This window comes from Microbispora siamensis, assembly GCF_016863095.1.
Classification (GTDB): Bacteria; Actinomycetota; Actinomycetes; order Streptosporangiales; family Streptosporangiaceae; genus Microbispora; species Microbispora siamensis.
This window is the reverse complement of record NZ_BOOF01000002.1, coordinates 225,353-283,023: the sequence shown is the minus strand read 5'-3', so window position 1 is coordinate 283,023 and position 57,671 is coordinate 225,353. Positions and strand designations below refer to the sequence as shown.

Below are 57,671 nucleotides of genomic sequence, written 5' to 3'. Positions count from 1 at the left end.
GAAAACTGGAACCATCTGCTCCGCCTTGTCCACAGGTTACTGCTCTGCGCCCCCGCGACATTTATCGGGTTCGTGCCGAGAAATGTTCGCAGATACCCGTGCCTCCGCACCTCCTGACCGAACACCCCGCCCACAGCGCTCCGTGGCGCATTCGTAACCGATTGTTCACTGGTTTGGGCTTGTCCCATTTGGGATGTTTATTGGGTTATTCGGCGTTTGTGGCAAGGGTACGGATTGAACTGTACTCACCATAACTGGAGAAGTGAAGACGGCCGGACAGGCGCAGTTGTACCGCCAGGTAATGACACGGCGAATTGATTGCCCCGCCGCTGCTCGCGACGGGATTCACGCGGCGGTGGCGTGCCGCCCCCCGGCGAGCCTCCCGGCGTACGCTGCCGGCTCATGGGGGGCGGCGAGGGCGGGCACCGGCCGGGCCCGCCGTGACAGTGGCGGGCGGCGGCCTGCGCCCCTCGTCCGGCGTCCGAACCCGGGGGCGTCACCGCAGCCGGGCTCGCCCGCCACGCTCCCGGCGGCGGGCGAGCCCGGAGTCTCTCACCCCCGGCGTCGCCTGCCGAACCTCAGTGCGAACGGGGTCAGCATGGACTCGACCTGGACCGCGAGGCTGATCTTGCTGGAGTCGGCCCTGCGCTCCTCGAAGTGGATCGGGATCTCGACGATCGACTGGCCCATGTGCTCGCACAGATGGTTCATCTCCACCTGGAAGCTGTATCCGTCGCTCCGGACCGTGTTCAGGCCGATGTGTTCCAGCACCTCGCGCCGCCACATCTTGAAACCGCCGGTGACGTCGCGAATGGGCAGTTTCAGGATGGCGTTGACGTAGATTCCGGCGAACCTGCTCAGCAACCGCCGGTGCCGGCCCCACTGTGCCGAGAGCGAGCCACCGGGCACATATCTGCTGCCGATCACCAATCCGGCCTGCGCGGCCATGATCGTGCCCAGCATCCGGGGGATGTATTCGGGCCGGTGACTCAGGTCTCCGTCCATTTGCACGACGAAATCGGCGCCACGGGCGAGCGCCTCTTTCATTCCTGCCACATACGCCCGCCCGATGCCTTCCTTGGCTTCGCGGTGCAGAACGACCATGCGGCCGGGATGGCTCTCGTTCACCTGCCCGGCGAGGTCGTCGGCGAGCGCTCCGGTGCCGTCCGGCGAATCGTCGTCCACGACGATCAGCCGGATCCCGGGCATTTCCAGGTCGTAGATCCGGCGGGTCAGCTCGGCGATGTTGCCCGCCTCGTTGTACGTGGGCACCACCACGGCCACATGAGCGTCCCGCCACGGCGACGGCAGGGGAGGGGCGTCGGTGACATGCGTCCTCTGAATGGTTTCCATGACGCTCCCTCTGCGTGCCGGGCGACAGAGTTGCTCGATGTCCCGGGGAATGGATTTCTGTTTTCCGGGTCAGCGCAATCGTAGCCGGGTGGGGCAGGCGGAGTAGACGGTCGGCGGCGGATTTCCGTCTCCGGAAAACCTGGAGGTCCGCGTCGTCGGCGCCCCTTCCGAAATGTGGCGGCTTCGACGCGAGCGGAAGCCATCGCTTCATGAATACGGCGATCCCGGAGAAAATATCGACGAGAATCCGTCTCGCGCGGAACCGACGTGACCAGCCGACGCCGCCTTCCGGGAATGGTTCGACGAGTCAGACCCTGGCCTCTTCCCCGACCTCGGCAGGGGGAGTCGAGGCCGCCTTCGGCGCCCGGCGTCCGGGCATCCACCAGTTGGCCCTGCCGCACAGTTCCATCACCGCGGGGACGAGGATCATCCGGATGACGGTGGCGTCGATGAGCACGGCGACGGCCATGCCCAGACCTCCCTGCTTGACCGCGACGTCGGGGCCCAGCAGCGAGGTCGTGAAGACGGCGACCATGATGGCGGCCGCGGCCGTGATGACCTTGGCGGTCCGCGCCATCCCGTGAGCGACGGCCGTCCGGGTGTCGCCCGTGCGCTCGTACTCCTCCCGGACCCGTGAGATCAGGAAGACCTCGTAGTCCATGGACAGGCCGAACAGGACTGGGAAGATCATCATCGGCACCCAGGTCGTGATCGGCATGGTGGTGGGGAAACCGAGGGCCGAGCCCAGCCAGCCCCACTGGACGACCGCGACGAGCACGCCGTAGGCGGCGCCGATCGACAGCAGGTTCATCACGGCGGCCTGCAGCGCGATCGTGACCGACCGGATCAGCGCGGTCAGCAGCACCAGGGACACCGCGATGACGACCGCGATCATCAGGGGCAGGCGCGAGCCGATGTCATCGGCCATGTCGATCGTGCCGGCGTTCGGGCCGCCGACGTAGACCCCTTCGCCGCCGGGCGTCTTGGGCAGCACGTCGTCGCGGAGCCGGTGCACCAGGTCCGCGGTCGCCTTGTCCTGGTATCCGGTCGTGGGGAAGGCCATGAAGATCGCGGCCTGCCCGTCCTTGCTGACCTGGGGCGGCGTGGCGTAGGCGATGCCCTCGGTTTTGCCGACCGCTTCGATGACGGGACGCAGATCGGCGTCCTCGGAGCCGACCTCGGTCGCGAAGATCAGAGGTGCGCCGTAGCCGGGGCCGAAGCCCTCGGAGAGGATCTCGTACGAGGTGTAGCTGCTCCTGTCGTGGGGCTGGACACTGGCGTCGGGGTTGCTCAGCCGCATCGACAGCGTGGGGGCGGCCAGCACCACCAGGGCCGCGCCGGCCAGCATCGCGGCGACCAGCGGCTTGCGCTGCACCGCACCAGCCCAGCGCTCGGCGAGAGTACGGCGCTGCCGGGACGGGACACCGCCGGTCTCTCGCCGGCGGGCCGTGCGACGGGGCAGGCGCAGCGAGTTGATCTTGTGGCCCGTGAAGCCCAGGAACGCCGGCAGCAGGGTCACCGCGGCGATCATCGTCACCAGCACGATCACCGACGTGGCGACGGCCACTCCGGTCATCAGCCGCTGTCCCATGACGACCAGGCCCATCAACGCGATCACGACGGTCGTGCCGGCGAACAGGACCGCGTGACCGGCCGTCGTGATGGCCTTGACCGTGGCGGTCTCGGGTTCGTCGCCGTCCTGCAGGCCGTCCTTGTAGCGGGTCACGATGAACAGCGCGTAGTCGATGCCGACCCCGAGCCCTATCATCGCCGCCATGATCGCGGTGAAGTCCGGCGAGGGGACCAGGTAGCCCACCAGCTTCATCAGGGCGATGCCGGCGGCGATCGCCAGCAGTGCGGTCACGATCGGCAATCCCATCGCCACCAGCGACCCGAAGGCGATGAACAAGATCACCCCTGCGGCCACGATGCCCACGCTCTCGGCCGAACCCTGCGGGGGTGTCTCGGCCTTCTCCGCCAGACTCCCGCCCAGCCCCAGCGTCACGCCGTCACCGGAGGCGTTCCTGACCAGATCCACCAGGGGCCGGACCGCGGTCTTGTCCACCTCCTTCCGGGCCAGCGGGATGGTCGTACGGGCGATACGACGGTCCTGTGTCACCAGACTCTTGTCCTGATAGGGCGAGGTCACCGGTCCGACAACAGGTGAGGTCGCCAGATCGGCGAGGACCTTCTCGATCTTCTGCCGGGCTGCGGGGTCGTCGATCCCCTTCTCCGCCTTGATCGCGAGCGTCAGCGTGTCCCCCTGCCGCTCGGGGAAGTGCTTCTCGATCAGCGCCTGCGCCCTGGCGGAGTCGGAGTCTCCGCCGGAGAAGTCGTTGTCGGGGGCGGCGCCGTAGCCGAAGCCGGCGAACGCCACGGCGAGCACGCCGACGATCCAGGCCAGGAGGACCAGGCGACGGCGCCGGAAACAGAATCGAGCCAAGTTCGCCAAGACCCCATCTGCACGGGGAGTCTCGGTTGTCATCATCTTCTCCTTCTGAAGCGAATAGGGATCAAGAAAGCCGTGGATCGCCTGTTTCGACGTGGGATCGTCCGGCGCATCCGGCGGGCGCCACGGTGACCACGCGGACAAGCGTCACGAGCACCGCCGCGACGAGGACGGCGAGCGCCGGCCGGGCGCGCCGGAGCGCCAGTGTGGCTCCGGCCGCGAACCATGCGGCGACGCTCAGCGGGGCGACGACGTGGTCCAGGGCGATCCACAGCCCGGTGGTCACGGCGCCTGTCGTGCGGGTGTGGCCGACCTGGACATCTGTCCGCCCTGGCGGACGATCCTTACGGCCACCGCAAGGATGGCGAGACCGTTGACCGCGTGCAGGCCGAAGACGAGTTCGCCGGCCGGCGTGCTGCCGCCGGTGCCGTCGAACGCCGAGGCGATCGCCCGGATCACGACCTGGACGACCGCGAGCCCGGCGACCAGGCCGCTCATGCCGATGAGCCGCCCGGGCATCCGGGCTATCGCGGCGACGACGGTCACCAGGACCGCGAGCAGGACGATTCCGGCGCCCAGCATGCGGTGCGCCTGGAAGGACTCGTCGTTGGGCGCCGTGCTGAACGCGCCGCCGGCAGCGAGGAAGAACTGTGCGACGATGGCGAGCGCCTGCAGGGCCGCCAGGCCGACGAAGAATCTACGCATGCCGCGCTCCTCCAGGTTGGTGAGGGTGATCAGTCGCGGCGGCAATCGTCGCGCCGGTGCGGCCGCCGTGGCCTCTGCCGATGGATGGCGGCGTCTACGCAATCGGGCGTACACGACTCGTGTCTCGCTACGTCTGCCGGCGTAGCAGGTCGCGCGTCTGGGAGGAGTGTTGCCCCTGCGCGGCAACAGTAGGATCACGACATGGAACACCGCACCGTGTCTTTCCCCCTGCGGAGCGTGACGCAAGACGTGGTGCTCGCGCTCTTCGTCACCGTGATGCAGGTGCAGGGCACGGTCGCCCGCGTCGCCGCCGAGGGGGCGCCGCGTCCGCTCACCGACCTCGGAAACCTCGGATTCGTGCTGCTGGCGATGAGCGGCCTGGTCGTGACCGTCCGCCGCCGGTGGCCGGTTCCGGTGTTCGTCACCGCCGCACTCGCCAGCCTGGTGTATTACGGTCTCGATTTTCCGGACGGGCCCGGCTGGCTCGGGCTCTTCGTCGCCCTGTACACCCTCACCGCCTACGGTGACGGGCGCCGATCGCTGGTGATCGCCGGTGTGGGTATCGCGGTGCTCACCGTCGGCTGGCTGGTCGCCGCCGCCGACATCGAGCCACGTGCCGCCATCGGCTGGGTGTTCTTCCGGATCGGCGCGTCGGTCATGAGCGCGGCCCTTGGCGAGTCGGTCCGGTCCCGGCGGGTCATCGCGGCCGAAGCTCAGGAGCGCGCCGAGTTGGCTGAACGTACCCGCGAGGAGGAGGCGCGGGCGCGTGTCGACGCCGAACGGCTCCGAATCGCGCGTGAAGTCCACGACACGGTCGCGCACGCCATAGCGATCATCAACGTCCAGTCCGGGGTCACCGCGCACGTGCTCGACAAGAGACCGGAAGGGGCCCGCGAAGCGTTGCAGGCCATCCAGCAGACCAGTGCCCGGGCGCTGCGGGAGATGCGAGCCATCCTCGGCGTGCTCCGTGACGACAACGACGGCCGGGTGCCCTACCCCGGGCTGGAGCAGATCGACGAACTCACCGCCAAGGCACGCGAGGCCGGACTGGACGTCACGCTCGAGGAGATCTCGCCCGTGACGCCGTTGCCGAGCGCGGTGGACAGTGCCGCCTACCGGATCCTCCAGGAATCGATCACGAACGTGATCCGCCACGTCGGCCCGACCCGGGTGACGGTCGCGCTGAACCCGGGGATCGACGTCCTGGAGATCCGCGTGACCGATGAGGGCCGCCGCACCGGATCCGGTGACGGCTCAGCGGATCGACCGTCCGGCAACGGCAGGGACACACCGGCGAAGGCCGGCCGCGGGATCCTGGGCATGCGCGAGCGCTGTCAACTGCTCGGCGGAGAGTTCGACGCCAAGCCGACTCCGGGCGGTGGATTCGAGGTCACGGCCCGGCTGCCCCTCGTACCGACCGGGTCGCGCCTGTGAACACGGCGTTCGGGTCACCGTCGGCCACCGCTCCGATCAAGGTGCTGCTCGCCGACGACGAGCGGCTCGTGCGATCCGGGTTCAAACTGCTGCTCGACGTCGAAGACGACATTACCGTGGTCGGAGAAGCGACCAACGGCGCCGAAGCCGTCGAGCGCGCCCGCGCCACCCGCCCCGACGTCGTCCTCATGGACATCCGCATGCCGAAGCTGGACGGAATCCAGGCCACGACCCAGATCACCGCGACGCGTGGGCTGGAGCGCGTCCGGATTCTCATCCTCACCACCTACGACACCGACGCCTACGTTTTCGAAGCCCTGCAAGCCGGTGCCAGCGGCTTTCTGCTCAAGGACGCCGGACCGGCCGAGCTCCTGCACGCCATCCGGGTGGTCGCCGCGGGAGAGGCCTTGCTCGCGCCGCGGATCACCAGACGTCTCATCGGCCAGTTCACCGCACGGCGAACGGCGGCCAAGACGGCGGAGGACCGGCTCGCGGTGCTCACCGAGCGCGAGCGAGAAGTGCTGGCCCTGGTGGGGCGGGGCCTGAGCAACGACGAGATCGGCGCCGAACTGTCCCTCAGCCCGGCCACCGCGCGCACCCATGTCAGCCACGCGATGGCGAAACTGGGTGCGCGTGACCGCGCGCAACTGGTCGTCATCGCCTACCGAACGGGACTGGTCAGCCCCGACGCGTGACCCGCGCAGCGCGTATCGAGCACCCGACCGGGACCGGCGACAGGCGGCGGCTCTCGGTGGCCTACGGCTGCAGGCCCAGTAACCGTGCGGGGCCCCGTCCACCCGTACGCCGCCTACGCCCGACGCTTCGGTGCTTCCCGGCGGCATCAAGGATGACAGCGTCAAGATAACCGGGCTGAGCGGACGGTCCCGTAACTGCGACCTCTACCCGTTCTCCGTCGAGTTTCGGGTCACCAATCAGGAAACCGAACCCTTCACGTTCACCATCACCTTCGAATTCGTGTCCCATTCCGGAGAGGTGCTGATAGGTACGAAACAGACGGTTCCAGCGGTCAAGTCCGGTCAGACTGTGCAGCGCACAGTCGACATGAGCGACCTTCCTCCGCAGGAGTCCACCGCGGTGGGTGTGCGAATCGCCAAGGTCAGAAGCGTCCCGGCGGACGAGGCACCCGCCCCGGCAGGTCCCTGCCCGCCCTCCGGCATCCGCATCACATCAGACAACGGTGACGCCGCCATGGGGCTCCGCGTCGTGGGACTCCATCTGGAGACCTACTCGACCCGCGCCTACCACCTCAACGGCTACCCGCCGCTCCAGCTCCTCGACGAGGACAGAAAGCCCGTCACCAGAGTCAAGGTCCTGCACGGCGGCGGCTCCATAGTGACCGGCTTCGACGACCCGCCACAGCCGGTGACCCTGAAGCCGGGCCAGAGCGTGTCCGCCAGCCTGATGTGGCGCAACACCGTCACTGTCGGCACTCCCGTGAACCTGCCGTACGTCAGGGTGAACGCCAAGGCCGGTGCTCGTCCTGTAATGGTGATGCCGGAGCTCGACCTTGGCACCACCGGGAAACTCGGCGTCAGCCCGTGGAAGAAGGACGAGGTCCCATAGATTCTGCCGAAGTATCGGCTTCGACCTTTCCGATGCAGTCCTCATCAAGGCACCTGCTCGTCTCATACTACGGGACAGATTCTGGCCGGACTTCCACCGGCGAGCGACGACGAGCTTACGAACCCCCAGATCAGCCACTACATCACGGCTTCACCTCCGTTCTGATGGGCGCACGAGTCATCGAGGTTAATGCCGTGACCCCGTATTCGGACGTGGCGCAACGCCTGTGAAACCACCGTCACCGAAGCGAGGCGGCAGCTACGCTGAAGATCGCAGCCCGCGTGGCGGGGAAGCAGGGCCGATGTAAGGAGTATCAGCTGGTGAAACGCTGGTATGCGCGAATGGCCGATGTTCCAGGCATTGGTTTCACCGGAAGCCCTGGCGTCAACAGAGACCATTTGCCGGAAACCCGGATCCGCCCGCGCGAGGAGTATGGCTCGCTGTGGTGGCCGACGGCCAGTGGCACCACCTCCGCCTCTCCGGCCCACAACCGGGCATTCGGCGATATGCGCACCCTGGACACGGACACCCTCATCCGCTGGGTGTGGGAAGGGCTGGAATTGCCGGGCAGTGCATCGGACTACCATTTTTTGTTGCAGAACGCGGTCGGGCAGTTCTGGGCGCGGCGCCGTACCGCTCCCGCTGGGCTGCACTTCGTCGAAGTCTTCGCTCAGCTGGATCTTCTCTTGATCGAGGCAGTGCCTCAGGTCGTACTGATCAATGATAAGAACCCCTCGCTCGGCTTTGTCCGCATTTCCAGCGTCGCGACCTGGATCAACCTGCTGCACGCTGAAGGCGCGCTGCGTGACGCGCTCTCTGTTAGTAGGCGGATGCAGCGGTTCGGTGACAACTACCTCGACGAAAGGCTGGAGGCGAAGGTAGCCGCGTTGGACGAGGAGTGCACATGAGCGGCACCCGGCTCGTTGACATGGTGTCCAGTACGTCGTATCTGGAAAGCGCGTTCGTCAAATGGGTGCTGAGCGCCGCTGCCGGCGCAGGGATCGCCCGCCATGTGGCCGGGCAGTACCCAGTCGTGGTCGAGGGGCGCACTTACCGGCTGGACTATCTGTTGACGGGATCGCGCCTTCGGGTCGTGGTCGAGCTCGACGGTTTCGAGTTTCACAGCAGCAGGGCCGCCTTCGTTCACGATCGGATCCGGCAGAACGACCTTGTCGGCCTGAAGTATGTCGTCCTACGATTTTCTTACGCCGCGATTCGTGAGCACACTGCCCGTTGCGTGGCGCAGCTCCAAAGGGTGCTCCTGCAAGACCCGGTCCTGGCCACGTACGTCATCCCCGATCCCATCGTCCCTGTCCCCGACGATATGGACCCCAACCCGTTTGGGCTGGTCACACCACCTCCGCCACGCCCTGCGAACGACAGAGACTATTTCGATCGCGCTCGTAAGTGCATCGACCTGGGTCCGCTGCGTACATGCCAGCGAGATGCGTTGGTCGCGCTGGCGAACTACTACCGTCGCGGCGAGGTCAACGCCGCATGCGTGATGTCGGTGGGGGCAGGCAAGACCGCGCTGGGGGTTGCCGCCGCGCTCGCCTTCACACGGCGCCGCGCGTTGATCGTGACGCCTGGCCGTGTCATTCGCGGAACATTCGACACAGCGCTCGACCCATCGCTGGCCGGCAACGTCCTGTACACACTTCGCGCAGGTCCGCTGATCGCCGGCTTGCGCGCCCCCGTGACCCAGGTGCTCGACGGCGAAGGCGGCGCGATTAGGGCGGTGAGCCGCGAGGCGCTGCTGAGCGCCGAGGTGATCGTGACGAACTTCCACTCGCTCGGCAACGCCGCGACCAACGATGGGCTGCTAGCCAAGCTCGAGCCCGACGATATCGATTTCATCGTGATCGACGAGGCACACATCGCTGCCGCCGACTCCTACCAGCGACTATTCGCGCGTTTCCCGCGTGCGCGACGCTTGTTGATGTCGGCCTGTTTCAGCCGTGCCGACGGTAAGTCCGTAGCTGCGGACGTGGTCTACCGGTATCGGCTCATCGATTCGATCGCCGATGGCCACGCCAAGCACTTGCGAGCGCATCGGTTCAGCCCGGACGTCGAGCAGACCGAATATGAGATCGCCTGGCCGGATGGCACCCGTGAGCCGATCGTCGGCAAAGACGCCCTGCTGGCGGTGCTCGAGGATGAGCGCAAGGTCGCGCGAATCACCGCCACCTCCGAGGAGCCGATCCGAAGGATCATGACGATCGTGCGCGACCGCCTCGCGATACAAATCAGCTCATTGGCACCGGTAAGGCCGCGCGTGCTGTTCGCCGCGCTTGGGCAACTCCATGCCGAACAGATCTCGCGTATCGCCAACGAGTACGGCATCGCCAGTGCGACTCTGCACCATTCGATGACCGACTCCGATATCGCTGCCACACGCAAGAGATTCGAAGCGGACTCGGGCAACCTTCAGGCGATCGTCCAGCTGAAGATGCTTGGCCAGGGCTATGACCTGCCTGCGATCAGCGTCGTGGTGCCGATGCGGCCCTACGGCAGTTTCGGGGAGTTCTACCAGCTTGTGGGCCGAGGTATCCGCGTCGTCCACCATCCTCAGCTCGACGCCCGCCAAGAGCAGCATCTGGACCTCGTCTACCACGGCGAGCTGGGCCTCGACTCTCACCTAGAGACGCTCCGTGTCGAAAACGACATGGATCCACACCCTGCGGACGCTGACGCCTTCGGGGACGCCCCACTCCCCGACCGGGCGACCAGACCCGGTACGCGATCGACAGTGCCGATGCCCACCGTGAGCGTCCTTGCCGAGCAAGGTGACACCCGTCAGCAGTTTCTGCACACCCTCGACCAGGTCCAGGCGCGTCGGCAGGAGCGAGAACTGCACGCCCTGGCCAACAGTTACGCCAGATACGCAGCCACGACCCCCAACCCCAAACCCTTCGAGGAGTTTGTCGCCGTGATCAGGAGCACCCATGGGTGAGCACGGTCTAGCCGACGCGCTCGCCCTCGCCGACCCCGACCAATTCCTGCGCCTGGAACGAGACGCAGGCCGCAGCGGACGCTTCGCCTGGATCGACCAACTGGCTGCGAACATGCTCACCATGGCGCTGTCCGGCCGAGATCTGGTGAACATAACACCGGGAGAACGCGGCCAGAAGAACCGCGACATCATCACGGTGACCTTCTTGACCCCACAAGATCGCGCTTTCGTCGACGAGACGTTCTCCTTGTCGGCTCAGCAAGCCCGAGGCGCCTGGTTCCTGCCCGAACAGGCCACACTCAAAGCCGGCACGCTCAACCTGCCCGCCCACGCTCGCCGCTACCCGTGGCAGGCCGTCACCATCGCGGGTGAAGACGTCGCCCGCGTCCACGTGGGCTCGACGGCAGATGCCTTGCTAGCGTGGTCTTTGCTCATCCCGCTGCTCGATGCGCTCATGGCGCCGATCACGATTCGGGCGTCCGGATCGGCGCAGTCAGCCGATGAGCAGCACAAAGCTTGGACGGAGATCCTGCAGTCATACACCGATCTGGGCATCGCCCTCACCCCCGAGGTGATGGTCTTCGCCTACCGCGGCGGGTGGAGCCAACTCGATCGCGCGGGTCAAGTGCAAGCGAGAATCGCACTGCTGGACTCGCTGGCCCGTCACGATCTCGTCCAGGTCGCGGCGCGCTTTCGCGCCTCGCGCCTGCAGAAACTGATCGCCGCGACGATGAAGAAGAAGACGGGCCAGGGCTCGCCTCTTGCCCGCCGCGTGCTCACCAAGGTGCTGCAACCGACTCTCAGCGCATATTTCGCCGGCGACTGGCTGGCGTTCCTGGACCACATCAAGGTGCCGCCGAACTCAGGCGAAGAGCTCGTTACGGCACTACCGGAGCCGAAACTCTATGTCGGCGGATCGGCCAAGGCCGAGTCCGCAGCCGCCCAGCACGGCCTCAACGTAGACGACGTCCACACGATGCTGGCGGCCTTTCTCGGTCAGGACAGCTCCGTCTCACCCGTTGAGCAACGCGTCGATGTCCTGAAACGCTGGTGGCAGCAGTTCGACGCGGTTCATGCCCGGCAGACGGAGAACATGCCGTCCTTGTGGGGACTGGTGGAAGAAGGGTTCTACTCGATCGGCTACGGCGAAGGGCCACAACGACAGCTCTACCGCTCTCTCCTGAGCACCGACCTCGTCGAAGACGTCGACCGGCTCTGGGACGGAATCACGCTAGCCCGCTGGCCGCAGGTCATCGTCAGCGAGCCCTACCCCCACAGGCTCATGGCCGAGACCCTCGGACCGGCCGCCACCTTCTGGCACGGCGTCGCTCTGACCACCTGGTACGTCTGTGAAGGCCCCACCTCACGGATCCCGCTGACCGAGCTGCGCGCGTACCACAAAGCGCACCTCACCCAACTCGCCGACGCCGAGACCCCCATTCACCCGAGCCTTTTCGACGAGCTGGAAAACGCCGAGCGTTACCTCGGGCCGCCTCAAGAACTGCCCTCGTACGAGCACCAACTGAAGTTGGCCGACGGACGCATCGGTTTCCGCGTCACTGGCGGAGGCCAGCGTCGCGACGGATTCGTGATTCTGCGTGACATCGTCACACGCCACCGGCAGGGGTGGGCCCAGCGCTACCTGACGCACTATCTCCAGCATCGATGGACGAGCGAACTTACCTACGTTGCGCGTGAACTCCACAAGTCCATCGCGGCTAACGGCAAGAGCCCAACCTTTCGCCAGTTCGCCCGCGTGGCCACCACCGCCGCCAACCACTGGTTCAACGGTGACCTGGCTGGCCTCTACACCGCCATCGGCGAGAAGGCTCCAGCCACACCTCGGCGCGTCGACCTCCTCCCCATCGCCGCGCACGACTTCGTCGACGCCGTCTACGCCCGTCTCGGAGGGCGACCCTATGAGGAGCTTCTGCGCGTCACGAACTTCCCGCTCGCCGACGAGTACCGGCAGAAGGCCAGGCTGGCGGCCGCCAGCGTGGTCTACCTGCAGATAGCCGAGGCTCTTGGCCGCGCCCCCGACCCCAAGGAGTTTGGTGCAGCTCGCCACGAATGGTCCTGGGCGGGAAGCGTCGACGAGGGATGGCCTATCTATCAGAAAGCCATCGAGGAAGTACTGGCACGGAGCCAACACCCGTGAGGCACGGCGAGCGCGGCTCGTCAGGGAGCAATGCTTGACACCCAATAACGTTGCACGGCCCCGGATGACTCCTAATCGGAACGGGTGCAGTTCACGCCTGCTGCCAGCACCAATGCCGCGGCAGGTGGAGGGCGGCGTGACCGCGTGGGCCTGTCCAATCAACGGCTCTGTCTCTCTTTCGGTGGTGACGGAGTATTAGGCCAAGAGGATGCGGTGGCGGAGGAGCGCGAAGCTGGCTCGGCCGTGCATCTGGCGCATGGTTCGTTTCGTCTTGGTGTTCACGCCGTGGTCATTAGGGTTGAGGTGGAGATTGCGCCGGAGCATGTCTCTGAGCGGGGGCAACAGGCGCGTGCCGGAGAGAAGGGCACTGTGCGTGAGGTCCGCCCCCCATCTGAATTGGATGTCTGGCGATTTCGTCAGGACATATCGGTGTCGAGAAGCCATACGGATGCCTGCGGCGGATCGTCTTGGGGCTGATCAAGGTGGTGCTTGCACCGGCCGCCGCCGGTGGCCACGGTGCATATCGTCCCCTTTTTTGTACGACCGCCGCACTGCACAGCAGGATCGTGAACGTGGCACAGCCCTGAGGGGCGGGGATCGATCGGGCACGGCTGGCCCTGCTTCGTCGTGGCCCGGCACTGTGGCCGGTCCGTAGTCTGCGAGGACGGGAGAGACATGCCGGACTCCGACCCAGCAGGCGGCCCGATCTGAACACCGTCCCTCGAATAGAGCATTCGCCCGGTCGGCTCAGCCAGCCGCTGGCTCACGGCGACTGTGACGAGCGCTACCGGCTCGGGAACAGTCAGGTTTTCGCCAGACCGGCACCGCTCCGGCATCGGCTTGGGCCAGGAGAGTATGGGTCGACCCCGGTGTGCGGGTCTGCTCGATCGCGATGGCGATGGGAGGGCCGTCCGGGCGCTCGCAGACCACACCCCCACGCTCCGCCCGATCAAGTTGCTCGCCGGCGAGCTCCCTCAGACTCGGCTCCTCGCGCCGTACGACCCAGTGGTGAGCCGTTCCCCATGCGATGACGGCATGGGTCAGCTCGCTGGCGACACGAGCGACTGACTGACCTGACTGACCGCAGCGAGTCGGCACCCAGGAGTTGGTGCCGCAGCTGGCGTTCCGCCGCCTCGGCGACATAACCCGAGACGTTGTCGGTAAGCTCCCTGAGTTCGGCGACCTGATCGTTCGGCCTACAGAAACGCGACCGGCATCATCCCGCGCATCACGCGGCCGTGTCCCTCTTGCTCCATGCGGGTGTCCGCCCGCCGGAAGCCGCGGAGCGGGCCGGGCACGGCGTCGACGTAATGCTCAGGGTCTACACCAAGTGCATCGAGGGCAACCCGAGATGGTAGACCGCCGCATCCTGGAAGCCCTCGCGGACAATGGACTCAGTCGCCGTCGAGGTGCAGCTCTGTCGCTGGGTCGGCGGCGCACTGGCGGCCGAGATCTTCGAGTTTTCGCGTCGGAGCTCTCCCGGAAACTGTTGGCGAAGGCGAGCTGCGGCATGCGGTCTCCGGGGGCGAGTGGTGGATCGCCAGGGTACGGACGGGTTAGCCGTTCGACTGAGCCAGCGATCCCGGCCGATCGCAGGGTGTGAGGGTTACTACCCGCTAGGAAGCACTCTCCTACTCCTCTAGGAGGTAGCTTCCTAGTGAGGTATGCTCATCGCCATGGCCGAGGTCCTTCCTCCACACATGCGACAGCTCGCCGAGGTGGCTACGATCGTGGCGGCCGCAGGCGCCACAGCTGACTGGCTGTACCACCTCAAGAGCGACATGTGCGCGCTGCGTGTGATCAAGGATGGCGTCATCTCGGTTCCTGTCATGATCCCTGCCGACCCGGATCGCGACCCGGAGCTCTTTCGCGAAGCCCTCAAGCGTCTGGAGGCGGTCGTAGAAAGGATGAGCCGATGAGCAAGACAATCACGTATGTCGTCACCTCCGAGAATGGGCGGTGGGTGTCGCGCTGCCCTACGGGGGAGGTCGAAGGAGTCGGTGTGGCAAGCTCCTTGTCTCAACTGGAGCGCGACTTGGCGGAGATCCACGCCTGGGCCTGGCCCGAGGAAACTCCTGGCGTGAAGTTCGTCTTCGATCTTCCAGAGGAGGTCGCAGGGGTGGTAGCGGAATACAGCCGTGAGAAGGAACTAGCGGAAGCTCACACCAAGCGCGCCATGGAACTAGCCGTCAAGGCCGCGAAGGTGCTGACGAGTCATTGGTCGGAGCCAGACACGGCACGCGTCATGGGCCTATCCAAGCAGCGTGTCCACCAATTGAAGGTAAGCGCCTGACGGTCGCCGGACGTCCGGCTTCTGTTCGCTGCAGTCGTAGGTACAACACTGCGGCGCAGTTGCCCGGCACCTTGAGCTTCCCCTCGTTGGCGCCGATGTTCCTTCCGCCATGCCCGTGCCGGGCGTGAGAATCAGGGGTGGTCGCCCGCCGACGTCGTCCACGCTTTGGTCCCTGTCCGAGGCCGTCTCAATCTGGTTCCTTGCCTGGTAGACAGCGCTGGTGCAACTCCTGTCCAATCCGGACCATCCTCCAAGTGGGGTCGTCCTGTACACCTTCTTGTCCGGCAGTTTGAGACAGTTTGAACAGGTGTCATCGAACACCGCAGTGATCGCCGAGCCCGGCGGCAGTAGCCGGATCACGACCAGATCCAACAACACCAGCCCGAGGGCGTCGGCGCACCAGCGAGCGGTGGAGAAGAACCGGTGCGCGCGGCAGTGAAAACACGCTCATACCAACACGAAGGGGACGTCAATGACATTGTGCCGGCTGCCGGGGAGTACTTGGAGGAGACCCTGGCTGCGGCGAGCCCGGACCTGCTGCGCACGATGATCCAGGACGTCCCGCAGTCCGGCATGGCAGTCGGAGACCACCAGTTCCACTCCGGCGAGGCCGCGGGCGACGGACCGCGCAGGAAGGCCGGCCAGCCCGCGCCGTCTTCGGCGGAGGGTGACGTCCGGGCCGAGGATCTCGCGGTGGTCATCCCGCGTATCCGGTGACTGGCGGCAAACGGCGGCTCTCGGTGACCTACGGCTGCATGCGCAATAACCCATGATCCATGAGGGAACCGCAGCTCAGGCAGGGTTTCCCTGATCAAACGTGGTAGGGCGGGTGGGACTTGAACCCACGACCCACGGATTATGAGTCCGATGCTCTGACCGGCTGAGCTACCGCCCCGCAATGGTGGAGTCTCTCACAACTTAGCGGGTGAGGGGATCTGCGCGCGGAGGCGAGCGGCGGCCTTCGGCCCTGGGCGTAATCCCCGCCCGATCGTCCTGCGGATGATCGTCCACAGTGGGGTCGGGCTGCCGGAGTAAGCGTTATGGGGCCTATGTCAGGGTATGTGACAGATGAGGCGACATCGCTCCACAAGACGGCTCTGCGAAACGTGGCTCCGCAACGAATCGGGGGTGCCCCGTGGGGAGACGACTGGCGGGCGTCTGCGTGCTTCTCCTGATGTCCCTTCCCGCCTGCGGACAGGGCGGGCGGCAGCCGGGAGCGGAACTCGGAGCGGTCGGCGACGTGCGGGACGGCTTCACCGTCGGCCTGCTGCTTCCCGGCGAGGGACCCGACCGGCCTCTGTTCACGCGGGCGCTGTCGTCCCTCTGCCCGCGCTGCCATGTCCAGTACGCGAACGCCGCGGGCGACCGGGCCAGGCAGGGGCGGCAGATCGGCCGGATGCTGGCCGACGGGGTGCGGGTGCTGGTCCTCGGCGCGGTGGATCCCGAGGCCGCCGCCCCTTGGGTGGCCAGGGCCAAGCTGTCCGGGGCGAAGGTCGTCGCGTACGACCGGCTCGCGAACGGGCCGGTGGACGCCTACGTGGCGACGGACCCCGCGCGCGTCGGGCGGGAGCAGGCGCTGGCCCTGCTCGGCGCCATGAAGGGCGCGGGGCCGGTGCTGCTCCTCAACGGCCCCGCCACGGACCCGTACGCCGCGACGGTGAAGCGGGCCCTGCACGCCGTGCTCGACGGCCGGGTGAGGATCGGCTGGGAACGGGACCTGACGCGACCGGACGAGGCCGTACGCGAGGTGGCGGCGGCGGTCGCCGCGCTCGGCGGGGCCGCGAAGGTGGCGGGCGTGTGCTGCGCGAGCGACGCGGTGGCGGAGGCCGTCGCGGCCGAGATGGCACGGGCGGGAATGGCGGGGGTGCCGCTGATCGGGCATGGCGGGCGGCCCGCGGCGCTGGGGCGTGTCAGGGCCGGCATGCAGACCGCCACCGTGCGTACCGACGTCGCGGCCGAGGCGTCGGCCGCCGCCAGACTGGCGGTCGAGGTCGCGGGTGGCAGGACCGTGTACGGCACGGCCGTCGTGTCCAACGGGACGACGGTTTCGATCCCGGCGGTGCTGGTCGCGCCCGCCGTGGTCACGAAGGCCACGGCTCGCGAGGCGCCCGCCCCCGGGAGTGCCCGCGGGCAGGGCGCGCGTCCGCACTGACTCGCCCATGCACGGTCGCCCCGAGCGGGCGACGGCCGGTCACGGGACGCGGCGCCGGTTTGCCGCGTCCGCGGGCTCGGTGAAGCCGTTCTCGTCCGTCCCCCGTTCGGCGGGCCAGGACGGCACGCTTCGCGGCCCGGCCCCGAAGGCGTCGGCGCACAGTTGGGCGAACCAGCCCAGGCCGGGCAGCAGCAGGACCCATCCGGCGAGCGCCCAGCCGAGATGGAGGTGCGAGGCGGCGTGGGCGAGGGCCGCCACCCCCTCGGCCCGCAGCCCGTCCGCGCGCTCGTACGTCATCCGGCGCAGGCCCCGGGGATGTTCCTCCGCCGGGCGCACCCGGAGGGCGACCGGGGCGTGGCGCAGGATCCACCTGCCGACGGGCGCGCACTGCCCGCACGTCGCCGACACGTGGACGACCGCCTCCGCCATGGCGGGGGAGGGCCGCAGCCGGGGCAGCCAGGCCCGCACGGCGGACCGGTAGGCGGCCCACGCGCCGCCGAAGCGGCCGGCGAGCTGCTCACCCTCGTGCCACGCCGCGAGCCCGGCGCCGTACGCGACGGTCACGCCCGCCGCCGCCAGGAAGCGGACGTCCAGCAGGCCCAGGAGCAGGTAGCTCGCCGTCATCGACACCTGCATCGGGTTGCGCACGTACGCGTACGGCCCGCTGGTGACGAGGCGGCGCGGCGCGTCGTACGGCAGCGGCGTGCCGCCCGCCGCCGCGAACTCCCGGACGGCCGCCAGGCCGAGCGTCAGCGGCGCGGCCAGCACCTGGACGCCGAGGCCCGCGAGCCAGCCGGGCTGCCGCCACACCCCGGTGAGCGCGACCGGCAGCCCGAGCATGAGCCCGCCCGCGAGCACCGCCTGCAGCGTGGCCCGCCCGCCCAGGCGTACGCCGCGGGTGGTCCAGCGGGCGAGCAGGAGGCCGGGCACCAGGCTGAGCGCCACCGCGAGCGCCTCGCCGTACAGCCAGTCGCCGCCGAGCCGTACGAGCGGACGGGCCAGGGGCATGAACGCGAGGTCCAGCCAGGTGAGCGCGAGGACGGTCAGCGGGAGCGGCAGGCGGCGGGCCGCGTGCGCGGGCAGCGCCCCCCACAGCAGCGCCCAGCCGAGCAGCAGGTCCACCGGGACGCCCTCCACCACCGCGCCCCGGGCGGAGAAGGACCACCAGCCGGCCCGCACCGCGATCACGTTGACCAGGGCGAGGACGAGCAGGTTCCAGGCCGTCGCGAGGATCATGGCGGCGATCGCCCGCTCGGACGGGCGGCGTACGGCGGCCGCGACCAGGACGGCGGCGAGCGGGCCGAACAGGGCCGCGCCGCGCAGGAGCCCGATCGCGGAGTCCGCCGTCACGGGGCCGGTGGACACCATGTCCGTGATCACGAGGTGAAGGTCGCGGCGAGGTAGCCGGCCGCCTGCGTCGCGGCGTACCGCTGGAGCGGCCCGAAGTACCAGCCCGGGTCGAAGGTGCGCCGGTAGCGGAAGGTCACTTCGAGGCGTCGTCCCCGCCAGCGGAACTCGGCCTCGCGCAGGTCCATCCACCGGGCGAGGGTCGTGTCGCGCTCCACCCGGAAGACCGCCCGGCCGGGGGCGCGCTCGGCGACGCGCAGCGTCATGGCGCGCGGCTCCAGCGGGGCGTTGATCCCGAAGGACCGCCGGGGCGTGAAGGTGATCGTCCGGGTGTCCCCGACGGCGAGTCCCCGCCCCTCCGATCCGAGCGGCCGGGGGAAGCCGAGCCGCAGCAACGACGAGGTGACCGGGCCGAAGGCGGGGGGGCGGGCCAGGGCGGCTTCGATGTCGGTGTCCCGCGCCGCCGTGGCGACCGCCGTGACCTCCTCGTCGCGCGGCAGCGAGGTGAACGGCGTCGCGCCTTCGAGCAGGGCGACCAGGAGCAGCGGGGCGGCGACGGCCACGGCGTGCCCGCCCCTGCGGCGCGCGTAGTCGATCGAGACGCCCACGAGCAGGCCGACGAAGTAGAAGAGCGGTGCCGACATCAGCAGGCAGACGACGCCCTCGCCGAGCAGCGGCCCGGCCAGCGCGAGCCCGACCGTGATCGTGGCCATGGCCATGCCGGTGGCGCTCTTCGGCCGCGCCGTGATCGCCACGGTGATCGCGATGGCCGCGGGGATCCCCACGTAGAACAGCGAGGTCTGCTCCAGATGGCCCGCGTGGAGCACCTCGTAGAGCAGGTAGGCGGCGAACAGCCCGGCCAGCGTCACGACAAGCACGAGCCGGGGCCGCCCCGGGTTTTCCGACTCCATACGGCGCTCCTTGAGCGAAGGATTTAATCGACTGATTAAACCGTATGATGAGGATCGAGGGCGCTGTCAAGGGAGGCGGGTTGACGACACGGCGGGACTCGGGCGCGGAGACGCGCGACCGGCTCATCGAGGCGGCCGCGGAGACGCTGAAGACCCAGGGGTACGCGGGCACGAGCGCCCGGACGATCGCGAAGGCGGCGGGCGTCAACTCGGCGCTGGTCTTCTACCACTTCGGCGGCGTCGACCCGCTGCTGCTGGCCGCCCTCGACCGCTCGTCGGAGGAGCGCATGCGGGCCCATCGGGAGACCGTCGCGGGGGCCACGACGCTGGAGGAGCTGGTGGAGGCCGCCACCCGCGTCTACAGGGCCGACATCGAGGGCGGGCACATCACGCTCTTCTCCGAGCTGGTCGGCGCCAGCATCGCCCGCCCCGAGCTACGCGCCGAGATCGTCAAGCGGGCCGACCCATGGATCGACTTCGTGGAACAGACGCTCGAGCGGGTGATCGGCGGCTCTCCGCTGGCCCGGCTCCTGCCCCCGCGCGACGTGGCGTACGCCGCGATCACCTTCTACCTGGGCGTCAACCTGTTCACGCACCTCGACGCGGACCGTACGCGGACCGAGGCGTTGTTCGGCCTGGCGGCGCGGGTGGCGCCGCGCGCCCGGCTGCTCACCCTGCGGATGCCCCGGCGCCGCCGCCCGGCCTCCAGCGAATCGCCGGAATAGAAGAGCCGCGGTCGCACCGGGTGCGACCGCGGCCGGGGAAGAACCGGTTCACTCCTCCTCGTCGGAGGGGGCGGGGCCGTCGGACGGGCGCAGGCGTTCCCAGAGCAGGAACGCGCCTCCGACGACGAGCATCGCGATGCCCGTCCACAGGTTGATGCGGATGCCCTCCGCCTTCTGGATCTCCTGGGCGCTGTCGAACAGCCCGGTGACCGTGAGGATCAGTCCGTACACCAGGAACAGACCACCGATCACGCGGCGGATGTCGAAGAGCCGTTGTGGGGCGGCCATGCGAACCTCCTACAGGAAGGGCAGGTAGAACGCCGCGGCGAGGACCACCGCCCCGGCGCCGAGGATCACGGGGGAGCGGTACCAGGCGGTGTCTCCCGCCAGCGCGTCGTCGGCGACGGACGCGTCGCTCAGGCCGTAGACGAGCCCGCGCAGCTCGCTCTCCGGCTTGGGGGTGGTGGCGAGCGTGACCACGACGGAGACGATCGCGTCGACCACGAAGGCGATGCCGGCGCCCCAGAAGCTCGCGTTCAGCTCGGTGCCGAAGTCGAACACGCCCGCCTTGTAGAGGATGTACGAGGCGAAGGCGCACACGGTGCCGGTCAGCAGGCCCCAGAAGCCCGCCCAGGCGGTCATCCGCCGCCAGAACAGGCCGATGATGAACGTCGCGAACAGCGGGGCGTTGAAGAACGAGAACAGCGACTGCAGGTAGTTCATGATGTTGCCGAACCCGGCGGCGATGAACGCCGTGCCGATTCCGGCGAGGACGCCGACCACGGTGGCGATGCGGCCGAGCCGCACGTACCACTCGTCGGGGTGGTCGCCGTTGATGTGCGCCTTCCAGATGTCCTGGGTGAAGACCGTGTTGAAGCCGCTGATGTTGGCGGCCATGCCGGCCATGAACGACGCGAGCAGGCCGGTCACCGCGACGCCGAGCACGCCGTTGGGCAGGAACTCGTTCATGAGCAGCGGGATCGCCTCGTTGTACGTCGGCCCGCCGTCCTTGCCGAGGTTGCCGAACAGCACGACCGCGACGAGACCGGGGATCACGGTGACGATCGGGATCACGAGCTTCGGATAGGCCGCGACGATCGGGGTCAGCCGGGCGGCGTTGGTGTTGCGGGCCGACAGCGCGCGCTGGACCTCGGCGAAGTTCGTGGTCCAGTAGCCGAAGGACAGCACGAAGCCGAGGCCGAAGACCAGGCCGATCCAGTTGGCGTTGAGCGGGTTGTCGGTGCCGGCGGTGTGCGCCCAGGTGTGCAGCCCGCCCTCGCCGAGCACGCTCTGCTTGACCTTCTCGCCGAGGCCGGAGAAGCCGCCGACCCGGGTCAGGCCGATGATCACCACCGGCACGAGCCCGGCGACGATCACGAAGAACTGCATGACCTCGTTGTAGATCGCCGAGGACAGGCCGCCGAGGGTGATGTACGCCAGCACGATCGCGGCCGACACGATGATGGACAGCCACAGCGGCCAGCCGAGCATGGCGTCCATGATGAGCGCCAGCGCGTACAGGTTGATCCCGGCGATGAGGATCTGCGCGACGGCGAAGGTGCCGGCGTTGAGCAGCTGGGTCGCCCCGTTGAAGCGGCGGCGCATGAACTCCGGGACGCTGTGCACCTTGGACCGGTAGTAGAACGGCATCATCACGATGCCGAGGAACACCATGGCGGGGACCGCGCCGATCCAGTAGTAGTGCAGGGTCATCGCACCGTACTGCGCGCCGTTCGCCGCCATGCCGAGGACCTCGGTGGCGCCGAGGTTGGCGGACATGAAGGCCAGGCCGGTGATCCAGGCGGGGAGTGCGCGGCCCGAAAGGAAGAAGTCCAGACTCGTCCGTACGGCCCGTTTGGCGGCGAAGCCGATTCCCAGTACCACGAGGAAGTACAGGGCGAGGATCACGTAGTCCAGAACGTTGACGTCGAGCCGCAGATCCTGTGCGGCCAGCAATTGGGCATCAGGCACGCGATGCCAGCTACCCGTAGGTCTCGTCGTTTCACAAACTTGGCCCCCGTATACCCAATCGTGACAAAACCGCAGGTGAGGGCGCTGCAAAGCCCAATCGGGTGACGTACGCGCCGGAGTCCCGAGTGACGGGGGAGCGACCGGGTAGGCGAGGGAGAGCAGGAGGAACACCGAGGAAGGGAGGCACGTCATGGCCGACGCACCGAACCCGATCCAGATGCAGAAGCACCTGAAGGGCGTCGACTACCCGGCCGGCAAGTCGGACCTGATCCGCACGGCCCGCGACCAGGGCGCGGACGACAACGTCATCGACGCGCTGGAACGCATCCCGGACCGGCAGTACGACGGCCCCAACGCGGTCAGCAAGGCGGTCACCGAGGCCCGGTGAGTGAAGAGGGCCCGTGAGAAAGGGGGCCGGTGAGAGACCGGTCCCGGCATCGGGCGGCCGGCGCGGGAGGGCTCCCGTACCGGCCGCCCGCTCATGACCGCGTCACCGGGGGGAACGGCGCGGCAGGCGTCAGGACCAGACGGCGGCGATCGGCTCGACGAGGGCGGCGGCCTGGTCGAGCCCCGCCGCGAAGGCCGGTCCCCACAGGGCCGGGTCGAGGACGTTCTCGCCGAACACCGCGACCGACGCCGTGTCGGGGTGGACGACGTACGACGCGGCCGCGCCCGCCTTCGCCATCTCGGCATCGAGGACGGCCCGGGGGGTCAGGTTGCCGAGCGGTTCGAGCACCACGAGCGCGCGGGCGCCCTCCGCGAGGTCGGCGTTGGTCGCCGAGCGGACCCCGCCGTCCACGTACCTGCGGCCGTTGATCTCCACGGGCGGGAAGACCATCGGCACCGCGCAGCTCGACGCGACGGCGAGCACCAGCGGCGCGCCGGAGGACCGGTCCCACACGACGAACTCGCCGGTGGCCGCGTCCACGCTGGTGATGAGCAGCTCGCGCTCGGGCCACTCCTTCACCGGGAGCCGTTCGCCGACCGCCGCGAGCCGCTCGGCGTAGTGGTCGACCCTGGCCGCCAGGGCCATCTGACCGACCCGGCGCCGGGCCTCCCGCCGGTCGAGGTTCGGGTCGAACATGATGGCGAACGCCTGCATGACCTCGTCCATGTGGTCGATGGCCGGGGGCGGGCCGGTGTCCACCTCGGCCTGGTGGGCGATCGCCTCCTCCAGGTCGGCGCCGGTGGCCACCAGCGTGCCGACGACCGACCCGGCCGAGGTGCCGATGATCCGGTCCGCCGTCCCCAGGTCCACGCCGTGACGGCGCAGGCCGGTGACGATCCCCGCCTCCCAGGCGATGCCGGCGACTCCTCCGCCGCCGAGCACGAGAGCAGTAGTCATGTCCAGAATTATGTTCCACGGGAGTGTGTGCCCGGGACGTGGTGAAACCGGTTGCAATTTGTCTGGACGCCAAACTATTGACGGGGCTTCCGCTGGTATGTGAATCTTCCCTTCAGATTTCCATGCACGTGGGAGAAGGACGGTCAGGGTCCCCACCTGGTCGTGCATGGCCGGTTGTCCGTGCTCGGAGGGAAAACCGTCCATGCGAAGATTCGCAACCATGCTCGTGGTCGCCGCCGTGGCGCTGGTCACGGCCGTGATCAGAATGAGCCCCGTATCGGCCGTCGCGGCCGACCCGTACACGTTCAAGAACGTGCAGATCCTCGGCGGCGGCTTCGTCCCCGGGATCGTCTTCAGCCCCGTCCAGAAGGACCTGATCTACGCGCGTACCGACATCGGCGGCGCGTACCGCTGGAACCAGTCCTCCCAGACCTGGACACCCCTGCTCGACTGGGTCGGGCAGTCCAACTGGGGCTACAACGGCGTCGCCAGCATCGCCCCCGACCCGGTGGACGCCAACAAGGTGTACGCCGCCGTCGGCATGTACACCAACAGCTGGGACCCCAACAATGGCGCGATCCTGCGCTCGTCGAACAAGGGCGACACCTGGCAGGTGAGCCCGCTGCCGTTCAAGCTGGGCGGCAACATGCCCGGCCGCGGCATGGGCGAGCGCCTCGCGGTGGACCCGAACAAGAACAGCATCCTCTACTTCGGCGCGCCCAGCGGCAACGGCCTGTGGCGGAGCACCGACTCCGGCGCGACCTGGTCGAAGGTGACGAACTTCCCCAACGTCGGCAACTACCGCGCGGGCACCGACGACTACCAGGGTGACATCCAGGGCGTCGTCTGGGTGACCTTCGACAAGCGGACCGGCACCTCCGGCAACGCCACCCAGACCATCTACGTGGGCGTGGCCGACAAGGACAACACCGTCTACCGCACCACCAACGGCGGCACCTCCTGGGAGCGGGTCGCCGGCCAGCCGACCGGCTACATCGCCCACAAGGGCGTGCTCGACACGACCAACGGCTACCTCTACATCGCCACGAGCGACACCGGTGGCCCGTACGACGGCGCCAAGGGCGACGTGTGGCGCTACGCCACCGCCACCGGCACCTGGACCCAGATCAGCCCGATCCCGTCCAGCAGCTCCGACGACTACTTCGGCTACAGCGGCCTGACCATCGACCGGCAGCACCCTGGCACGATCATGGTCGCCACCCAGGTCTCCTGGTGGCCCGATGCGATCTTCTTCAGGAGCACCGACAGCGGCGCGACCTGGACCCGGATCTGGGACTGGACGTCCTACCCGAACCGTAGCTTCCGCTACAAGATGGACATCTCCGCCGCTCCGTGGCTGACCTTCGGCACGAACCCCCAGCCGCCCGAGGTCACGCCCAAGCTCGGCTGGATGAACGAGTCGGTGGAGATCGACCCGTTCGACTCCGACCGGATGATGTACGGCACCGGCGCGACGATCTACGGCACCACCGACCTCACGAAGTGGGACTCGGGCGGCCAGTTCACGCTCAAGCCGATGGTGAAGGGCCTGGAGGAGACCGCCGTACTCGATCTGATCAGCCCGCCCAGCGGCGCCCCGCTGGTCAGCGCGCTCGGCGACATCGGCGGCTTCCGGCACACCAACCTCGACGCCGTGCCGTCCATGATGTTCACCCAGCCCGTCTTCACCTCCACGACCTCGCTCGACTACGCCGAGACCAACCCGAGCGTGATGGTGCGGGCCGGCAACTTCACCGACTCCGACCGCCCGAACGACAGCCACGTGGCGTTCTCCACCGACGGCGGGGCCAACTGGTTCCAGGGCACCGAGCCCGGCGGGATCAACAGCGGCGGCACCGTCGCGGCGGCGGCCGACGGCAGCCGCTTCGTCTGGGCGCCGGGCGACTCCGGCCAGCAGGTCGTCTACTCCGTCGGCTACGGCAACAGCTGGACCGCCTCCAGCGGCGTACCGGCCAACGCGATCGTCGAGTCCGACCGGGTGAACGCGCAGAAGTTCTACGCCTTCTCCGGCGGCAAGTTCTACGTGAGCACCAACGGCGGCGCGAGCTTCGGCGCCACCGCGGCGACCGGGCTGCCCACGACCGGCGTGCACTTCAAGGCGCTGCCCGGCAAGGAGGGCGACGTCTGGCTGGCCGGCGAGGGCGGCCTGTGGCACTCCACCGACTCCGGCGCCTCGTTCACCAAGCTGTCGAACGTCGGCAGCTCGATCAACATCGGCTTCGGCAAGGCGGCGCCCGGCAAGACGTACCAGGCCCTCTACCTGATGGGGACCGTGGACGGCGTGCAGGGCCTGTTCCGGTCCGACGACACCGGCGCGAGCTGGGTGCGCGTCAACGACGACCAGCACCAGTACGGCAACGCGGGCGAGGCCCTGACCGGCGACCCGCGGATCTACGGCCGGGTCTACCTCGGCACCAACGGCCGGGGCATCATCTACGGGGACCGCAACGGCGGAACCTCCCCCTCGCCGTCGCCGTCCGCTTCGCCGTCGGCGTCCCCGTCCGCGTCGCCCTCGGCCTCTCCCTCGAAGTCGCCGTCCCCGAGCCCGTCGGCGTCGCCGTCCGCGAGTCCGTCGCCCAGCCCGTCGCCGTCCGCCAGCCCGTCCCCGAGCCCGTCGCCCTCGGCGAGCCCGTCGGGCGGCAAGGGGTGCTCGGCGACGTACAAGGTGGTCAACCAGTGGCCGGGCGGCTTCCAGGGCGAGGTCACGGTGAAGAACACCGGCAGCGCCTCGATCAGCGGCTGGAGCGTCAAGTGGGCCTTCGCGAACGGCCAGACGATCAGCCAGCTCTGGAACGGCACGGTCAGTCAGTCCGGGGCGAACGTCACGGTCACCAACGTGAGCTACAACGGCTCGGTCGGCTCCGGGGCGTCCACCACGTTCGGCTTCCAGGCGAGCTGGAACGGCACCAACGCCGTCCCGTCGCCCGTGACCTGCACCGCCTCGTGAGATAACACGCCAACGGCCGTACGGATGAGCCGCAACCCGGCCCATCCGTACGGCCCGTCCGACGGCCATGCCACCGCACCCGAGGTACCGCTTCCGAGGAGTGGCTCCACACCCTTCGATGGTCGTGAAATTCGGGTGCGCCACGAGTGCGCCCGGGTGTTGCATGAGCCAGATGATCGACGCACCACTGGAACGACTCCGCGCCGCCGTCCGGCGCACGCAAGAACTTGCCCTGAGCCGGGCGGGCACCAGCCTGGGCCACGAGGACGCCGACGACGTCGGCACGATCGGCACGGACGCAGCCCTCGGGTTCGATCCGTTTCCGCTACTCGAAGCCCTCCATCGCAATGGCGCCCGAGCCGTGGTGATCGGGCAAGTCGCCGGCATCATGCATGGATCCGCCGAGCTGACCGGCGATCTAGATCTGCTCTGGGACGGTGCACCGGCCCACGCCCCGGCCCTGGCGGCCGCCTTCGTCTCCGTCGACGCCCAACTCGCCGACGAAACAGGCACCGCTATGGCGACTCATCCGGATTCCCTACTCCGCCCCAAAGTGCAGTTCACCTCACCCGGAGCCAGCGGCGACTGCTGCACTCCAGCGCTCCCCTGGGGCGACCTCCGCGTCCGGGAGATCCTCGACAGGGCGATCACCGCCGTCGACCCGGGCGGCTTGTCGGTCCACTACGCCTCCCGGGAAGACCTCATCCGGATGCGCCGCGCCATAGGCCGCCCCAAGGACCTGCGACGAGCGGCCGAACTCGACTCGTTCGCCTCGGACCGCCGAGAGTGACGGCCCATCTCGACAGAGCGCGGGGGTTCTCATCGCCCGGCCGGGGTGGGGAGCGCGGGCGCCTGCGACATCACCGTGATTGGTGAGAAAAGGCCCTACGGATGTGACCTTCGACTGGTATCCGCGCGAGGCCCTTCGCATAGCCTTGCCTGGGCGGGCCGTCGGGCCGCGCCGGGACAGGGGTGACTGCGCGATGGCGATCGGGGTTTACGTCGCGGCCGGCGACGCGAGGAGCAACAAGGGCACGATCGCCCTCGGCATGATCGAACTGCTGACCCGACAGGTGGGCACGGTCGGCGTGTTCCGGCCGGTCGTCCGGCCAGGCCGCGAGGACAGCCTGGTCAACACCGCGCGCGGCCGCTTCGGGATCGGCCTGCCGTACGCCATGTGCACCGGTGTCACCTACGAGGAGGTGCACGCCGACGAGGAGCGCGCGGCGGGGGAGATCCTGGCCCGCTACCGGGCGCTCGCCGGGCGGTGCGACGCGGTCGTGGTGATCGGCACGGACTACACCGACGTGGGCGCGCCCACCGAGTTCGTGTTCAACGCCGAGCTCGCCGCCAACCTCGGCACACCGGTGATGAACGTGGTGACCGGGCTCGACCGCACCCCGGACGAGATCGCCGCGGCGGTGGAGATGTCGCGCAAGGAGCTGGCCGAACGGCACGCCACCGAGCTGGCCACGGTCGTCACGCGGGTCGCCCCCGGCCTGGTGGAGGAGGTCGCCGCCCGCGTCCCCGCGTACGTCCTGCCGGAGGTGCGGCGGCTGTCCGCGCCGACGGTCAGCGACCTGATGGCCGCCTGCGACGGCGACCTGTTCATGGGCGACGCCGACCAGCTCGGCCGGGAGACGGGCGGGCTGATGATCGGCGCGATGTCGCTGCCGAACATCCTGGAGCGCCTCACCGAGGGCCTGGCGGTCGTCGTCCCCGCCGACCGGGCCGCCGCGCTGGTGCCGGGGTTGCTGGCCGCGCACAAGGCCCCCACGTTCCCCGCCCTGTCGGCGATCATCCTCAACGGCGGGCTGGAGCTGCCCGACGCGGTCGTCCGCCTGCTGAAGGGCATGGACATCCGGCTGCCGATCATCACGACCGGCGGCGGCACGTTCGAGACCGCGACCAAGCTGTCGAAGGCCGAGGGCCGGTTCAGCCCGGACGCCAAGGGCAAGATCGACACCGCGCTCGGGGTCTTCGCCGAGCACGTCGACGCCGGGGCGCTGCTGCGCAACCTGCAGGTCACCAAGGCCGCGGCGATCACCCCGCTCATGTTCGAGTACGACCTGCTGGACCGGGCCCGCGCCGACCGCAGGCACATCGTGCTGCCGGAGGGCGCCGAGCCGCGGATCCTGCGCGCGGCCGACAGCCTGCTGCGCCGGGGCGTGGCTGAGCTGACCCTGCTGGGCGACGAGCGGGAGATCCGGCTGGCGGCGGCCACGATGGGCCTGGCCGTCGACGGCGCCCGCGTGGTCAGCCCGTTCGACGCGGAGTTGCGCGAGCTGTTCGCCGAGGAGTACGCCCGGCTGCGCGCGCACAAGGGCGTGACCGTCGGGCAGGCCCGCGACATCGTCACCGACGTCTCCTACTTCGGCACGATGATGGTCCATCTCGGGCTGGCCGACGGCATGGTCTCCGGCGCGGCGCACACCACCGCCCACACGATCAGGCCCTCGTTCGAGATCATCAAGACCTCGCCGGGCGTGGGCGTCGTGTCCAGCGTGTTCTTCATGTGCCTGGCCGACCGCGTCCTCGTGTACGGCGACTGCGCCGTCGTCCCCGACCCCACGGCCGCCCAGCTCGCCGACATCGCGATCTCGTCGGCCGCCACGGCCGCCAGGTTCGGGGTCGAGCCGCGCGTGGCCATGCTGTCGTACTCGACCGGCGAGTCCGGCGCCGGGCCCGAGGTGGACAAGGTGCGCGAGGCCACGGCGCGGGTCCGCGAGCTGCGGCCGGACCTGCCCGTCGAGGGCCCGATCCAGTACGACGCCGCCGCCGAGCCGAGCGTGGCGCGGACCAAGATGCCCGGCAGCCCGGTGGCCGGGCGGGCGACGGTGTTCGTGGTGCCCGACCTCAACACGGGCAACAACCTCTACAAGGCCGTGCAGCGCAGCGCCGGCGCGGTCGCGATCGGGCCGGTCCTGCAGGGCCTGCGCAAGCCGGTCAACGACCTGTCCCGCGGCGCGACCGTGGGCGACATCGTCAACACCGTGGCGATCACGGCCATCCAGGCGCAGGCGCACGGGGAGACAGTCAGCGCGCAGGCGCGAGGGGAGAGACAGTGAGCGGGCAGGTCCTCGTCCTGAACACGGGGTCGTCGTCCATCAAGTACCGCCTCATCGACATGGGGACGCGCCGGGCCGTGGCCGGCGGGCTGATCGAGCGCATCGGCGAGGACGAGAGCGTGCTCGCCCATGACGGCGTACGGACCGAGCGCCGGGTGGCCGACCACGAGGAGGGGCTGAAGGCGGTGCTCGCGGCCTTCGCCGAGCACGGGCCGCCGCTCGACCGCGTGACCGCCGTGGGCCACCGGGTCGTCCACGGCGGCAGCCGGTTCGTCACGCCGGTGCTGATCGACGACGAGGTCGAGCGGGCCATCGAGGAGATCGCACCGCTCGCGCCGCTGCACAACCCGGCCAACCTGGAGGGCATCCGGGTCGCCCGGCGGGCCTTCCCCGGCCTGCCGCACGTCGCCGTCTTCGACACCGCCTTCCACGGCACGATCCCGCCCCACGCGCACACCTACGCCGTCCCCCGCGAGTGGACCCGCAAGCTCGGCGTGCGCCGCTACGGCTTCCACGGCACCTCCACGGCGTACGTCTCCCGCCGGGCGGCCGCGCTGCTCGGCCGGCCGTACGACGAGGTGAACTCGATCGTGCTGCACCTCGGCAACGGCGCGAGCGCGACGGCGGTGCGGTGCGGGCGCAGCGTGGACACCTCGATGGGCATCACGCCGCTCGCTGGCCTGGTGATGGGCACCCGCTCCGGGGACGTCGACCCCGCTCTGGGCGCCTATCTCGGCCGGGTCGCCGGCATGGACCTCGCCGGCGTCGACGCGGCGCTCAACAAGGAGAGCGGCCTGCTCGGCATGTGCGGCGCCAACGACATGCGGGAGGTCTGGCGGCTGGCCGACTCGGGCGACGAGGACGCCCGGCTCGCGCTCGACGTCTACGGCTACCGCGTGCGGGCCTACATCGGCGCCTACTACGCGGCGCTCGGCCACGTGGACGCCCTCGTCTTCACCGGCGGGGTGGGGGAGAACAGCCCCCGCGTCCGCGCGCTCGCGACGACCGGGCTCACCCGGCTCGGCATCGAGATCGACCCCGGCCGCAACGCCGCGGAGTCGGCGGAGGCCAGGGTGGTCTCCCCGGAGGGCGCCGAGGTGACGGTGCTGGTGGTGCCCACCAACGAGGAACTGGAGATCGCCGAGCAGACCGCCGCCTGCCTCGGGGACGCGTGAAGCCGCCGATCGCCGCCGCGGTCGTCCGCTGGCTATCGTGGGCAGCGAATGGGGGTGAGCCGTGTGGCGACGGCTGAGGACAGTCGTACGGGTGGACAGGAAGGGACCGACGATTCGCCGGGCTGGCTCGACCGGGTCCGCGCGACTCCGGCCGGCCGGCTGACGCTGCGGATCGTCATCGGGGTGATCGGCACCGCCCTCGTGGTCACCGGCCTGATCATGGTGCCCTTCCCGGGGCCGGGCTGGCTGGTGGTCTTCGCCGGGCTCGCCGTCCTGGCCACGGAGTTCCCCTGGGCGTCCCGGCTGCTGGAGTTCGCCAAGGACAGGGTCAGGGCGGCGACCGACTGGCTCAAGCGGCAGAACTGGTTCGTCCGCATCGTCGCGAGCGCGCTCACCCTGCTCTGCGCCGCGGCCATCGTCTGGGTGTCGGTCCGGCTGACTCTCGGCGTCGACCTGGTCCAGAAGGCCCGCGAACTCCTGAGCTGACCGTCAGCCGCGGGCCAGCCTCCGGATCGCGAGCTCGCTGAGCAGCGTCGCGCCGTCGGACAGGATGGCGTCGTCGAACTCCGCCGCGGCGGAGTGGTTGGCCGGGGCCGTGGCGGGGTCCCGGCCGGGCGGGCAGGCGCCGACCACGAGGAACGCCCCCGGCACCTGCTCCAGCACGTACGAGAAGTCCTCCGAGCCGGTCGCCGGGGTGGGCAGCGGGAAGTAGCGGTCCTCGCCGAGGGCCTCACGCACCGTGCGGGCGGCGAACTCCGCCTCGGCGTCGTCGTTCACGGTGACGGGATAGCCGAGGCCGAACTCGCAGTCGACGGTGAGGCCGTGCGCCTCCCCGATGCCGCGGGCGAGCCGGACCAGGCCCTCCCTGATGCGGTCGCGCGAGCCGGTCGAGAACGTGCGCACCGTGGCCTCGAAGACGGCCTCGTCCGGGATCACGTTGTCGGTGGTGCCGGCGTGGAAGCTGCCGACGGTCACCACGACGGGGTCGAACACGTCGTAGCCGCGGGTGACGTGGGTCTGCAGGGCCGTCACGATCTCGCACGCCGCCGGGATCGGGTCGAGGGCGCGGTGCGGGGAGGACCCGTGGCCGCCCCTGCCGCGCACGGTCACGGTCAGCGTGTCGGCCGCGGCGAGCACGGGCCCGCCCTTGGTCAGGAACAGCCCGCGCGGGATCGTGGTCGAGAAGACGTGCATGCCGTACGCGGCGACGGGCCGAGCCCCGGCCGCGTCGAGCACGCCCTCCTCGATCATCAGCCGGGCGCCCTCCTGGCCCTCCTCGCCGGGCTGGAACATCAGCACCACGTCTCCGGCGAGGTCGGCGCGCCGCTCGCTGAGCAGGCGGGCGGCTCCCACCAGCATGGCCGTGTGCAGGTCGTGGCCGCAGGCGTGCATGCGGCCGTCGAAGCGCGACCGGTAGGGCACGTCGGTCTTCTCGTGCACCGGCAGCGCGTCCATGTCGGCGCGCAGCAGTACGGCGGGGCCAGGGCGGCCGCCGCGCAGCACGGCGGTCACCGACGACAGGCGCTCGCCGGTGGTGATCTCCAGGGGCAGGCCGTCGAGCGCCGCGAGCACCTTCTCCTGCGTGCGGGGCAGATCGAGGCCGATCTCCGGCTCCCGGTGCAGTGCGCGGCGAAGCTCGACGAGTTCATCCTGGAAGCTCATGGTCCACCTGGGGGGTGACAGGGGCTCGGCGGGGGGCCGGGAGCCGGGCGGTCAGAGGTAGAGGCCGGTGCCGTGGTCGGTCTGCTGCGTCGCGACGGCGTGCAGGTCGCGCTCGCGCAGCACCAGGTAGATCTGGCCCTGGACCTCCACCTCGTACTGGTCCTCGGGGTTGAACAGGACCTTGTCGCCGGTCTTGACCGACCTGACGCTGGCGCCGGCGCCGCACACCTCGCCCCAGACGAGCCGGTTGGCCATTTTGACCGTGGCCGGGATGACGATGCCCGCGCTGCTGCGCCGCTCCTCAAGCTCCCGCTGAACCTTGACCATCACGCGGTCGTGGAGCATCTGGATCTCGAACTTCGGGTCAGCCACGCTCGCAGTGTACGCGGAGCGGCGCCGGGCACCGTCATCGGAGGTTCACCGGCGGCGGGATCTCACCGGTGGCCCATTGCCAGGTCGTAGCCGGTTCCGGAGCGGCGGTAGACGCCGCCCTTGCCCCACTTGAGCACCTGGAACCGTACGTGGACGGTGTTGGAGGCGACGCCCGTCAGGTCGGCCATCATCTTCTCGGACAGGTCGACGATCGCCGGGATGTCGTGCTGGGCCACGGCCCACTCGGCCGGGCCGAAGTCCTCGACGACGCCGATCGCGCTCTTCCCCTTGTAGGTGATCCGCACCTTGGTGCCGAGGGGCCAGTAGGGGCTGGCGACGGTCCGGTAGCGCATCGGCTTGCCCGACGCGGTCTCGCCGTCCCAGAAGGACGTGGCGGTGGAGACGCCGGAGGGCAGGGAGGCGGCCTTCTTCATCTCCGCGTACGCCGTGCGGAGGGTCGCGTTGAAGGCGGCGCCCAGGGAGGCCAGGGTCAGGGAAACAGGGTCTGCCGGGATCGGACGGGTGGTGTCCGGTGAGGTGGCGGGCACCGTCCGGGGGAGCGGCGCGGAGGAGGGAGCCTGAGGGATCACCGAGGCGTTCGCGGCGGTGGCCGCGCCGGCGACGAGTGTGGTTCCGGCCATCGCCATGGTGATCGCCTGACGGGCTCGCTTGCGCATGAGGTTCCTTTCGTCTCGGTCGCGGGGCGGCCCCGGGGGGGGGAACGGGGCCTCGCGTCGTCGAGGAGTCCCGGCTGGCCGGCGGGCTCCGCACGCGCGTCCGGCCATGGCGGAGCGGCCCTCGGTGAGGAGGGGCGGAAGGCTCCGGATGCGGGCCGCGCGTTCCCTGGGAAGGGGATACGACGGTGATGCGATGTACGGGATTTATTGGGGTAAAAGGTGATGTGAGGCACGAGTATAGGGAAAGAGGGAGTAAAGGGGACAAATCGATCTAAATTGCAGGTAGATCGTCCTTGACTCCGAGCCTCGGAAAACGCTCTCATAACAAGATCAGTCAAAGCGACGGCAAGGGGCCGGCATGGCGTTCGAAGACTTCGTGTGGATCAACGAGCCCGCCGGGTGGTCGCACACCGGAGAGGGTCTGCGGGCCGTCGCCGACGCCCAGAGCGACCTGTGGCAGAAGACGCACTACGGCTACTCGTACGACACCGCCCACATGTTCGGCCGCCAGGTCGCCGGGGACGTCCGGCTGACCGTGACGTTCGACGCCGACTACGCCGAGCAGTACGACCAGGCCGGGGCCGTGCTCCGGATCGACGAGGAGAACTGGATCAAGGCGGGGGTCGAGTTCGTCGACGGCGGCCACCAGCTCAGCGTCGTCGTCACCCGCGGCTTCTCCGACTGGTCCGTCACGCCCGCGCCCGGCGGCCTCGTCTCCGCGACGTTCGACCTCGAACGGGCCGGCGACGCCGTGACCGTCCGATACGGCGTGAACGGCGCGGAGCCCGAGCACATGCTGCGCCTGGCCTACTTCCCGCCGCAGGCGCCGGCCCTCGCCGGGGTCATGTGCGCCGCCCCGGCCGGCAAGGGCTTCGAGACCCGCTTCACCCGCGTGTCACTGAGGTAGGCGTCAGGCGCCGGTGAGGCGCCGGTCCCGTCCCCGCGCCGTGAACCGGTCTTGGGCGTCCAGCACGGCGTCCCCGTGGCGTACGGCCCACTCGCCCATCGCGCGCATGGGGGCGAGCAGCGCCGTGCCCGCCTCCGTCAGCGCGTAGTCGACGCGGGGCGGCGCCTCGGCGTACGCCCGGCGCTCGACCAGGCCGTTGTACTCCAGGCGCCGCAGCGCCTCGTTGAGGACCTTGGGAGAGATTCCGCCGATCCGGGCGCGCAACCGCCGTGGCCGCATCGGGCCGGCCTCGCCGAGCGTGTAGACCACGACGCTGTCCCAGCGGTTCGCGAGCACCTCGAACGCGAGGCGCGCCCGGCAGTCGGAGGTGTACGCGCGCTCGTCGTGGAACTCGTCCATGGCCCCATCCTGCCCGGTCCGAAAGACACCGTGTGGTGTGCGTCGGCTTCTCTAACGTCTGGGCCGTCACCTGGTTCATCCGGAACGGAGAAGGCACCATGCGCATCGGCATCCTCGGCACGGGCGGGATGGCCACGGCACTGGGCGGCGCCTGGGTCCGCGCGGGGCACGACGTGCTCGTCGGCGGACGCGACCGGGCCGCGGCCGCCGCGACGGCGGCCCGCATCGGCGCCGCGAAGGACGGAACGCTCGCGGACGCGGCCGCGCACGGCGAACTCGTCCTCGCGGCGGTTCCCGCCGGCGTGGCGCCACGGCTGGTGAACGGGCTCGCGGCCGTCCTCGCCGGGCGGACCGTCCTCGACTGCTCGAATCCCGTCGAGCCGGGCGACGACGGGCTGACGCTGACGACGGGCGGCACGACCTCGGTCGCCCGGCTGATGGCGGACGCCGCGCCGGACGCCCATGTGGTCAAGGCGTTCAACCTGTGCCACGACAGCATCTGGACGGTGCCGCGGCCGGCGTTCGAAGGAGTTCCGCTGGCCGTGCCGTTCTGCGGCGACGATCCGGGCAGCCTCGACCGGACCGCCGCGCTGATCACGTCGATGGGATGCACGCCGATGCCCTGCGGAGGGCTGTCCCGCGCGGTCTACCTGGAGGCGACGGCGGCGTTCGCGATCGGCGTGTGGTGGTCCGGAGCGGAGCCGCGGTTCGCCTTCCCGGCGTCGGAACGGGCCTAGCTAGACGCCGGTCGTGGGCAGGACCAGTTCGGCGAAGATCGCCCGGTGGTCGGTCACCGGGAGCCGGTGGACGCCGAACGCCCGGACCGCGACGCGCGGGTCCACCAGGATGTGGTCGAGGGTGACGGGCGGCACCGGCAGACCCCTGAAGTCCGACGACCTCCGATACGGCCAGGTGCCGGCCAGACCGTTGCCGGTCGCGTCGGCCGCGTCCCGGTAGCCCGCGTCGAGCAGGCGCCGGACCCTGGCGTGGTCGAGCGTCGCGTTGAAGTCGCCGGACAGGATCCGTACGGGCCCGCCCGGACCGGGGAGCGCGGCGAGCGACTTCGACCAGCAGCTGAACCGGTACGCGTAGCGCGGCGCGCACGGGTGGACGGACACGACGGCGACGGGCCCGGCGCCGGGAACCTCGACGACGCCCGCCGCCTGCTGGCGGTCGTTGACGGTCGTGAGCTCCTCCGGCCGCAGGGGGAACCGCGTGAAGAGCCCGGAGCCGCCCGAGCCCTCCTGCGCCCGGTCGTCCGCGTACGGCAGGAGCGTGGTCAGGCCCGCCGCACGTAGGCCCGCCGACGCCTCTGGGGTCAGTTCCTGGAGCGTCAGGACATCGGGGCGCAGCCGCCGTACGAGGTCCACCAGCGCGGCGGGCGGGACGGAGCCGTAGAGCAGGTTGGCCGACAGGACCCGGAGGGCCGGGGTCTGTGTCCCTGATGTGCCCAGGGCGCCGGCCGCCCGCACACCCGCGCCGGCCGAGCCGTACGGGAACGGGTCCGACAGCGCGCGGGGCAGCACGCAGGCCGCCAGCGTCGCGGTGACCGCCAGGCCCGCGACGAGCGCCGCCGGGCGCCGCACGAGCAGCGCGACCAGCGGCGCGACGACCGAGGCGAGGGCGACGTACGGCGTGAACGCCACCAGTTGCACCCACCGGAAGTGGACGTCGCCGGGCACCAGCCGCAGCACGGCCCACAGCGCGAACGGCGCGACCGCCGGCCACGCGAGCAGGCCGCGCCAGATCCCCGGGCGGCCCACCCAGCCGGCTGTCAGTCTCGCCATCCCCGGACTCCCTTCCGAAAGATCCACTGTACGACGCGTATGCACGTGCATTCAGGGGTTCCACGCCGGTAGGGGGGAGGCCTTACAGTCTCCGGCATGGATGTCGAAGCGAGAGTCCTGGACGCCATCGACGAGGCCGAGACCGTGCGCCTGCTGGCCGGCCTGGTCCGGGTGCCGAGCGTCACCGGCACCGACGCCGAGTCCGACCTGCAGGACAGATGCGCCCGCATGCTCACCGAATGGGACCTCGACGTCGACATGTGGAAGCTCGACCTCGACGATCTCCGTTCCCGCGAGGGGTTCCCCGGCATGGAGGCGGAGCGCGCCGAGGGCTACGGCGTCGTCGGCGTCACCGAGGGCGAGGGCACGCCCGCGCTGATCCTGCAGGGGCACGCCGACGTCGTGCCGATCGGCGACCCGGGCAAGTGGGAGGGGCAGGACCCGTTCGGCGCCCGCCTCACCGCGACCGCCCTGCACGGCCGGGGCGCCTGCGACATGAAGGCCGGTCTCGCCGCCAACCTCGCCGTGGTGCGTGCGCTGCGCGTGGCCGGCGTACGGCTCGCGCGCCCCCTGGCCGTCCACTGCGTGGTCAGCGAGGAGGACGGCGGGCTCGGCGCGTTCGCCACCCTGGCCAGAGGCCACACGGGAGAGGCGGCCGTGATCACCGAGCCGACCAGCGGGAAGCTGATCACCGCCAACGCGGGCGCGCTGACCTTCCGCCTGGAGGTCGCCGGCCGGGCCGCGCACGGCGCCACCCGCTACGAGGGGGTCAACGCCGTCGAGGCGTTCGTGCCGGTGCTCCAGGCCGTCCGCCGGCTCGAACGCGAGCGCAACGCCGATCCCGGCCCCCTCTTCGAGGGCAACCCGCTGCCGTACCCGATCGAGATCGGCACCGTGCGCGCGGGCGACTGGGCGAGCACGGTGCCCGACCTGCTCGTGGCCGAGGGACGGCTGGGCGTCCGGCTCGACGAGGACCCGGCCGACGCCCGCGCCGCCCTGGAGAGCGCGCTCGCCGATCTGGACGACCCCTGGCTGCGGGACAACCCCGTACGCGTCACCTGGCCGGGCGGGCAGTTCGCCAGCGGCCGGCTGCCCGAGGGGCATCCGCTGGCGGAGGAAGCGGCCCGCGCGGTGGCCGACGTGACCGGGGCGCGGCCGGGCCGCACCGCCGCGCCGTACGGGAGCGACCTGCGCCTGTACGCGGGGGCGGGCGTGCCGACCCTGCACTACGGGCCGGGCGACGTCCGCTTCGCGCACGCCCCGCGCGAGCAGGTCGACCTGCGGGAGGTCCGCGACGTCACCCGCGCCCTGGCCCTGCTCGTCCTGCGCCGCTGCGGCGTCCGCTGAGACTGTCCGCTGAGGCCGCGGTGACGGCGGTCAGCAGTCGGCGGTGACCGAGGCGATCTCGTTGAGCGGGAACTCCAGGTAGTCGCCGGCCTCCTCGCACCACGCGTCGAGCACGCCGCTGCGCAGTTCGCCGTGGCTGACCGTGGCGGTGACCCCGTCGGCCAGCGTGATCATCGCACGGACGTCGCGGTCCACGACGAAACCCAGCAGCGACTGCTGCGCCGCCGGGAGCCGGGTCGCCATGCGCCCGATGACGGCCCACGTCTGGCGGGGCTGCGCCGCGGCCGCCACCGGGCCGCCGCTGACCAGCAGCCGCCTGGCGTGCTCGCGCGGGTCCGGCGGAGGCTCCAGCAGCGGACCGGGGGGTTCGAGCTCGGCGACCCGGCCGCCGGGCAGGAGGATCAGCCGCCCGCCCTGCGGCTCGCGCCGGATGGTGATCTCTCCGGTGTCGTCCACCGGCACGGGGGCGTACCCCGCCTCCCTGAGGGCGGCCAGCGTGGCCGCGGCGGGCGCCGCGCCGGCGAGCACGGTCGGCGCCAGCAGCCGCAGGCCCAGCTTGGCCAGTTTCCGGTGCGCGGCGATCTCGGCGAGCAGCGTGGGGTCGGAACCCTGCACGATGCAGCCGACCGACGACACCGTGACCTCGCCGTGCCGCCGCGCCACGTCCCTGATCAGGTAGGTCAGCGGCTGGGGGAGCGTCCCCGCCTCCGACAGGTCGGCGATGAGCGTGTCGGCCGTGTCGCCGCCGTCCAGGGCCCGCCGTACGCTCGCGGGGCTGAACCGCCACACCGACGCCGAGCCCTGCGACTCACGGTCGGCGGCGCGGTCGAGCAGCGCGGCGAGCTCGACCGACGGCGGGCCGGTCACCACGGCGGTGAGGTCGGCGCCGAACAGGGCCGTGCGCCGCGCGCTCGCCATGGCATGCGTGGCGGCCTTCGCCAGCGCGGGGTCGTGCTCGACCTCGGGCACGCACTCGCGGCTCTCGTCCCCGGCCACGCCCGCGAGCGGGGCGAGCGCCCGGCCGAGACCGGTGAGCGCGTCGCAGGCGACGAGCCCGAGCAGGCGGGCCTCCTCGAGCACGGCCGCCGCGCAGCCGTCCAGCAGTTCCCGGTCGAGCAGCGGGGCGCGCCAGTGCACCCGCTGCACGAGCTCCGGCAGCGTCGCGAAGGACCTGCCCTCGGGGATCTCGGCGAGTGCCGCGAACAGGGCCCACCGGATCCTGGCGATCGTCTCGCCGGCCGGGTCGTCGCCGAGCGCGGCGGGGTGGCGGCCGTCCACCCGGCGCAGCGACGAGCGCTCCATCCGCCACCACGCGGCCAGCAGGACGCGCAGCCGCATGGGCGCCTCCTCCAGCCGCCACGCGTCGTACCGGCCCGCCGGCGTCAGCCCGCCCGCCTCCTCGTCGATCGCGATCAGCCGGGCGACCGCGCAGACCTCCAGCAGCAGCCGGGTCTCGTCCTCGGCGCAGCCGGTCTCCCTGGCCAGGCGCTTGATCTCCCGCACGCCGACCCCGCCGTTCTTGAGCAGCGGCAGCGGCGTCTTGTCGACGTTCTCCAGCAGCGCGGTGGCCCGGTCGAGCACGTGCGGCGCGGCCAGGCACATCGCGTGCTCGACGGCGTCGGCGTCCGACTCCGCCGTGGCCAGGTCGGGCGGGTACGGCGTGAACGGCCCGCGGTAGTCGGGGCCGCGCAGCGCCAGCGCGACCTCGCGGGGCATCTCCGCCAGGTCCCACTGGGTGCGGAAGAGCAGGCCGCGGTCGAGGGCCCACTTCTCCGGCGTGCCCGGGGTGATGAACCGGTTGCCGTTCACGCTGCGGACCGGGCCGTCCCACGCGAAGTCGTCCAGCATGCCGAGCGTGCCGTCGGGGGCGTCGTCGAGAAGCGACCCCAGGCGCTCGCAGTCGCCGAGCAGGGCGGTGATCCGGGCGATCACCTGGCGCCTGCCGCCGTGCGGGGACAGGTCGAGCACCCGGCACATGCGGCGCAGCGCGTCGGTGCTGAGCTTCCAGGAGTCGAGGTACGCGCCGAGCGGCTCGCCCAGGCCGCAGGGCGCGGTCCACCAGCGGGCGACGGCCTCGGCCACGGTGATCCTGCCGTCGCGGCCGGGCCAGGCGACGGCGTGGTCGTAGAGGTGGTCGAGCCACGGGATCACCGCGGAGGCGCTCACCCCGAGGAAGCGGGCCAGTTCGTCCTCCGTCGGACGGCCGCCGATGACCAGGCACGCCTGCAGGAGTTCGAGCGGGGGAAGGGGGAGGCCGCGCATGACCTCCATGACGGCGAAGGTGTCGGTCAGCCGCTGCGCGAGGGCGTCCAGGCGCCGGGGCCACGGCGCGGCGATCGCGTCCGGCCGGTTCGCCAGCACGCGGGCGAGCCTGTCCTCGTCAAGACTGGTCAGCCAGCCGATTAGGTGATCGTCCATTGTTGATCTCTCGGGAGTCCCAGGAAGCCACCGTAGTGCAGATCACAGTCTCGGCGGGGCCCGTGGGCGGACAATGAGCGCAAAGTCACGGATCCCGAGATCACGATATTTCTCCGCCGATCGCTTGGGAACGAGCACGCCGCCGGGCCGTCACGGCCCGCTCTCGCCCATCATCGCGTGCCGCGCCCGGCCTCAGGGGCGGTTCCGGGGAATCCGGGCCGCCGGCCGGAGGGCGCTCCCATGCATTCCGGGCTGCACGGGAGCGCTCTTCGGCCGGCGGACCATGACCGGCGACAGGTAGATCTGGCGATCGGGTTAGGTTTTCCGGTGCTCCTGAGCGGAGAGCCGTCACTCCCCGCGCGGGGCGGCCGAAGCTCCCGGCGAAGCGTGTGGCCCCGCCGTCCGGCCGCCGGCCTCTGTTCGGGCCGCGCTGCTTCAGGCCGCCAGTACGGCCCACACCGCCTTGCCCTGCGGGACGAGCGGGCACCATCCCCAGCACACGCTCAGCGACTCCACGATGTGCAGCCCGAGGCCGCCCGGCTCGAACGGGCTCGGATCCCGCAGCACCGGCGCGGACGAGCCGGGATCGGTGATCGCGCAGGTCACGTGCGCGCCCCGCCGGATCAACGACAGCCGCATGGCCTCCCGCGTGCGGCTGTCGGTGAGCGTCATGCCGTGCCGCAGGGCGTTGGTGACCAGTTCCGAGACGACCAGTTCCATCCCGTCGAGCAGGTCCGCCAACTGCCAGCCCGAGAGGGTCCCGGCGGTGAAGCTGCGCGCCGAGTGGACCGATTCCGCGCGGGGCGGCAGGACGAAGGTGGCGCTGGCGGTGGCCGACCCGGGTTCGAGGAGACCGCGTGCGGGCTCCGGCCACCAGCCGATAGGCGGCCACCAGTCGAGCGCCGACCACTGGTTCTGGCCACGAGTCAGGTTCGTGGACTGCACGGGATCATGATGAGGGACACTCCCGTGCATGTGCAAGAGCGAATGCACGTGCAAGCGCGTTGTGCAAGCGCTACGGTACTCCCGAACACCACTGGGACGAAGGGGGCGATCTTTGACAGACTGTGAACCAGTCCACAAAGCGGAGGAATAGCACGTGTCCATAGATCCGCCCGGATCCGGTTCCACCGTTCGACGCATCATGCTCGGCGCGAGCCTGCGCCGGCTGCGTGAGCAGCGGGGCCTGACCCGCGAGGTCGCCGGATTCCACATCCGTGCCTCGGAGTCGAAGATCAGCCGGATGGAGCTCGGCCGGGTCGGGTTCAAGACACGTGACGTCGAAGACCTCCTCACGCTGTACGGCGTCCACGACGACGCCGAGCGGCGTGGCCTGCTGGAGATGGTCCGCGAGGCGAACACGCCCGGGTGGTGGCACAAGTTCGGCGAGGTGCTGCCGAACTGGTTCGTCACCTACGTCGGCCTGGAGGAGGCTGCCAGCGTGATCCGCACCTACGAGGTGCAGTTCGTGCCCGGCCTGCTGCAGACGGCGGCGTACGCCCGCTCGGTGATCACGCTCGGTCATCCGGACGCCTCGGAGGACGAGCTCGAGCAGCGCGTCCATCTGCGGATGCAGCGGCAGGAGAGGCTCACGCACAAGGACGGCCCCCGGTTGTGGGCCGTCATCGACGAGGCCGCGCTCAGGCGGCCCATCGGAGGGAGTGCGACGATGCGGGAACAGCTCCAGCACCTGCTGGAGGTGTCCACGCTGCCCAACATCACCCTTCAGGTGATGCCCCTTCGCTACGGGATGCACGCGGCCGAGGGAGGCGCGTTCACCATCCTCCGCTTCCCGGAGTCCGACCTTTCGGACGTGGTCTACGTCGAGCAGCTCTGGGGTGCGCTCTACCTGGACAAACGTGAGGACATCGATCCCTACCTCACGGCCATGGAGCAGCTGTGCGTGGAGAGCACCACGCCCGGCGGCACTGCCGAGATCCTCGGCGAACTTCTCAGAGAGACATGAATGCAGACATATAACGGGATGCCCGCAACCGACATCGCCGGGGTCACCTGGCGGAAAAGCGCCCACAGCAACTCGACCGGCAACTGCGTGGAGCTGGCCGAGCTTCCCGACGGCGGCGTGGCCGTCCGGAACTCCCGCTATCCCGACGGACCGGCGCTCATCTACACACGAGATGAGATACGGGCCCTGGTGCTCGGGGTCAAGGACGGCGAGTTCGACGGCCTCCTGGTCTGACCTGTTCTGGTGTAACCCCGTGTTCACCCGCTTCTCACGGGCGTAACAGCGCGACGCGGGAGGCGTAACACGGATCCGGCACAGTGAGTCCCAGGAAAGCTCACAAGGGGGACCCCGTGCTGGACCAGATGACTCTCTACCCGGTGGCCGACGACGTGCTGTTCGCACCCGGAGGCCGCGTGGTGATCCGCACCTACGGCGTCGCCGCACCGGCCGACCCGGCGGACGGGCGGCCCAGGACGGTGGCGTATCGGACATGGGTCACCGGGGTGCGGGAGCAGCCCAGGTACTGGCGGTGGGGGCACTTCGAGGACGCCCGGCGCGGCCACCGCAAGGTCCTGGAATGGCTGACCGGCCGAGGCCCGCAACCCCAGCCGGTCGCCCAGGCGTGAACAGGCACGCGTGAACAGGCACGCGTGATCGGACCGGTCTGATTCGGACCGGCACGTTTCCGGACCGGCACGTCTCAGGTCGGCACGTTCCAGCGGAGCAGGACGGGCTCGTCGTCGTGCTCGTAGCCGAGGACCGAGTACGTCCCGGTGTCGAGACGCAGGTGTCTGCCGTGGTCGGCCGGCAGCGACAGCCAGCGCGCCGCCAGCACACGCAGGATGTGCGCGTGCGCGACGACCAGGACGTCGCCGTCCGCCGAGCGGATCCGGGCGAGGACCTTGTCCGCCCGCTCCCCGACGTGCTCGACGGTCTCACCCGGGTGCGCCTCGTCTCCCGGGACGACGCCGTCGCGCCAGACGTACCAGCCGGGGCGTGACCTGCGGATGTCCGCGGTGGAAATCCCCTCGTAGCCGCCGTAGTCCCACTCCCACAGGTTCGGGTCCACCTCGTACGGCCCCGCGCCGGCGAGCTCGGCCGTACGGCGGGCCCGCTGCGCGGGACTGACGAGGACCAGTGCGAACGACCGGCCCGCCACCAGGCGGGACAGGGCGCGCGCCTCCTCCTCGCCGTGCGGTGTCAGCGGCAGGTCGGTGCGGCCCGTGTGCCGCCCGGCCCTGCTCCACTCGGTCTCGCCGTGCCTCAGCAGGATGACGTTCATAGACGGTCCATCTTGCCCGTACGGCCGATTTCACGCGCGGCGGCCCCCTTGACCGTCCATCGGCGGCCTGCAGTAGGGTCCCGCCGGAAAGGGGGCGTCATGGAGCCGGTGCGGGTGGGACTCGTCGGCGCGGGACCGTGGGCGGAGATGGTGCACGCGCCCGCCCTCGCGGCGGGGCCGCACACGACGCTGTCCGGGGTCTGGGCGCGCAGGCCCGAGGCGGCGCGAGCGCTGGCGGACGCCCACGGCGCGCCCTCCTTCGAGCGGCTGGAGGACCTGTTCGCGGCGTCGGAGGCGGTCGCCTTCTGCGTGCCGCCCGCCGTACAGGCCGAGCTGGGCGTGCTCGCGGCCCGGGCGGGCAGGGCGCTGCTGCTGGAGAAGCCGCTCGCGGCCGACCTCGACGGCGCCCGGCGCCTGGCCGGGGCGATCGAGGAGGCGGGCGTCGCCTCCCAGATGCTCTTCACGTTCCGCTACTCGGCGGCGACGGCCGGCTTCCTCGACCGGGCCCGGCGGATCGAACCCTTCGGAGGGCACGCCGTCAACATCTCCGGAAGCCTGCGCGGCGGCCCCTTCGCCACCCCCTGGCGGCTTGAGCGCGGTGCGGTGCTCGACGTGGGCCCGCACATGATCGACCTGCTCGACGCCGCGCTCGGCCGAGTGGTCGCGGTCAAGGCCCACGGCGACCCGCTCGGCTGGGTCGGCCTGCTGCTTGAGCACGAGGGCGGCGCGGTCAGCGAGGCGTCGCTGAGCATGGCCGTCGAGGGCGACACCCCGCCCAGCCGGATCGACGTGTACGGACGGCTCGGCAGCGCCTCGCTGCTCGGCTCCGAACTCGGCGACGTCTTCCCCGAGGTGGTCCGGCAGTTCGCGGGCACCGTACGCGACGGCGGCGGGCATCCGCTCGACGCCCGCCACGGCCTGCGCCTGCAGGAGATCATCGACGACGTGGAGCGGCAGCTGCGGGCCGGCTGACCAGGGCCAGGCCCGCGACCAGGGCGGCGCACGCGATCAGCGGCGCCGGGCCGGGCGCGAAACCCGTGATCGTGAGGGTGAGCAGCGCGCCGCCGACGAGCGGGGCGGCGGCCGGCACGTGCCGGTGGGCGGCGGCGCCCACGGGCTCCTCGAAGCGGCCGAGCAGCGCGGTGAGCGCGACCAGGACCAGCGCCAGGGCGGCCAGCCACAGCGGGACGGCGCTCCACCACGCCGCCGAGCCGGCCGACGGGGTCGCCAGCCCGAACCCGAGGGTCGCCACACCGGCGACGGTGACGAGCGCGGTCATGTGCCACAGGTAGACGGTCATCATGCGCGGCGCGAGCGCGGTGAGCACCGCCTCGGCTCGAGGGCGGGCGGCCAGCGCGTTCACGGCGGGGCGCAGCAGCATCGCCAGGCCGAGCTGACCGGCGAACAGCGCGAGCAGGCAGGCGCTCGGCGGGGCCATATTCGAGATCATGCCGGGCATCCCGATCATGCTGGCGGGGTACGGTCCGGCCGCCACCAGGCCCGCCACCATCGCGAACCCGGCCACCGCGAGCCCGGCCGCCCGCCGTCCGGTCAGCCACTCCAGGCCGCCCTCGGCGTACCGGAACCCGACCTGGTGCACCGCCAGCCAGACGAACGCGACGTTGAGGTAGCCTGCGGCCTCCAGGCCGGAGAACCGGACGACGTCCATCAGCACCGCGCCGCCCGCGAGCACCGGCAGGACCACCCCGGTCCGCATCCGCAGCAGGTGCGGTGTGGCCACCACGGCCAGGAGGTAGACCGCCAGGAACCAGAGCAACTGGCCGACCGTGCGCGCGGCCACCTCCACCGGCTGCGCGGGCACGCCGAGGGCCACCAGGAGGTGGGGGAGCGGCAGCCACACGACCGCCAGCGGCACCACCGGCCAGGCCAGGCGGCGTACCCGGCGCGCCGTCCATTCACGGGCGGTGCCGCCCCGGCGGACGGCGGACCTGAAGCTGATCGCGTTGGCCGCGCCCCCGGCGAAGAAGACCAGCGGCATGACCTGCGAGATCCAGGTGACGTACGGAATCGCGGCGAGGGCGTTGCCCGTGGTGAGGCGTCCCTGGGCGTACGACAGGACCGGCATCGTCCAGTGCTGGACGACCACGAGGACCATCCCGAAGACGCGCAGGACGTCGATGAAGCGGTCCCGTGGCGCGGGCGCGGCCGGGGCCCGCTGTGGAGCCGGAGGAAGCATGGTCAGGGACACGGGGGCCGCCTTCGCTGTGTCGGCCGCCGGGGTGGTCAACCCGCGGGCGGGGGTCGGGGGCTTCGGCACTGTGAGCTCGGAGGCTCTGGGGGCTCGGAGGCTCCTGAGTGCGCGGGGTCTCGGAGTCATGGCCCCGTCGAGCACGTCAAGCGTCCCGCCGCGGCCCTGCCCGGCGCAGCGACGCGGTCCCTACTTCCGATCATGGGCGACCCCCTACCGCCGGGGTAGGGCCTGCCCTACCATCCCCGCGTACGCCCCGGTAGATAGATGCAAGGCAGGCGGCTGTCCATGCCCGCGGCGCGGTGACCAGGCCGGGCCGGGACCGCGCCCATGACAGCGCGCCCCGGCCTTCCCCGTCGGGTATGGCACACCCGGTCTCCAGGGTCATGTATCGGCCGGAGAGGCTATCGCCGCGAAAGCGAAATTCGGCCGTCCGTCGAAATCCTCCGGTATCACGAGAAATTTATGGGATGCGCGATCCCGATTCGTGGATTAGTCTGGCCTGGTTTCCGGCACTTCGCTGCTCGAGCATCACCCCAGGCAGGCCGGTCGATCGTCCGAAACAGGCGCCCGCGAGGAAAAGAATGGATCGCGAACCGCTCGCGAGCACGACGACGCGATCCGGAGACCGGCCCGCGGATACTTTTGCGCGAATAGCCACCTGCGGCAGCGTTTCGGTCATTTTCGGCACGACTCGCCGCCTTTATCGGCACCTGCTGACGATATACACCGTGACCCTCGTCCCGGGCCTTGTGACGCAGTTGGCCGTGGTCGTCGCCGCGGGCGGCCGGGTCGCCGTCGTCGGCGGAATCCCGCGATTCGTAGAGTCCTCACCGGTCTTCGGCCTGATCCTCGCCGTGGCCGTGTTGACCGCGATCGCGTCAGGCCTCGCCGCGCTGGCCGGCGGCGCTCGTCTCGTGCTGGACTTCATGGACGGTCGTCCGTTGTCGGCCCGGCTCGCGGTGACGGCCGTCCTGCGCCGGCCGCGAACGTTCGCCATGCTCGTCATCCTGTTCGTGCTGGCCGTCGTCGTGCTGGTGGCCATCGGTGCGGCGCTCGCGGCCTCGGCGCCGTCCGTCGTCCCGGCGGTGGTCGTGGTGATGGCGGTCGGCGTCACCACGCTGCCGCTGATGATCGCATGGGCCGCACTGACCGACGGGGTTCCTCCGCTGCGCATGACCTGGCGGCTGATCTCCCGTGACTACGGCGGAGCCGTCTGGATGCTGGTGCTGGGGTACCTCGCCGTTCCCGTCCTGCTCCAACTGGGCCTGTTCGCACTGGGCGGGCTGCTTCCCGCCCCGACCGGCGGGCCGTTCCGCGACGCGGCGCGGCTGGCCGCGGCCGTCCTGCAGACGCCGCTCCAGGCCGCCGCCGTCGGCTGCTGCTACGCCTACCTACACCGGCTGGGGCCGGCCACCGTTTACGACCTCGACCGGGAGAAGGGCGACGACCGCGGCCACGAGCGCGTCGGGCGGCGGTGGCCGCCGATCGTCACGCGGCCGGCCGTACTGCTGGTCGCCCTGCTGCCCGGCATGCTCTACGGCGGGTACGCGGCCGAGCCGCTCTTAGGGGCCCGCATGGTCGACAACGAGATCGGCGTCAAGGAAGGGGACGTGGACCACCCGTCGCGCACCGAGATCATGTTCGGCCCCGGCGGGGAGCCCGTCATCTTCCGCGACGAGAGCCGCCCGGTGGTGGTGTTCTGCGGCGACGACGCTTGTGGCGGCCATGTCAGCGTCACGATGGACGTGTACTTCCGCACCCATCCGGCGACGGCGGTCGCGCCCGACGGCTCGCTGGTCGTCGCGGGCTGGACGAGTGAGATCGGTGCCTCCCGCATGGAGTTGGTGATGTTCTCCTGCCGGCCGGACGGCTGCATCCGGCGGCCGGGCAAGCCGCTGAAGGCCACCGAGGAGTCGTCGGACGCGCAGGCCGCCGCTCCGCCTCCCCTCTGCTGCCCGCCGGTGGGGTCGGGCAGTTCGACCTCGCCATCGGCTCCGACCAGCGGCCGCGCATTCTGTGGTACGGCACGGCCGATCCGGCCGGCGACAACGCGTACCACCTGCTCACCTGCGCCGACCCGCACTGCGCCCCATGAGGAACGGGGGCCGGGGCGCTGATCTGCCCGCGGCCCGTCTTCACGCGACCGGCCCGCAGCCACGAGGGGGGAAATGAGTCTCGAATCGTCCGCAAGCCCGGCGGCCCGATCGGAAGCGTGGTCCCAGGAGACGCTCGCCCAGGTGAGGGGCAGGCGCGACCTTGAGATCATGTACGGCACCGCGGCCCGCCTCTACCGGCCGCTGCTGGCCGTGTGCGCCATGACCCTCGTCCCGGGCCTTGTGACGCCGTTGGCCGTGGCCGTGGCCCTGGGGGACCGGATCGCCATCGTCAACGGGAGCCCGCTGCTCCTGACCTCGTCACCGCGCGTCCTGTGGACGTACGCCGGAGTGCTGCTCATCATGATCGCCGCCGGACTCGCTTGTTCGGCCGCGGGCAGCCGCCTCGTCGTCGATCACATCGACGGCCGCCCGTTGTCGCCGGCGCGTGCCGTCCTGGCCGTCCTCCGCCGCCCGCACGCCTTCCTGCTGCTCGCCGCCGAGCTCACGCTGGCAGCCGGAGTGCTGCTCGTCCTGGTCGTCGTCGTGGCGGAGCTGGTGAAGTCGATCGTTCTGGCGCTGACCCTGGCCGCGACGGCCGGCGTCTTCACGCTGCCCGCCCTGCTCGCCCTCACCGCGCTGACTGTGCTTCCGGGGCGCGTTACTCCGCTGAGAACGGCGTTCCGCTTGGCCGCCCGCGACTACGCAGGAACGGCCTGGAGGGTCGCGCTGGGGTGCCTCGTCATCCCCGGCCTGGCCCAGGCGGCCCTGTACGGCCTGCGCTTCCTGCTCCCGGTTCCCACCGGTGTGGCGATCGACGACGCCGTACGGGTGACGGCGGCGGTCCTGCTGGCACCGTTCCAGGCGGCCACGCTGGGATGCTGCTACGCCTACCTCAGGAAATGGGACGCGCCGGAGCCCACGACGACCGGCGAACCCGCCAGGCGGCGGACCAGGTCCTGGCCTGTCGTGGCCGCGCTGCTCCCCGGCCTGCTGTACGGGGGGTTCGCCGCCGCCAACCCGCTCGGGCGGGCCGAGGTGGTCGACAATGAGCTCATCGCGAAGGAGCGCTACCCGGACCAGCCGATCAGCGCCCAGATCGTCACCGGCTCCGGCGGCCGACCGGTCATCATCACCGACCGGGGCACGCTGAAGCCGGCCTTCTGCGGCGACGGCGCCTGCGCACGGCAGGCCGCCGTCCCCCTGGGGGCCTACCTGGACGGGCAATCCGTCGCCGCCGCCATGCCCGACGACTCGGTGCTGATCCCAGGATGGGTGTACGAGCCGGGGCCGAGCGACGACGTCGAGCTCCACCTGTTCTCCTGCAGCCCCGGCGGCTGTGCGCGACGGCCCGGAAGGCCACTGCGGTTGGCGCGGAAAGGGTGGCTCCACGTGAACGTCGCCGCGGCCGCGACACCGGACGGCGTCGCCATCGCCTCGATCGCCCCGGAGCCCGGCTCCGGCGGCGTTTTCGCGCGCGTCGAGCTCACGCTCTGCCGGGACGCCGCCTGCGCCGCCCCGCGAACTATTACTGTCGGCCGCCTCCGCGACAGGGCCGCCGTCAGTGTGGACAACCGCACGGTCGCCGTCGCCAGCTCCCCGGACGGGCGCCCGGTGATCGCCTACGTCGACCGGGTCTCGCGAAGGACGACAGTGGTGAGCTGCGATTCCCCCGCCTGCCCGCATCCGCGGACCCATGCCTTCACGGCGTCCGAGGCGCCCGAGCCGGTCCTGTGGGGGTGGCTGACCGGTTCACTGCGGATCCAGATGGCGATCGGGCCGGACGGCAGGCCGGTGATCGTCGAGAATGACCCGGAGCGTGAGGTCACGAAGATCTTCTTCTGCCCCGACCGGGAGTGTTCCGGGCCCCCGCGGTCCGCAACCGTGTCCGAGATCGCCACCAAGAGCTCCCCCGGCCTGGCCCTTGACGCCGCCGGTCGTCCGATCCTGGCCGGCTACGACACGGAGGACCTCCGGGTGACCCTCCTGGCGTGCGAGGACACCGGCTGCGCCCGCCGCCGACTCACCCACCTCATTCCCGCGAACGCGTTCGGTCCCCTCGACCTCGTCGTCGGCTCCGACCGCCGCCCGCGCATCGTCTGGTACGGCACGCCCGATCGCGGGGGAACGCCCACTTATCACGTCCTCACCTGCGCCGACCCGTACTGCCTGAAGTCCTGAACGAAGCGCCCAGACATCACCGAGGAGGGACATGAGTCTCGGAACGCCGGTGAGCGCGACGGAGTCGCCCGCCGCCTGGCCGGATGACGTGTTCGACCAGTTGAAGGGCTTTCGCGGCCTGCTCATCATGTACGGCACGGCCGTCCGTCTCTACCGGCACCTGTTGGCGGTGTGCGCCCTGGTCCTCGTCCCGCCGTTCGTGGCGCTGGTGGCCGTGCCGGTGGCCCTGGGCCGCCGGATCGCCTTCGTCAACGGAGCTCCCGTGCTCCTAGCGCCCTCACCGGCCGTCCTATGGATCTTCGTCGGACTCGTGCTGACGGCCGTCGTGGCAGGGTTCGCCTGCCTGGCCGCGGGCAGCCACCTCGTGGTGGACCACATCGAGGGCCGCCCCCTGTCGGCGGGGCGTGCCGCTCTGGCCGTTCTCCGGCGCCCGCACGCCGTGCTGCTGCTCACCGTCAATCTCGTGGTGATTCTCGCCGTGCAGGTCGGCGCCATGGCCCTGATGGCCCACGCGACGGGGTCGATCGTCGCGGTGGTGATCCTGGGCGTGCTGCTCGTCCTCCTGGCGCTCCCGGCCGTACTCGCCTGGACGGCGCTGCCCGACCGAATTCCCCCGCTGACGGCGGCGTACCACCTGGCAGCCCACGACTACTGGTGGACGATCCGGACGATCGTGGTGGCCTTCGCCGCCGTTCCTGGCCTGGCGCAGCTCGGCCTGCACCTCCTCTGCGCGGCGCTCCCCGTCCCGACCGGCGTGCAGATCGGCGACGCCCTGCGGATGACGGCGGCCGTCCTGCTGTTGCCGTTCCAGGCCGCCGTGCTCGGCTGCTGCTATGCGCGGCTCCATCAGAAGAACCAGGCACGCTGGGGATCCGTGGTGATCCGGGGAGACAAGGGCAGGCGCGGGCGGCCCGCGACCGCGACCGGCGGCGCGCCGGGCGGGCGGCGCACCCGCTGGTGGCCGGTCGGGCTGGTGCTTCTGCCCGGCCTGCTCTACGGCGGCTACGCGGTGGCCGGTCCGCTCAGCAGCGTGACCGACAACGCGATCGCGGGCGAGGACCTCGGCTGGGATCTCGGCGAGGACGGCCCAGGACCGGTCCAGATCGCCTTCGGCCCTCGCGGGTTTCCGATCGTCATCCGCGACCGGGGGTTCCAGGAGGTGACGTTCTGCGGCGACGGCACCTGCGGCACGCAGACCACCGTCATCCTGGACGTCTCCTTCGAGGAGCAGTCCGGGGCGGCGGTCACCCCCGACGGCTCGGTGGTGTTCGCGGGCTGGGTGAGGGAGCCCGATGAGGTCGAACGGCGGGAGCTCCAGCTGTTCTCCTGCCGGCCCGACGGCTGCACGTGGCGTCCCGGCCCGCCGTTGAGGACAGCGCCCGGCGACGTGCTCCGGCTGGACGTGGCCCCGGTGAACGCCACCGTGGTCGCGACGCGAGGCGGCATCGCCGTCGCCTCGATCGCCCCCGTCTCCGCGGACCGATACCCGGCTCCCGCACGCGTGATGCTCACGCGGTGCCCGGACCTGCGCTGCGTCCGCCCCCAGACGATCACGGTGGGAAACCTCACCGTCGCGGGCTTCGTCACGAACCAGAAGTCCCGCGCCCTCGCCGTCGCGACGTCTCCGGACGGGCGCCCGGTGATCGCATACGCGGACCTGATCAGGCGGAAGGTCATCATCGCGATCTGCGACACCGCGGCATGCGGGCATCCGGCCATTCGCGCCTTCGACATGCCTGACAGGTCCTCGCCACGGTACGACCCCCGGAGGTCCCTCGACGACCTGCGGCTCCAGGTCGCCGTCAGGCCGGACGGCAGACTGGTGATCGTCCACAACGGCGGTGGCACCGGGGACACGACGATCATGCTCTGCCGTGATTCGTCCTGCTCCGGGACCCCGCGGACGGTGGCGTCCTCCGAGCTGGTCACGCTGAGCGCCCCCGGCCTGGCCCTGGATCCGGCCGGCCGTCCCGTTCTGGCCGGATACGACGCGGCCGACCCATCGGTAGCCGTCCTGTCCTGTCGCGACGACGACTGCGCGGGGAGAGGCGTCACCCACCTGGTCCCCAGGTCCGACGTGGGCGAGGTGGACGTCGCCATCGGTCCCGACCGCCGCCCCCGCGTCGTCTGGTACGGCACGCTCGATGGCAGGAGAACTCCCACCTATCACGTCCTCACCTGCGCCGACGCCTGGTGTGGCCTGCGGCCGTCGCCGTCCTGACGAGCAACCGTCGCCGTTGGGGGGAGGCGGGCGGCCACGCCTTCTTCGCCGCATGGGGACCTGGGCGGAGCCCGGCGGGGGGCGGGGTGGGGGTGGACGCCGGGTGAGGGATTGGTACCGTTGCGTCCGACGCGCGCCGCGTAGCGAAGTCCGGTGAGAATCCGGCGCTGTCCCGCAACTGTGGTTCCCCGCCCCCGGGGACGAGCCAGGTCGCCTGCGCTGTGCGCCGACGCCATCGACCCTCGTGGAAAAGGGTGATCCGTCGCTTCCAGCGGGTCCCTCGATTCCCGGCATTCCCCCTGATGGAGGACCTCGTGAGGCCCGTACGCACGGCCGTCGCGGGTGTGGTGCTGGGCGTGCTCGCTCTGGCCGGCTGCGGCCAGACCGACGGCGCCGCCACGTCCGCGACCCCCACCCCCGCCGCCTCGGACAGCACCGGACAGGGCGCCTTCCCCGTCACGGTCCAGGCGGGCAACGGCGCGGTGACGATCGCCAAGAGGCCCGAGCACATCGTGTCGCTGTCCCCGACGGCCACCGAGATCCTGTTCGCGATCGGCGCGGGCGGCCAGGTGGCGGCGGTGGACGACCAGTCGAACTACCCGCCGGAGGCGCCCAAGACGTCGCTGTCGGGCTTCAAGCCCAACGTCGAGGCGATCGTCGCCGCCAAGCCCGACCTCGTCGTGCTCGCCAACGACCTGGAGGGCGTGGTCGCCGGGCTCGGCAAGGTCGGCGTGCCGGTGCTGCTCGAACCCGCCGCCACCAAGCTGGACGACACCTACGACCAGATCAGGGACCTCGGCGCGGCCACCGGCAACGCGGCCAAGGCCGACGAGGTGGCGAGCGGCGTCAAGCAGAAGATCGACGCTCTCGCGGCGGCGGCGCCGAAGGACAAGGGCCTGACGTACTACCACGAGCTGGACACCACGCCCTACGCGGCGACGTCGAGCACGTTCATCGGGCAGGTCTACAGCCTCTTCGGGCTGAAGAACATCGCCGACGAGGCGCCCGACGCGGCGGGCGGCTATCCCAAGCTGTCGGCGGAGTTCGTCGCCAAGGCCGACCCCGACCTGATCTTCCTCGGCGACACCAAGTGCTGCGGCCAGAACGCCGCCGCGCTGGCCAAGCGGCCGGGCTGGTCCGGCCTGTCCGCCGTCAAGAAGGACCGCGTGGTGGAGCTGGACGACGACGTCGCCTCCCGCTGGGGGCCCCGGGTCGCCGACCTCGCCCAGGCCGTCAGCGACGCCATGCAGAAGGCGGCGAGCTGAGCCGGTGACGACACGGACGCCCCTGGCGGCGCGGTGAGCGGTGACGCGGTGAGACCGGTGGTGGCGTGATGACGACGCAGGCCCGGCCACGCGGCCGGGCGCTGCTCGTCGCGTCCGTCGTGCTGGTGGCCAGTCTCGCCCTCGGCCTGATGGCGGGCGCGGCGGGCATCGCTCCCCGCGCCATCGCGCTGGCGCTGCTCGACCGGCTGCCGCTGGTGTCCGTGCACTCGGGCCTCTCGCCGGTCGAGGAGGGGCTGCTGTTCCAGCTCCGGGTGCCGCGGGTGCTGCTCGCCGCCGTCGTGGGCGGGCTGCTCGCCACGGCCGGGGCCGGCTACCAGGGCGTGTTCCGCAACCCGCTGGCCGATCCTTATCTGCTCGGAGCGGCGGCCGGGGCCGGTCTCACCGTGACGCTCGTCGTGGTCTTCCTGGGCGGCGACGCCGGGGTGGCCGGGGTGCCGGTCGCCGCCTTCGCGGGGGCCGTCGGCGGGGTGTTCCTCGCGTACGCGCTGGGCCACACGGCGGGCCGGGGCGGCGGCACCGCGACGCTCGTGCTCGCCGGGGTCGCGGTCACCTCGTTCCTCACCGCCATCCAGACCTTCGTGCAGCAGCTCAAGGTGGAGGAACTGCAGCGGATCTACTCCTGGATCCTCGGCGACGTCGGCGGCGGCTGGGACCAGCTCCGCATGATCGCGCCGTACGCCGTGGTGTCGACCGTCGTCATGCTGCTGCACGGGCGGCTGCTCGACGTGCTGTCGGTGGGCGACGAGGAGGCGGTCAGCCTCGGCCTGCGCGCGGCGCGCGTGCGCTTCGTCGTGCTGCTGGCCGCCTCGCTCGCCACCGCGTCGGCGGTCGCGGTCAGCGGGCTGATCGCGTTCGTCGGGATCGTGGTGCCGCACGTGGTCCGGCGGCTCGCCGGCTGGTCCTACCGGATCGTGCTGCCGCTGTCGTTCCTCGGCGGCGCGGCGTTCCTCGTGCTGGCCGACACGATCGCGCGTACCGTGCTCGCGCCGGCCGAACTGCCGATCGGGGTCGTCACGGCGTTCGTCGGGGCGCCGTTCTTCGTCACCGTCCTGCGCGTGACCCGGCGGGTGGAGACGTGAGCGGGCACGCCGTACCGGCCGTCGAGGCGCGCGGCGTGGGCGTTACGCTCGGCGGGCGGCGGGTGCTCACGGACGTCACGCTGTCGGCCGCGCCCGGCCAGTGGCTCGCGGTCATCGGGCCGAACGGCGCGGGCAAGTCCACGCTCCTGCGGGCCGTCGCCGGGCTGATTCCGAAAGAGGGCGAGGTGCTCGTCGAGGGGACGGCCGTGGACGACCTGCGCCCGCGCCGGCGGGCCCGGCTGATCGCGTACGCCCCGCAGAGCCCGGCGCTGCCGCCCGACATGACGGTCTACGACTACGCGCTGCTGGGCCGCACGCCGTACATCCCCTATCTCGGCAGCGAGAGCGCGCGGGACCGCGAGGTGACGCGGTCGGTGCTGGAACGGCTCGACCTGGACGGCTTCGCGTCCCGGCCGCTCGGGCACCTGTCCGGAGGCGAGCGGCAGCGGGTCGTGCTCGCCAGGGCGCTGGTGCAGCAGGCGCCGGTGCTGCTGCTGGACGAGCCCACCACGGCGCTCGACCTGGGCCACCAGCAGCAGGTGCTCGAACTCGTCGACCGGCTGCGCCTGGCCGACGACCTCACCGTCGTGACGACGCTGCACGATCTCAGCCTCGCCGCGCAGTACGCCGACGCGCTGGTGCTGCTCGCCTCGGGGCGCGCGGTCGCGGCCGGGCCGCCCGCGCGGGTGCTGGCGGAGCCGCTGCTGACCGAGCACTTCGGCGCCCGGGTGCGGGTGGAGCCCGGCCCCGACGGGCGCCCGCTCGTCCACCTGGTCCGCCCGTCGATCTCCTCGATGATGGAGGAGGCATGACGGAGGTCCCGCGGCCGTCCCTGACGTATCGGATGGAGGACGGCCTGCGGCTGGGCACGCTGCTGTGGCGGTTCGGGCCCGGCTGGCGAATGATCTCCTCGGCCATGCTGGGCGGCGGCATCGGCCACCGCGAGTGGGTGCTGAACGCGCAGGTGGCCGCCGGTTATTCGCGCATGGACCCGGTCGAGCACATGGACGCGCTCGGTCCCGGCGGTCCGGGGGTCGGCATGATGACGGCCGCGCTGGTGGAGCGGTACGCAGCGGCGGCCGACAGGGGAGCGGAGGCCGTCGCCACGGTCGGCCTGGGCGTGCCGACCTGGGCGGCCGCGCCCGAGGGCGTGCCCGACCCCGGCCTGCCGGCCGCCCCTGAGCCGGCGCGGGAGGCCGTCGGCGCGGGCGACGCCAGGGTGCGCGATGCCGGAGTGCGTGATGCCATGGTGTGCGATACCGGAGCGCGTGCGCCGCGCCCGGGGACGATCAACATCCTGGTGGCCGTGCCGGTCGCGTTCTCCGACCCGGCGCTGGTCAACGCCGTCATGACGGTCACCGAGGCGAAGACTCAGGCACTGCTGGAGGCCGGGTTCCCCTGCACCGGGACCGCGTCGGACGCCGTCTGCGTCGCCGTACGGGAGGAGGGCCCGGCTGAGGCGTTCGGCGGTCCGCGCTCCGTCTGGGGAGCGCGGATCGCCCGTGCCGTCCACCGTGCCGTCCTCGACGGCGCGCGGGACTGGCGAACGTGGCGGGCTACTTGAAGGTGATGCTGTTCACCACGTGGTCGATGTTCGATCCGTCGCACCGGCCGGCCGGGCAGAAGAAGGTGACCAGGACGGACGTGCCGGCGTCGCCCTGCCGGACGACGTAGGCGGAGAAGTCGAGCCGGCCGGCCTGCTGGGGGTCGCTGAGCACGCCGTCGATCCGGAACGCCGGCCTGGCCCCGACCGTCGTCGGTGTCGGCACGCCGTAGTAGGTGGTCACGCCGGGGAGCGCCGGGCCCAGGCTCTCCTGGAGCTCCATCGGCGAGTCGGATGTGCTCAGGGTGTTGCTGACCTGGGCGAACACGCCCGTGGCCCGGTCCGGCTGGCCCGTGATGATGGGGTTCACCTTCGACCAGTCGGTGTTGCCCGGCACCGCGAACAGCGCGTTGAACTCGTCCACCGCGGGGGAGGCGATCATCCACTGGTCGGCGTTGGTCCTGGCCTCGCCCCAGGCCGAGGGGTAGGACATGGTGAACGGCGCCGCGGTGCTGCCCGGGTAGGTGTTCCACGTCGCGGCGGTGTCCCCGCCTTTGGTGAGCAGCAGCGCGGCGGCGACGGCGATGGACACGAGGACCGCCACGCCGCCGATCAGCGGGCCGAGCGGCAGCCCCCGCCGCCGGTCCCGCGAGGCCGCAGACGCGACCGTCGCCTGTGAGTGCGGCGACCCGGGCGGGTACGACCCGTGCCCCTGCACCGCTGCCCCCTGCTGCATCGGCCCCTGCCGCATCGGCCCCTCTCCCCGGCTCGCGGCCGACGGGTGGCTCACGGGCGGGCGGGACGCCGCGGGCGCCGAGCCGGAGGGATGGGAGACGGGCGGCCTGGTGCCGGGAGGGAACGAGGAGGGCGTGACCGGCGGGTAGGACCCCTGCGGCCGAGACCCCGCGGATCCCGGGGAGACAGAGGAGACCGGCGAGTCTGGAGAGACCGAGGGATACGACGGAGAGACGGGTGGATACGACGGGGAGACCGGCGGAACCGGGGGATAGGACGAGGAGACCGCTGCCGGGTCGCCCGCGCCGCCGCTGATCGCGTCGCGCAGCGCGGACACGAACGCCTGGCACGTCTCGAACCGCTCGGCCGGTGACTTGGCCAGCGCCCGCGTCATCACCGCGTTCACCGCGTGCGGCAGGTCCGGCCGGTACGGCGTGAGCGGCGGCGGGTCGTGGGACACGTGGGCGTAGAGCAGCGCGAGTTCGGTGTCCCGCTGGAACGGCGGCTGCCCGGCGAGCGCCTCGTACACCACGCAGGCGAACGCGTACAGGTCGCTTCGGCCGTCGACCGGCAGGCCCCGGATCTGCTCGGGGGCGACGTAGCGCGGGGTGCCCATGAAGTGACCATGGCTGGTCAGCCCGGCCTCGGCCGCCGAGCTTTTGGTCAGCCCGAAGTCGGTCAGGTAGACGTGGTCGGACCGCGTGACCAGGATGTTGGCCGGTTTCACGTCGCGGTGCACCAGGCCGTGGGTGTGCGCGGCGTCCAGCGCGGAGGCGATCTGCGCGAACAGCGGGTTGGCCCGCCCGACCGGCAGCGGGCCCTCCGACTGCACGAGCTTGCGCAGGTCGCTGCCCTCGACGTAGCGCATGGCGATGAACAGCAGGTCGTCGCGCTCGCCGGCCTCGTACACCGG

General features: G+C 70.8%; 50 protein-coding genes, 1 tRNA gene, 1 pseudogene and 1 riboswitch (2 of these 53 running past the window's edge). Of the genes and pseudogenes, 30 read left to right on the top strand and 22 right to left on the bottom strand.

Annotated features, from left to right (window positions below):
- The 5 genes from Msi02_RS03045 to Msi02_RS03025 all read right to left on the bottom strand — a co-directional run.
- A protein-coding gene (locus Msi02_RS03045; protein WP_204046941.1) for an AfsR/SARP family transcriptional regulator crosses the window boundary here: on the bottom strand, nt 1-15 show its 5' portion. It extends 2,883 nt beyond the left edge of the window; the window shows 15 of its 2,898 coding nt (coding positions 1-15); it begins with the start codon at nt 13-15; the stop codon falls past the left edge of the window.
- Nucleotides 16-552: 537 nt separating this feature from the next.
- Nucleotides 553-1,353, bottom strand: coding sequence for a polyprenol monophosphomannose synthase (locus Msi02_RS03040; protein ID WP_204046940.1), 801 nt, complete (start codon nt 1,351-1,353; stop codon nt 553-555).
- A 307-nt stretch (nt 1,354-1,660) separates the two neighbouring features.
- The gene (locus Msi02_RS03035) at nt 1,661-3,796 is read right to left on the bottom strand and encodes an MMPL family transporter (RefSeq protein WP_239108068.1); all 2,136 of its coding nucleotides are present in this window, start codon (nt 3,794-3,796) and stop codon (nt 1,661-1,663) included.
- A gap of 70 nt (nt 3,797-3,866) precedes the next feature.
- Complete coding sequence (locus tag Msi02_RS03030) at nt 3,867-4,088, bottom strand: hypothetical protein (protein WP_204046938.1); 222 nt, start codon at nt 4,086-4,088, stop codon at nt 3,867-3,869.
- The gene (locus tag Msi02_RS03025; protein ID WP_204046937.1) at nt 4,085-4,507 is read right to left on the bottom strand and encodes a DUF6220 domain-containing protein; all 423 of its coding nucleotides are present in this window, start codon (nt 4,505-4,507) and stop codon (nt 4,085-4,087) included. The genes Msi02_RS03030 and Msi02_RS03025 overlap by 4 nt, the downstream gene beginning before the upstream one ends.
- A gap of 201 nt (nt 4,508-4,708) precedes the next feature.
- Here Msi02_RS03025 and Msi02_RS03020 point away from each other — a divergent pair, with 201 nt between their 5' ends.
- The 8 genes from Msi02_RS03020 to Msi02_RS02985 all read left to right on the top strand — a co-directional run bounded on the left by Msi02_RS03020 (nt 4,709) and on the right by Msi02_RS02985 (nt 14,929).
- Nucleotides 4,709-5,941 (top strand): sensor histidine kinase, encoded by a 1,233-nt coding sequence (locus Msi02_RS03020; protein ID WP_204046936.1) that lies wholly within the window; start codon nt 4,709-4,711, stop codon nt 5,939-5,941.
- Nucleotides 5,938-6,636 carry a response regulator transcription factor gene (locus Msi02_RS03015; RefSeq protein ID WP_239108067.1) on the top strand — a complete coding sequence of 233 codons (699 nt, stop codon included), beginning with the start codon at nt 5,938-5,940 and terminating at the stop codon, nt 6,634-6,636. The genes Msi02_RS03020 and Msi02_RS03015 overlap by 4 nt, the downstream gene beginning before the upstream one ends.
- A 130-nt stretch (nt 6,637-6,766) precedes the next feature.
- Nucleotides 6,767-7,525: a DUF4232 domain-containing protein gene (locus Msi02_RS03010; RefSeq protein WP_204046935.1), complete on the top strand. Its 759-nt coding sequence runs from the start codon at nt 6,767-6,769 to the stop codon at nt 7,523-7,525.
- Nucleotides 7,526-7,845: 320 nt separating this feature from the next.
- A complete protein-coding gene (locus tag Msi02_RS03005) occupies nt 7,846-8,433 on the top strand; it encodes a hypothetical protein (RefSeq protein WP_204046934.1) in 588 nt (195 codons plus the stop codon).
- Nucleotides 8,430-10,478 carry a DEAD/DEAH box helicase family protein gene (locus tag Msi02_RS03000; protein ID WP_204046933.1) on the top strand — a complete coding sequence of 683 codons (2,049 nt, stop codon included), beginning with the start codon at nt 8,430-8,432 and terminating at the stop codon, nt 10,476-10,478. Before Msi02_RS03005 ends, Msi02_RS03000 begins: the two co-directional genes overlap by 4 nt.
- Nucleotides 10,471-12,636 (top strand): hypothetical protein, encoded by a 2,166-nt coding sequence (locus Msi02_RS02995; protein ID WP_204046932.1) that lies wholly within the window; start codon nt 10,471-10,473, stop codon nt 12,634-12,636. Before Msi02_RS03000 ends, Msi02_RS02995 begins: the two co-directional genes overlap by 8 nt.
- 1,676 nt (nt 12,637-14,312) lie before the next feature.
- Nucleotides 14,313-14,555, top strand: a complete 243-nt coding sequence (locus Msi02_RS02990; protein WP_204046931.1) for a hypothetical protein — start codon at nt 14,313-14,315, stop codon at nt 14,553-14,555.
- A complete protein-coding gene (locus Msi02_RS02985; protein ID WP_204046930.1) occupies nt 14,552-14,929 on the top strand; it encodes a hypothetical protein in 378 nt (125 codons plus the stop codon). The genes Msi02_RS02990 and Msi02_RS02985 overlap by 4 nt, the downstream gene beginning before the upstream one ends.
- A 579-nt stretch (nt 14,930-15,508) precedes the next feature.
- On the opposite strand, the pseudogene Msi02_RS44745 reads toward Msi02_RS02985, so the two are convergent.
- Nucleotides 15,509-15,700: pseudogene (locus Msi02_RS44745) on the bottom strand (hypothetical protein); the annotation flags it as partial.
- 47 nt (nt 15,701-15,747) lie between these two features.
- Nucleotides 15,748-15,824, bottom strand: a tRNA-Ile gene (locus Msi02_RS02975).
- 240 nt (nt 15,825-16,064) lie between these two features.
- On the opposite strand from Msi02_RS02975, the gene Msi02_RS02970 reads away from it, so the two are divergent.
- Nucleotides 16,065-17,081 carry a substrate-binding domain-containing protein gene (locus Msi02_RS02970; protein ID WP_204046928.1) on the top strand — a complete coding sequence of 339 codons (1,017 nt, stop codon included), beginning with the start codon at nt 16,065-16,067 and terminating at the stop codon, nt 17,079-17,081.
- Nucleotides 17,082-17,120: 39 nt separating this feature from the next.
- Here the strand turns inward: Msi02_RS02970 and Msi02_RS02965 are convergent, their stop codons facing one another.
- A complete protein-coding gene (locus tag Msi02_RS02965; protein WP_239108066.1) occupies nt 17,121-18,461 on the bottom strand; it encodes a methyltransferase family protein in 1,341 nt (446 codons plus the stop codon).
- Nucleotides 18,458-19,339: a hypothetical protein gene (locus Msi02_RS02960; RefSeq protein WP_204046927.1), complete on the bottom strand. Its 882-nt coding sequence runs from the start codon at nt 19,337-19,339 to the stop codon at nt 18,458-18,460. Before Msi02_RS02960 ends, Msi02_RS02965 begins: the two co-directional genes overlap by 4 nt.
- A gap of 47 nt (nt 19,340-19,386) precedes the next feature.
- Here Msi02_RS02960 and Msi02_RS02955 point away from each other — a divergent pair, with 47 nt between their 5' ends.
- A complete protein-coding gene (locus Msi02_RS02955; protein WP_079314340.1) occupies nt 19,387-20,064 on the top strand; it encodes a TetR/AcrR family transcriptional regulator in 678 nt (225 codons plus the stop codon).
- 48 nt (nt 20,065-20,112) lie between these two features.
- Here Msi02_RS02955 and Msi02_RS02950 read toward each other — a convergent pair whose 3' ends face one another.
- Together Msi02_RS02950 and Msi02_RS02945 are read right to left on the bottom strand one after the other, a co-directional pair.
- A complete protein-coding gene (locus Msi02_RS02950) occupies nt 20,113-20,352 on the bottom strand; it encodes a hypothetical protein (RefSeq protein ID WP_204046926.1) in 240 nt (79 codons plus the stop codon).
- Nucleotides 20,353-20,361: 9 nt separating this feature from the next.
- Nucleotides 20,362-22,035 (bottom strand): sodium:solute symporter family protein, encoded by a 1,674-nt coding sequence (locus Msi02_RS02945; RefSeq protein ID WP_239108065.1) that lies wholly within the window; start codon nt 22,033-22,035, stop codon nt 20,362-20,364.
- A gap of 190 nt (nt 22,036-22,225) precedes the next feature.
- Here Msi02_RS02945 and Msi02_RS02940 point away from each other — a divergent pair, with 190 nt between their 5' ends.
- Nucleotides 22,226-22,423 (top strand): DUF2795 domain-containing protein, encoded by a 198-nt coding sequence (locus Msi02_RS02940; RefSeq protein ID WP_079314299.1) that lies wholly within the window; start codon nt 22,226-22,228, stop codon nt 22,421-22,423.
- Nucleotides 22,424-22,552: 129 nt separating this feature from the next.
- Here Msi02_RS02940 and Msi02_RS02935 read toward each other — a convergent pair whose 3' ends face one another.
- A complete protein-coding gene (locus tag Msi02_RS02935; RefSeq protein ID WP_204046924.1) occupies nt 22,553-23,380 on the bottom strand; it encodes a patatin-like phospholipase family protein in 828 nt (275 codons plus the stop codon).
- A gap of 202 nt (nt 23,381-23,582) precedes the next feature.
- Here Msi02_RS02935 and Msi02_RS02930 point away from each other — a divergent pair, with 202 nt between their 5' ends.
- The 5 genes from Msi02_RS02930 (at nt 23,583) to Msi02_RS02910 (ending at nt 31,077) form a co-directional block, all read left to right on the top strand.
- On the top strand, nt 23,583-26,348 hold the full coding sequence (locus Msi02_RS02930; RefSeq protein ID WP_204046923.1) for a cellulose-binding domain-containing protein: 2,766 nt from the start codon (nt 23,583-23,585) through the stop codon (nt 26,346-26,348).
- A gap of 163 nt (nt 26,349-26,511) precedes the next feature.
- Nucleotides 26,512-27,138 (top strand): hypothetical protein, encoded by a 627-nt coding sequence (locus Msi02_RS02925; RefSeq protein WP_204046922.1) that lies wholly within the window; start codon nt 26,512-26,514, stop codon nt 27,136-27,138.
- Nucleotides 27,139-27,331: 193 nt separating this feature from the next.
- Nucleotides 27,332-29,416, top strand: coding sequence for a phosphate acetyltransferase (pta, locus tag Msi02_RS02920; protein ID WP_204046921.1), 2,085 nt, complete (start codon nt 27,332-27,334; stop codon nt 29,414-29,416).
- Nucleotides 29,413-30,591, top strand: coding sequence for an acetate/propionate family kinase (locus Msi02_RS02915; RefSeq protein WP_204046920.1), 1,179 nt, complete (start codon nt 29,413-29,415; stop codon nt 30,589-30,591). Before pta ends, Msi02_RS02915 begins: the two co-directional genes overlap by 4 nt.
- A 63-nt stretch (nt 30,592-30,654) precedes the next feature.
- Nucleotides 30,655-31,077 carry a TIGR02611 family protein gene (locus Msi02_RS02910; protein ID WP_239108064.1) on the top strand — a complete coding sequence of 141 codons (423 nt, stop codon included), beginning with the start codon at nt 30,655-30,657 and terminating at the stop codon, nt 31,075-31,077.
- Between the two features lie 3 nt (nt 31,078-31,080).
- Here the strand turns inward: Msi02_RS02910 and Msi02_RS02905 are convergent, their stop codons facing one another.
- The 3 genes from Msi02_RS02905 to Msi02_RS02895 form a co-directional block, all read right to left on the bottom strand.
- Nucleotides 31,081-32,253, bottom strand: coding sequence for a M20 metallopeptidase family protein (locus tag Msi02_RS02905; RefSeq protein WP_204046918.1), 1,173 nt, complete (start codon nt 32,251-32,253; stop codon nt 31,081-31,083).
- A gap of 51 nt (nt 32,254-32,304) precedes the next feature.
- Complete coding sequence (locus tag Msi02_RS02900) at nt 32,305-32,625, bottom strand: GroES family chaperonin (RefSeq protein WP_204046917.1); 321 nt, start codon at nt 32,623-32,625, stop codon at nt 32,305-32,307.
- A gap of 62 nt (nt 32,626-32,687) precedes the next feature.
- Nucleotides 32,688-33,302: an RlpA-like double-psi beta-barrel domain-containing protein gene (locus Msi02_RS02895; RefSeq protein ID WP_204046916.1), complete on the bottom strand. Its 615-nt coding sequence runs from the start codon at nt 33,300-33,302 to the stop codon at nt 32,688-32,690.
- 358 nt (nt 33,303-33,660) lie between these two features.
- On the opposite strand from Msi02_RS02895, the gene Msi02_RS02890 reads away from it, so the two are divergent.
- Nucleotides 33,661-34,209 carry a DUF1349 domain-containing protein gene (locus Msi02_RS02890; protein ID WP_204046915.1) on the top strand — a complete coding sequence of 183 codons (549 nt, stop codon included), beginning with the start codon at nt 33,661-33,663 and terminating at the stop codon, nt 34,207-34,209.
- Between the two features lie 3 nt (nt 34,210-34,212).
- Here Msi02_RS02890 and Msi02_RS02885 read toward each other — a convergent pair whose 3' ends face one another.
- Nucleotides 34,213-34,608: a winged helix-turn-helix transcriptional regulator gene (locus tag Msi02_RS02885; protein ID WP_204046914.1), complete on the bottom strand. Its 396-nt coding sequence runs from the start codon at nt 34,606-34,608 to the stop codon at nt 34,213-34,215.
- A gap of 98 nt (nt 34,609-34,706) precedes the next feature.
- Here Msi02_RS02885 and Msi02_RS02880 point away from each other — a divergent pair, with 98 nt between their 5' ends.
- Nucleotides 34,707-35,345, top strand: a complete 639-nt coding sequence (locus tag Msi02_RS02880; protein WP_204046913.1) for an NADPH-dependent F420 reductase — start codon at nt 34,707-34,709, stop codon at nt 35,343-35,345.
- Here Msi02_RS02880 and Msi02_RS02875 read toward each other — a convergent pair whose 3' ends face one another.
- The gene (locus Msi02_RS02875) at nt 35,346-36,395 is read right to left on the bottom strand and encodes an endonuclease/exonuclease/phosphatase family protein (RefSeq protein WP_204046912.1); all 1,050 of its coding nucleotides are present in this window, start codon (nt 36,393-36,395) and stop codon (nt 35,346-35,348) included.
- Nucleotides 36,396-36,491: 96 nt separating this feature from the next.
- Between Msi02_RS02875 and Msi02_RS02870 the strand changes: the two genes are divergently transcribed.
- Nucleotides 36,492-37,742 (top strand): ArgE/DapE family deacylase, encoded by a 1,251-nt coding sequence (locus Msi02_RS02870; protein ID WP_204046911.1) that lies wholly within the window; start codon nt 36,492-36,494, stop codon nt 37,740-37,742.
- 30 nt (nt 37,743-37,772) lie between these two features.
- On the opposite strand, the gene Msi02_RS02865 is transcribed toward Msi02_RS02870, so the two are convergent.
- Nucleotides 37,773-40,160 carry a helicase-associated domain-containing protein gene (locus Msi02_RS02865; protein ID WP_204046910.1) on the bottom strand — a complete coding sequence of 796 codons (2,388 nt, stop codon included), beginning with the start codon at nt 40,158-40,160 and terminating at the stop codon, nt 37,773-37,775.
- Between the two features lie 435 nt (nt 40,161-40,595).
- On the bottom strand, nt 40,596-41,105 hold the full coding sequence (locus Msi02_RS02860; RefSeq protein WP_239108063.1) for an ATP-binding protein: 510 nt from the start codon (nt 41,103-41,105) through the stop codon (nt 40,596-40,598).
- A gap of 154 nt (nt 41,106-41,259) precedes the next feature.
- On the opposite strand from Msi02_RS02860, the gene Msi02_RS02855 reads away from it, so the two are divergent.
- From Msi02_RS02855 to Msi02_RS02845, 3 genes are all read left to right on the top strand, one after another.
- The gene (locus Msi02_RS02855; RefSeq protein WP_505745415.1) at nt 41,260-42,126 is read left to right on the top strand and encodes a Sco1979 family transcriptional regulator; all 867 of its coding nucleotides are present in this window, start codon (nt 41,260-41,262) and stop codon (nt 42,124-42,126) included.
- Nucleotides 42,127-42,360: a DUF397 domain-containing protein gene (locus tag Msi02_RS02850; protein WP_079314287.1), complete on the top strand. Its 234-nt coding sequence runs from the start codon at nt 42,127-42,129 to the stop codon at nt 42,358-42,360.
- 116 nt (nt 42,361-42,476) lie between these two features.
- Entirely contained in the window at nt 42,477-42,752 is a 276-nt protein-coding gene (locus Msi02_RS02845; protein ID WP_079314286.1) for a hypothetical protein, read from the top strand.
- Between the two features lie 74 nt (nt 42,753-42,826).
- Here the strand turns inward: Msi02_RS02845 and Msi02_RS02840 are convergent, their stop codons facing one another.
- Nucleotides 42,827-43,408 carry a histidine phosphatase family protein gene (locus Msi02_RS02840; RefSeq protein WP_079314285.1) on the bottom strand — a complete coding sequence of 194 codons (582 nt, stop codon included), beginning with the start codon at nt 43,406-43,408 and terminating at the stop codon, nt 42,827-42,829.
- A gap of 99 nt (nt 43,409-43,507) precedes the next feature.
- Here Msi02_RS02840 and Msi02_RS02835 point away from each other — a divergent pair, with 99 nt between their 5' ends.
- Nucleotides 43,508-44,380 carry a Gfo/Idh/MocA family protein gene (locus tag Msi02_RS02835; protein WP_204046908.1) on the top strand — a complete coding sequence of 291 codons (873 nt, stop codon included), beginning with the start codon at nt 43,508-43,510 and terminating at the stop codon, nt 44,378-44,380.
- Here the strand turns inward: Msi02_RS02835 and Msi02_RS02830 are convergent.
- The gene (locus Msi02_RS02830; RefSeq protein ID WP_239108062.1) at nt 44,343-45,617 is read right to left on the bottom strand and encodes an acyltransferase family protein; all 1,275 of its coding nucleotides are present in this window, start codon (nt 45,615-45,617) and stop codon (nt 44,343-44,345) included. The two genes, Msi02_RS02835 and Msi02_RS02830, sit on opposite strands and share 38 nt — an antisense overlap.
- A 731-nt stretch (nt 45,618-46,348) precedes the next feature.
- Here Msi02_RS02830 and Msi02_RS02825 point away from each other — a divergent pair.
- From Msi02_RS02825 to Msi02_RS02795, 7 genes are all read left to right on the top strand, one after another.
- Complete coding sequence (locus Msi02_RS02825) at nt 46,349-47,737, top strand: hypothetical protein (RefSeq protein ID WP_204046907.1); 1,389 nt, start codon at nt 46,349-46,351, stop codon at nt 47,735-47,737.
- A gap of 120 nt (nt 47,738-47,857) precedes the next feature.
- Nucleotides 47,858-49,894 carry a hypothetical protein gene (locus tag Msi02_RS02820; RefSeq protein ID WP_204046906.1) on the top strand — a complete coding sequence of 679 codons (2,037 nt, stop codon included), beginning with the start codon at nt 47,858-47,860 and terminating at the stop codon, nt 49,892-49,894.
- A 31-nt stretch (nt 49,895-49,925) separates the two neighbouring features.
- Nucleotides 49,926-52,115 carry a hypothetical protein gene (locus Msi02_RS02815; protein ID WP_204046905.1) on the top strand — a complete coding sequence of 730 codons (2,190 nt, stop codon included), beginning with the start codon at nt 49,926-49,928 and terminating at the stop codon, nt 52,113-52,115.
- Between the two features lie 105 nt (nt 52,116-52,220).
- A riboswitch (cobalamin riboswitch) is annotated at nt 52,221-52,351 on the top strand.
- Between the two features lie 78 nt (nt 52,352-52,429).
- Nucleotides 52,430-53,380, top strand: coding sequence for an ABC transporter substrate-binding protein (locus Msi02_RS02810; RefSeq protein ID WP_204046904.1), 951 nt, complete (start codon nt 52,430-52,432; stop codon nt 53,378-53,380).
- A gap of 68 nt (nt 53,381-53,448) precedes the next feature.
- The gene (locus Msi02_RS02805; RefSeq protein WP_204046903.1) at nt 53,449-54,480 is read left to right on the top strand and encodes a FecCD family ABC transporter permease; all 1,032 of its coding nucleotides are present in this window, start codon (nt 53,449-53,451) and stop codon (nt 54,478-54,480) included.
- Entirely contained in the window at nt 54,477-55,292 is an 816-nt protein-coding gene (locus Msi02_RS02800) for an ABC transporter ATP-binding protein (RefSeq protein ID WP_204046902.1), read from the top strand. Before Msi02_RS02805 ends, Msi02_RS02800 begins: the two co-directional genes overlap by 4 nt.
- Nucleotides 55,289-56,044 carry an adenosylcobinamide amidohydrolase gene (locus Msi02_RS02795; RefSeq protein WP_204046901.1) on the top strand — a complete coding sequence of 252 codons (756 nt, stop codon included), beginning with the start codon at nt 55,289-55,291 and terminating at the stop codon, nt 56,042-56,044. The genes Msi02_RS02800 and Msi02_RS02795 overlap by 4 nt, the downstream gene beginning before the upstream one ends.
- Here the strand turns inward: Msi02_RS02795 and Msi02_RS42930 are convergent.
- Nucleotides 56,037-57,671, bottom strand: the 3' portion of a protein-coding gene (locus tag Msi02_RS42930; protein WP_239108061.1) for a serine/threonine-protein kinase. The gene runs 237 nt beyond the window's last position; only the last 1,635 of its 1,872 coding nucleotides appear in the window; its start codon lies beyond the right edge, outside the window; the stop codon is at nt 56,037-56,039. The genes Msi02_RS02795 and Msi02_RS42930 overlap by 8 nt on opposite strands.

Coding starts and splice junctions, on each gene's coding strand:
- Msi02_RS02865 (WP_204046910.1), bottom strand. CDS start 40,160: ATGGACGATCACCTAATCGGCTGGCTGACCAGTCTTGACGAGGACAGG.
- Msi02_RS02995 (WP_204046932.1), top strand. CDS start 10,471: ATGGGTGAGCACGGTCTAGCCGACGCGCTCGCCCTCGCCGACCCCGAC.
- Msi02_RS02835 (WP_204046908.1), top strand. CDS start 43,508: ATGGAGCCGGTGCGGGTGGGACTCGTCGGCGCGGGACCGTGGGCGGAG.
- Msi02_RS02960 (WP_204046927.1), bottom strand. CDS start 19,339: ATGGAGTCGGAAAACCCGGGGCGGCCCCGGCTCGTGCTTGTCGTGACG.
- Msi02_RS03040 (WP_204046940.1), bottom strand. CDS start 1,353: ATGGAAACCATTCAGAGGACGCATGTCACCGACGCCCCTCCCCTGCCG.
- Msi02_RS02895 (WP_204046916.1), bottom strand. CDS start 33,302: ATGCGCAAGCGAGCCCGTCAGGCGATCACCATGGCGATGGCCGGAACC.
- Msi02_RS02885 (WP_204046914.1), bottom strand. CDS start 34,608: ATGGACGAGTTCCACGACGAGCGCGCGTACACCTCCGACTGCCGGGCG.
- Msi02_RS02990 (WP_204046931.1), top strand. CDS start 14,313: ATGGCCGAGGTCCTTCCTCCACACATGCGACAGCTCGCCGAGGTGGCT.
- Msi02_RS02870 (WP_204046911.1), top strand. CDS start 36,492: ATGGATGTCGAAGCGAGAGTCCTGGACGCCATCGACGAGGCCGAGACC.
- Msi02_RS02925 (WP_204046922.1), top strand. CDS start 26,512: ATGAGCCAGATGATCGACGCACCACTGGAACGACTCCGCGCCGCCGTC.
- Msi02_RS02875 (WP_204046912.1), bottom strand. CDS start 36,395: ATGGCGAGACTGACAGCCGGCTGGGTGGGCCGCCCGGGGATCTGGCGC.
- Msi02_RS02940 (WP_079314299.1), top strand. CDS start 22,226: ATGGCCGACGCACCGAACCCGATCCAGATGCAGAAGCACCTGAAGGGC.
- Msi02_RS02905 (WP_204046918.1), bottom strand. CDS start 32,253: ATGAGCTTCCAGGATGAACTCGTCGAGCTTCGCCGCGCACTGCACCGG.
- Msi02_RS02880 (WP_204046913.1), top strand. CDS start 34,707: ATGCGCATCGGCATCCTCGGCACGGGCGGGATGGCCACGGCACTGGGC.
- Msi02_RS03000 (WP_204046933.1), top strand. CDS start 8,430: ATGAGCGGCACCCGGCTCGTTGACATGGTGTCCAGTACGTCGTATCTG.
- Msi02_RS02985 (WP_204046930.1), top strand. CDS start 14,552: ATGAGCAAGACAATCACGTATGTCGTCACCTCCGAGAATGGGCGGTGG.
- Msi02_RS02805 (WP_204046903.1), top strand. CDS start 53,449: ATGACGACGCAGGCCCGGCCACGCGGCCGGGCGCTGCTCGTCGCGTCC.
- Msi02_RS02930 (WP_204046923.1), top strand. CDS start 23,583: ATGCGAAGATTCGCAACCATGCTCGTGGTCGCCGCCGTGGCGCTGGTC.
- Msi02_RS03025 (WP_204046937.1), bottom strand. CDS start 4,507: ATGCGTAGATTCTTCGTCGGCCTGGCGGCCCTGCAGGCGCTCGCCATC.
- Msi02_RS02890 (WP_204046915.1), top strand. CDS start 33,661: ATGGCGTTCGAAGACTTCGTGTGGATCAACGAGCCCGCCGGGTGGTCG.
- Msi02_RS03020 (WP_204046936.1), top strand. CDS start 4,709: ATGGAACACCGCACCGTGTCTTTCCCCCTGCGGAGCGTGACGCAAGAC.
- Msi02_RS02955 (WP_079314340.1), top strand. CDS start 19,387: ATGAGGATCGAGGGCGCTGTCAAGGGAGGCGGGTTGACGACACGGCGG.
- Msi02_RS02815 (WP_204046905.1), top strand. CDS start 49,926: ATGAGTCTCGGAACGCCGGTGAGCGCGACGGAGTCGCCCGCCGCCTGG.
- Msi02_RS02840 (WP_079314285.1), bottom strand. CDS start 43,408: ATGAACGTCATCCTGCTGAGGCACGGCGAGACCGAGTGGAGCAGGGCC.
- Msi02_RS02950 (WP_204046926.1), bottom strand. CDS start 20,352: ATGGCCGCCCCACAACGGCTCTTCGACATCCGCCGCGTGATCGGTGGT.
- Msi02_RS02850 (WP_079314287.1), top strand. CDS start 42,127: ATGCAGACATATAACGGGATGCCCGCAACCGACATCGCCGGGGTCACC.
- Msi02_RS02795 (WP_204046901.1), top strand. CDS start 55,289: ATGACGGAGGTCCCGCGGCCGTCCCTGACGTATCGGATGGAGGACGGC.
- Msi02_RS02935 (WP_204046924.1), bottom strand. CDS start 23,380: ATGACTACTGCTCTCGTGCTCGGCGGCGGAGGAGTCGCCGGCATCGCC.
- pta (WP_204046921.1), top strand. CDS start 27,332: ATGGCGATCGGGGTTTACGTCGCGGCCGGCGACGCGAGGAGCAACAAG.